The 57,671-nt window shown below is 40.3% G+C and carries 55 protein-coding genes, 1 pseudogene and 1 riboswitch (1 of these 57 running past the window's edge); of the genes and pseudogenes, 44 read left to right on the top strand and 12 right to left on the bottom strand.

The genetic code is table 11. The features are described 5' to 3' along the window. The 3 genes from cdr to CS060_RS06690 all read left to right on the top strand — a co-directional run. Window positions 1–1,360, top strand: the 3' portion of a protein-coding gene (cdr, locus tag CS060_RS06700; RefSeq protein ID WP_035046942.1) for a CoA-disulfide reductase. It extends 281 nt beyond the left edge of the window; 1,360 of the gene's 1,641 nt are visible here — the last part of the coding sequence; the start codon falls outside the window, past its left edge; it ends in the stop codon at window positions 1,358–1,360. A gap of 11 nt (window positions 1,361–1,371) precedes the next feature. Next, the gene (locus CS060_RS06695; RefSeq protein WP_035046943.1) at window positions 1,372–1,668 is read left to right on the top strand and encodes a rhodanese-like domain-containing protein; all 297 of its coding nucleotides are present in this window, start codon (window positions 1,372–1,374) and stop codon (window positions 1,666–1,668) included. Window positions 1,669–1,770: 102 nt separating this feature from the next. Further along, window positions 1,771–2,964 carry an MFS transporter gene (locus CS060_RS06690; RefSeq protein ID WP_035046944.1) on the top strand — a complete coding sequence of 398 codons (1,194 nt, stop codon included), beginning with the start codon at window positions 1,771–1,773 and terminating at the stop codon, window positions 2,962–2,964. An 11-nt stretch (window positions 2,965–2,975) separates the two neighbouring features. Here the strand turns inward: CS060_RS06690 and CS060_RS06685 are convergent, their stop codons facing one another. After that, window positions 2,976–4,319 carry a TrkH family potassium uptake protein gene (locus CS060_RS06685; protein ID WP_035046945.1) on the bottom strand — a complete coding sequence of 448 codons (1,344 nt, stop codon included), beginning with the start codon at window positions 4,317–4,319 and terminating at the stop codon, window positions 2,976–2,978. 167 nt (window positions 4,320–4,486) lie between these two features. Here CS060_RS06685 and CS060_RS06680 point away from each other — a divergent pair, with 167 nt between their 5' ends. The 16 genes from CS060_RS06680 (at window position 4,487) to CS060_RS06605 (ending at window position 21,778) form a co-directional block, all read left to right on the top strand. After that, on the top strand, window positions 4,487–6,169 hold the full coding sequence (locus CS060_RS06680) for a methyl-accepting chemotaxis protein (protein ID WP_035046946.1): 1,683 nt from the start codon (window positions 4,487–4,489) through the stop codon (window positions 6,167–6,169). A gap of 77 nt (window positions 6,170–6,246) precedes the next feature. Then, complete coding sequence (locus tag CS060_RS06675; RefSeq protein WP_035046947.1) at window positions 6,247–7,233, top strand: sugar-binding protein; 987 nt, start codon at window positions 6,247–6,249, stop codon at window positions 7,231–7,233. Continuing rightward, entirely contained in the window at window positions 7,230–8,669 is a 1,440-nt protein-coding gene (locus CS060_RS06670; RefSeq protein ID WP_099668802.1) for a sensor histidine kinase, read from the top strand. The genes CS060_RS06675 and CS060_RS06670 overlap by 4 nt, the downstream gene beginning before the upstream one ends. After that, the gene (locus tag CS060_RS06665) at window positions 8,647–9,876 is read left to right on the top strand and encodes a helix-turn-helix domain-containing protein (RefSeq protein WP_035046948.1); all 1,230 of its coding nucleotides are present in this window, start codon (window positions 8,647–8,649) and stop codon (window positions 9,874–9,876) included. Before CS060_RS06670 ends, CS060_RS06665 begins: the two co-directional genes overlap by 23 nt. A 182-nt stretch (window positions 9,877–10,058) precedes the next feature. Further along, the gene (gene xylF, locus CS060_RS06660) at window positions 10,059–11,141 is read left to right on the top strand and encodes a D-xylose ABC transporter substrate-binding protein (RefSeq protein WP_035046949.1); all 1,083 of its coding nucleotides are present in this window, start codon (window positions 10,059–10,061) and stop codon (window positions 11,139–11,141) included. A gap of 61 nt (window positions 11,142–11,202) precedes the next feature. After that, window positions 11,203–12,711: a xylose ABC transporter ATP-binding protein gene (locus CS060_RS06655; RefSeq protein WP_035046982.1), complete on the top strand. Its 1,509-nt coding sequence runs from the start codon at window positions 11,203–11,205 to the stop codon at window positions 12,709–12,711. Window positions 12,712–12,714: 3 nt separating this feature from the next. Beyond that, on the top strand, window positions 12,715–13,884 hold the full coding sequence (locus CS060_RS06650; protein WP_035046950.1) for a sugar ABC transporter permease: 1,170 nt from the start codon (window positions 12,715–12,717) through the stop codon (window positions 13,882–13,884). A 293-nt stretch (window positions 13,885–14,177) separates the two neighbouring features. Then, window positions 14,178–15,383, top strand: coding sequence for a branched-chain amino acid ABC transporter substrate-binding protein (locus CS060_RS06645; protein WP_099668801.1), 1,206 nt, complete (start codon window positions 14,178–14,180; stop codon window positions 15,381–15,383). A 128-nt stretch (window positions 15,384–15,511) separates the two neighbouring features. Further along, window positions 15,512–16,498 carry a branched-chain amino acid ABC transporter permease gene (locus CS060_RS06640; protein ID WP_035046986.1) on the top strand — a complete coding sequence of 329 codons (987 nt, stop codon included), beginning with the start codon at window positions 15,512–15,514 and terminating at the stop codon, window positions 16,496–16,498. A gap of 9 nt (window positions 16,499–16,507) precedes the next feature. Next, on the top strand, window positions 16,508–17,794 hold the full coding sequence (locus CS060_RS06635) for a branched-chain amino acid ABC transporter permease (protein WP_035046988.1): 1,287 nt from the start codon (window positions 16,508–16,510) through the stop codon (window positions 17,792–17,794). Next, window positions 17,775–18,551: an ABC transporter ATP-binding protein gene (locus CS060_RS06630; RefSeq protein ID WP_035046952.1), complete on the top strand. Its 777-nt coding sequence runs from the start codon at window positions 17,775–17,777 to the stop codon at window positions 18,549–18,551. Before CS060_RS06635 ends, CS060_RS06630 begins: the two co-directional genes overlap by 20 nt. Before the next feature lie 13 nt (window positions 18,552–18,564). Further along, a complete protein-coding gene (locus CS060_RS06625; protein WP_035046953.1) occupies window positions 18,565–19,272 on the top strand; it encodes an ABC transporter ATP-binding protein in 708 nt (235 codons plus the stop codon). Between the two features lie 55 nt (window positions 19,273–19,327). Next, window positions 19,328–20,449: an o-succinylbenzoate synthase gene (menC, locus tag CS060_RS06620; RefSeq protein WP_035046954.1), complete on the top strand. Its 1,122-nt coding sequence runs from the start codon at window positions 19,328–19,330 to the stop codon at window positions 20,447–20,449. Window positions 20,450–20,453: 4 nt separating this feature from the next. Next, complete coding sequence (locus CS060_RS06615; RefSeq protein ID WP_035046955.1) at window positions 20,454–20,966, top strand: hypothetical protein; 513 nt, start codon at window positions 20,454–20,456, stop codon at window positions 20,964–20,966. Window positions 20,967–21,045: 79 nt separating this feature from the next. Then, window positions 21,046–21,291 (top strand): YuzB family protein, encoded by a 246-nt coding sequence (locus tag CS060_RS06610; protein WP_035046956.1) that lies wholly within the window; start codon window positions 21,046–21,048, stop codon window positions 21,289–21,291. Between the two features lie 52 nt (window positions 21,292–21,343). After that, window positions 21,344–21,778 (top strand): DnaA N-terminal domain-containing protein, encoded by a 435-nt coding sequence (locus tag CS060_RS06605; protein WP_099668800.1) that lies wholly within the window; start codon window positions 21,344–21,346, stop codon window positions 21,776–21,778. Between the two features lie 34 nt (window positions 21,779–21,812). Here CS060_RS06605 and CS060_RS06600 read toward each other — a convergent pair whose 3' ends face one another. Beyond that, entirely contained in the window at window positions 21,813–22,148 is a 336-nt protein-coding gene (locus CS060_RS06600; protein WP_099668799.1) for a DUF3992 domain-containing protein, read from the bottom strand. 193 nt (window positions 22,149–22,341) lie between these two features. On the opposite strand from CS060_RS06600, the gene CS060_RS06595 reads away from it, so the two are divergent. After that, complete coding sequence (locus tag CS060_RS06595; protein ID WP_231563534.1) at window positions 22,342–23,205, top strand: BMQ_0737 family morphogenetic spore coat protein; 864 nt, start codon at window positions 22,342–22,344, stop codon at window positions 23,203–23,205. 30 nt (window positions 23,206–23,235) lie between these two features. Here the strand turns inward: CS060_RS06595 and CS060_RS06590 are convergent, their stop codons facing one another. The 3 genes from CS060_RS06590 to CS060_RS06580 form a co-directional block, all read right to left on the bottom strand. Continuing rightward, window positions 23,236–23,772, bottom strand: a complete 537-nt coding sequence (locus CS060_RS06590; RefSeq protein ID WP_035046957.1) for a hypothetical protein — start codon at window positions 23,770–23,772, stop codon at window positions 23,236–23,238. Between the two features lie 61 nt (window positions 23,773–23,833). Continuing rightward, window positions 23,834–24,496 (bottom strand): GNAT family N-acetyltransferase, encoded by a 663-nt coding sequence (locus CS060_RS06585; RefSeq protein WP_035046958.1) that lies wholly within the window; start codon window positions 24,494–24,496, stop codon window positions 23,834–23,836. An 11-nt stretch (window positions 24,497–24,507) separates the two neighbouring features. Continuing rightward, the gene (locus tag CS060_RS06580; RefSeq protein ID WP_035046959.1) at window positions 24,508–25,365 is read right to left on the bottom strand and encodes a carbon-nitrogen hydrolase family protein; all 858 of its coding nucleotides are present in this window, start codon (window positions 25,363–25,365) and stop codon (window positions 24,508–24,510) included. 129 nt (window positions 25,366–25,494) lie between these two features. Between CS060_RS06580 and CS060_RS06575 the strand changes: the two genes are divergently transcribed. From CS060_RS06575 to CS060_RS06565, 3 genes and pseudogenes are all read left to right on the top strand, one after another. Beyond that, on the top strand, window positions 25,495–25,989 hold the full coding sequence (locus tag CS060_RS06575; RefSeq protein WP_035046960.1) for a glutathione peroxidase: 495 nt from the start codon (window positions 25,495–25,497) through the stop codon (window positions 25,987–25,989). A gap of 103 nt (window positions 25,990–26,092) precedes the next feature. Further along, a pseudogene (locus CS060_RS06570) lies at window positions 26,093–27,184 on the top strand (CotS family spore coat protein). After that, entirely contained in the window at window positions 27,181–28,491 is a 1,311-nt protein-coding gene (locus tag CS060_RS06565; protein WP_035046964.1) for a glycosyltransferase family 4 protein, read from the top strand. Before CS060_RS06570 ends, CS060_RS06565 begins: the two are co-directional and overlap by 4 nt. A 9-nt stretch (window positions 28,492–28,500) precedes the next feature. On the opposite strand, the gene CS060_RS06560 is transcribed toward CS060_RS06565, so the two are convergent. After that, window positions 28,501–29,721, bottom strand: a complete 1,221-nt coding sequence (locus CS060_RS06560; protein WP_035046966.1) for an NAD(P)/FAD-dependent oxidoreductase — start codon at window positions 29,719–29,721, stop codon at window positions 28,501–28,503. A 167-nt stretch (window positions 29,722–29,888) separates the two neighbouring features. Here CS060_RS06560 and CS060_RS06555 point away from each other — a divergent pair, with 167 nt between their 5' ends. Beyond that, window positions 29,889–31,643, top strand: coding sequence for an ABC transporter transmembrane domain-containing protein (locus CS060_RS06555; protein ID WP_099668798.1), 1,755 nt, complete (start codon window positions 29,889–29,891; stop codon window positions 31,641–31,643). Then, window positions 31,640–33,406, top strand: coding sequence for an ABC transporter ATP-binding protein (locus CS060_RS06550; RefSeq protein ID WP_035046968.1), 1,767 nt, complete (start codon window positions 31,640–31,642; stop codon window positions 33,404–33,406). Before CS060_RS06555 ends, CS060_RS06550 begins: the two co-directional genes overlap by 4 nt. Before the next feature lie 30 nt (window positions 33,407–33,436). Here the strand turns inward: CS060_RS06550 and CS060_RS06545 are convergent, their stop codons facing one another. After that, window positions 33,437–34,363 carry an MBL fold metallo-hydrolase gene (locus CS060_RS06545; RefSeq protein WP_035046970.1) on the bottom strand — a complete coding sequence of 309 codons (927 nt, stop codon included), beginning with the start codon at window positions 34,361–34,363 and terminating at the stop codon, window positions 33,437–33,439. A 316-nt stretch (window positions 34,364–34,679) separates the two neighbouring features. On the opposite strand from CS060_RS06545, the gene CS060_RS06540 reads away from it, so the two are divergent. From CS060_RS06540 to CS060_RS06475, 14 genes are all read left to right on the top strand, one after another. Continuing rightward, entirely contained in the window at window positions 34,680–35,621 is a 942-nt protein-coding gene (locus CS060_RS06540; RefSeq protein ID WP_231563535.1) for an endonuclease I family protein, read from the top strand. A gap of 66 nt (window positions 35,622–35,687) precedes the next feature. After that, window positions 35,688–37,076, top strand: coding sequence for a hypothetical protein (locus tag CS060_RS06535; protein ID WP_035046974.1), 1,389 nt, complete (start codon window positions 35,688–35,690; stop codon window positions 37,074–37,076). Between the two features lie 156 nt (window positions 37,077–37,232). After that, window positions 37,233–38,546, top strand: coding sequence for an ammonium transporter (locus tag CS060_RS06530; protein ID WP_035046976.1), 1,314 nt, complete (start codon window positions 37,233–37,235; stop codon window positions 38,544–38,546). Between the two features lie 13 nt (window positions 38,547–38,559). After that, window positions 38,560–39,588, top strand: coding sequence for a DUF294 nucleotidyltransferase-like domain-containing protein (locus CS060_RS06525; protein ID WP_099668797.1), 1,029 nt, complete (start codon window positions 38,560–38,562; stop codon window positions 39,586–39,588). A gap of 3 nt (window positions 39,589–39,591) precedes the next feature. After that, window positions 39,592–40,311 carry an exonuclease domain-containing protein gene (locus CS060_RS06520; protein ID WP_099668807.1) on the top strand — a complete coding sequence of 240 codons (720 nt, stop codon included), beginning with the start codon at window positions 39,592–39,594 and terminating at the stop codon, window positions 40,309–40,311. 88 nt (window positions 40,312–40,399) lie between these two features. Then, window positions 40,400–40,705 (top strand): ArsR/SmtB family transcription factor, encoded by a 306-nt coding sequence (locus tag CS060_RS06515; RefSeq protein WP_035046978.1) that lies wholly within the window; start codon window positions 40,400–40,402, stop codon window positions 40,703–40,705. A gap of 12 nt (window positions 40,706–40,717) precedes the next feature. Continuing rightward, a complete protein-coding gene (locus tag CS060_RS06510) occupies window positions 40,718–42,787 on the top strand; it encodes a heavy metal translocating P-type ATPase (RefSeq protein WP_035046980.1) in 2,070 nt (689 codons plus the stop codon). Window positions 42,788–42,896: 109 nt separating this feature from the next. Continuing rightward, window positions 42,897–44,825 carry a sensor domain-containing protein gene (locus CS060_RS06505; protein WP_099668796.1) on the top strand — a complete coding sequence of 643 codons (1,929 nt, stop codon included), beginning with the start codon at window positions 42,897–42,899 and terminating at the stop codon, window positions 44,823–44,825. 98 nt (window positions 44,826–44,923) lie between these two features. Next, on the top strand, window positions 44,924–46,255 hold the full coding sequence (locus CS060_RS06500) for a right-handed parallel beta-helix repeat-containing protein (RefSeq protein ID WP_099668795.1): 1,332 nt from the start codon (window positions 44,924–44,926) through the stop codon (window positions 46,253–46,255). Further along, window positions 46,239–46,685, top strand: coding sequence for a nitrous oxide reductase accessory protein NosL (locus tag CS060_RS06495; protein ID WP_035049014.1), 447 nt, complete (start codon window positions 46,239–46,241; stop codon window positions 46,683–46,685). The genes CS060_RS06500 and CS060_RS06495 overlap by 17 nt, the downstream gene beginning before the upstream one ends. Then, window positions 46,682–47,482 carry an ABC transporter permease gene (locus tag CS060_RS06490; RefSeq protein ID WP_099668794.1) on the top strand — a complete coding sequence of 267 codons (801 nt, stop codon included), beginning with the start codon at window positions 46,682–46,684 and terminating at the stop codon, window positions 47,480–47,482. Before CS060_RS06495 ends, CS060_RS06490 begins: the two co-directional genes overlap by 4 nt. A gap of 1 nt (window position 47,483) precedes the next feature. Beyond that, a complete protein-coding gene (locus CS060_RS06485) occupies window positions 47,484–48,185 on the top strand; it encodes an ABC transporter ATP-binding protein (RefSeq protein ID WP_035049016.1) in 702 nt (233 codons plus the stop codon). A gap of 52 nt (window positions 48,186–48,237) precedes the next feature. Continuing rightward, entirely contained in the window at window positions 48,238–48,864 is a 627-nt protein-coding gene (locus tag CS060_RS06480; RefSeq protein ID WP_035049018.1) for a histidine phosphatase family protein, read from the top strand. Further along, window positions 48,861–49,388: a thermonuclease family protein gene (locus CS060_RS06475; protein ID WP_035049020.1), complete on the top strand. Its 528-nt coding sequence runs from the start codon at window positions 48,861–48,863 to the stop codon at window positions 49,386–49,388. Before CS060_RS06480 ends, CS060_RS06475 begins: the two co-directional genes overlap by 4 nt. A 30-nt stretch (window positions 49,389–49,418) precedes the next feature. Here CS060_RS06475 and hcp read toward each other — a convergent pair whose 3' ends face one another. After that, window positions 49,419–50,708 (bottom strand): hydroxylamine reductase, encoded by a 1,290-nt coding sequence (hcp, locus tag CS060_RS06470; RefSeq protein WP_035049022.1) that lies wholly within the window; start codon window positions 50,706–50,708, stop codon window positions 49,419–49,421. Between the two features lie 163 nt (window positions 50,709–50,871). Next, window positions 50,872–50,987: riboswitch (TPP riboswitch) on the top strand. Between the two features lie 55 nt (window positions 50,988–51,042). Between hcp and thiM the strand changes: the two genes are divergently transcribed. From thiM to CS060_RS06450, 4 genes are all read left to right on the top strand, one after another. Then, on the top strand, window positions 51,043–51,837 hold the full coding sequence (thiM, locus tag CS060_RS06465; RefSeq protein WP_082180296.1) for a hydroxyethylthiazole kinase: 795 nt from the start codon (window positions 51,043–51,045) through the stop codon (window positions 51,835–51,837). Next, window positions 51,838–52,494 (top strand): thiamine phosphate synthase, encoded by a 657-nt coding sequence (gene thiE / locus CS060_RS06460; RefSeq protein WP_035049026.1) that lies wholly within the window; start codon window positions 51,838–51,840, stop codon window positions 52,492–52,494. It abuts the gene before it with no gap. An 86-nt stretch (window positions 52,495–52,580) separates the two neighbouring features. Further along, window positions 52,581–53,342 carry an enoyl-CoA hydratase gene (locus CS060_RS06455; RefSeq protein ID WP_035049028.1) on the top strand — a complete coding sequence of 254 codons (762 nt, stop codon included), beginning with the start codon at window positions 52,581–52,583 and terminating at the stop codon, window positions 53,340–53,342. A 96-nt stretch (window positions 53,343–53,438) separates the two neighbouring features. Next, complete coding sequence (locus CS060_RS06450; RefSeq protein WP_035049030.1) at window positions 53,439–54,575, top strand: PP2C family protein-serine/threonine phosphatase; 1,137 nt, start codon at window positions 53,439–53,441, stop codon at window positions 54,573–54,575. A 27-nt stretch (window positions 54,576–54,602) separates the two neighbouring features. Here CS060_RS06450 and CS060_RS06445 read toward each other — a convergent pair whose 3' ends face one another. Genes CS060_RS06445 through CS060_RS06430 form a run of 4 tightly spaced genes read right to left on the bottom strand, consistent with a single transcriptional unit; the run spans window position 54,603 to window position 56,983 of the window. Further along, the gene (locus CS060_RS06445) at window positions 54,603–54,896 is read right to left on the bottom strand and encodes an STAS domain-containing protein (RefSeq protein WP_035049032.1); all 294 of its coding nucleotides are present in this window, start codon (window positions 54,894–54,896) and stop codon (window positions 54,603–54,605) included. Then, window positions 54,893–55,285: an ATP-binding protein gene (locus tag CS060_RS06440; RefSeq protein WP_035049034.1), complete on the bottom strand. Its 393-nt coding sequence runs from the start codon at window positions 55,283–55,285 to the stop codon at window positions 54,893–54,895. Before CS060_RS06440 ends, CS060_RS06445 begins: the two co-directional genes overlap by 4 nt. Continuing rightward, on the bottom strand, window positions 55,263–55,592 hold the full coding sequence (locus CS060_RS06435) for a hypothetical protein (protein WP_035049036.1): 330 nt from the start codon (window positions 55,590–55,592) through the stop codon (window positions 55,263–55,265). The genes CS060_RS06440 and CS060_RS06435 overlap by 23 nt, the downstream gene beginning before the upstream one ends. A 23-nt stretch (window positions 55,593–55,615) precedes the next feature. After that, window positions 55,616–56,983: a globin-coupled sensor protein gene (locus tag CS060_RS06430; protein WP_035049042.1), complete on the bottom strand. Its 1,368-nt coding sequence runs from the start codon at window positions 56,981–56,983 to the stop codon at window positions 55,616–55,618. A 373-nt stretch (window positions 56,984–57,356) separates the two neighbouring features. Between CS060_RS06430 and CS060_RS06425 the strand changes: the two genes are divergently transcribed. Continuing rightward, window positions 57,357–57,590, top strand: a complete 234-nt coding sequence (locus tag CS060_RS06425) for a CotD family spore coat protein (protein ID WP_035049038.1) — start codon at window positions 57,357–57,359, stop codon at window positions 57,588–57,590. Window positions 57,591–57,671 lie beyond the last annotated feature (81 nt).

Genomic DNA, 57,671 nt, shown 5'->3' with positions numbered 1-57,671 from the left:
AAATTTACGAACAAATGAACTGTATGAACAACCGTATGATGTTCTTATTTTGTCGCCAGGTGCTAAGCCGATCGTACCGCCAATTCCGGGGATTGATGAGGCAAAAGCGCTTTTTACGTTGCGTAATGTACCGGATACAGATCGTATTCGCTCGTTCGTCGATAACGAAAAACCGAAACGTGCTGTCGTCATCGGTGGGGGATTTATTGGTGTAGAAATGGCTGAAAACTTAACAGAGCGCGGTGTACATGTGACGCTTGTAGAAATGGCGAATCAAGTGATGGCACCGATTGATTACGAGATGGCAGCAATTGTGCACACACATATGAAAGAGCACGGCGTTGACTTGATTTTAGAAGATGGCGTACAAGCGTTTGAAAACGAAGGTCGACGCGTCGTGTTAAAAAGTGGGCGAACGATTGAAACAGATATGATTATTTTAGCCATTGGTGTTCAGCCGGAAAGCCAGCTGGCGAAAGAAGCAGGACTAGAACTTGGTTTTCGTGGTGCCATTAAAGTGAATGAACATTTGCAAACGTCTGACCCGAACATTTTTGCGATCGGTGATGCCATTGAAGTAAAAAGCCTCATTCATGGATTTGAAACTTTTGTTCCACTTGCATGGCCGGCAAACCGTCAAGGTCGACTTGTTGCTGACTACATTAACGGTCGTCACGTGAAGTATAACGGAACGCTTGGTACGTCAATCGCTAAAATTTTTCATATGACTGTAGCAGCCACAGGATTGAACGAAAAAATATTAAAACACCACGGCATCGATTATGAGGTTGTTCATGTTCATCCAATGAGCCATGCGAGCTATTATCCAGGCGCAACACAAATGACGTTAAAGTTAATTTTTAATCGTCAAGGTCGCATTTATGGGGCGCAAGCAGTCGGACAAGATGGTGTGGACAAACGTATTGACGTCATTGCAACAGCGATAAAAGGTGGATTAACGGTATATGATTTACCAGACTTAGAATTAGCCTATGCTCCACCGTTTTCATCAGCAAAAGATCCAGTCAATATGGCTGGATATGTAGCATCAAATGTGTTAGATGGTATGGTAGAAACCGTGCAATGGTATGAAATCGATGACATCGTCGCTAACGGCGGGTTGCTCATTGACGTTCGTACGCCAAGAGAATTAGAAACAAGGGGAGCGATTCCAGGAAGCATCAACATTCCACTTGATGATTTGCGCGACCGCCTTCACGAATTACCGAAAGATCAAACGATTTATGTGACATGTCAAGTCGGTTTGCGCGGATATTTAGCCACTCGCATTTTGAAAGAACATGGATTTGAAGCAAAAAATTTAGACGGTGGTTATAAATTGTACTCGAGTGTAAAGTAGGAGGAGTAGATATGTTTGAAAATATTTTACCGACACAAGCAGATGTCTTGCGTCATGAAGCAAATGTAGAAGTACTAGACGTTCGGGAGGCGCATGAAGTGGCGGCAGGAAAAATCCCAAATGCGCGCCATATTCCGCTCGGGCAACTATTTGCTCGTTTAAACGAACTAGATCAAAACAAAACGTACATTGTTGTTTGCCATTCAGGTGGCCGAAGTGCATTAGCGTGCGAGTGGCTATCAGAACGAGGCTTCCGTGTAAAAAACATGGTTGGCGGCATGATGAGTTGGGAAGGAGAAGTGGAGTAAGACTGGCGATGTGCCAGTCTTATTTTTTATGCACTTGGCATCGTTTTATTGTACAATAAAATACATGTATTGGAAGAGAGAAACGAATGAAGGGGAATACATATGTGGAAAGATAAAAATGTGATTCTTATTTTTATTGGTGAGTTTATTGCCGGAATTGGTTTGTGGCTTGGGATTATCGGAAACTTAGAGTTTATGCAAAGGCATGTCCCATCTGACTTTGTGAAGTCGCTTATTTTATTTTCGGGATTGCTTGCTGGTGTTATAGTTAGTCCGATAGCAGGAAGATGGATTGATACATACGCAAAAAAGCATATTCTTTTATATGCGGGAATTGGCCGTATATGTAGCGTTGTTTTTATGTTATTCGCCCTAAAATATGAATCTATTTTCCTCATGGTATGTTTTATGGTTTCCATTCAAGTCGCAGCCGCTTTCTATTTTCCAACGTTGCAAGCAATCATCCCACTTGTTGTGCGGGATGAGAAACAACTGATGGCGATCAATGGGATGCACATGAATATTTCAGCGTTATCACGAATCTCTGGTACTGCCTTTGGTGGTGCTCTCCTTATGATTACAAGTTTGCAAACGTTATATATCGGCGCGATAGTTGCGTACATTTTGCTATTTCTACTTACTTTTTTTATTGATATAAAAGAAGAAAGGCGCGAGACAAAACACAATACAAAAGAAAAACAACGATTTACAGACATATTTCCAATTATTCAGCAACTACCTATCGTTTATATTGCGGTTATTTTAACGATTGTTCCACAGCTGTTTATTGGTGGATTTAATTTAATGGTTATAAACATTAGCGAATTGCAACATGATTCGTCAATTAAAGGATGGCTGTATACCATTGAAGGAATCGGATTTTTATTTGGAGCTTTTTTCATTAAATATGCCGCTCGTGAACAAACGTATGTGAAATGGATGTATGCATTAACTTGTTTCATTGCTTTAGCGCAACTATCTTTACACTTTGCTCATATTAAATGGGTTTCGCTTGTTTCATTTGGATTGTTCGGCATATGCGTCGGTTGTTTTTTTCCGATGATCGCCACGATTTTTCAAACGAACGTTCCAAAATTATATCACGGTCGCTTTTTTTCATTCAAAAACATGTTTGATCGTGTGACATTTCAAGTGGTCTTGTTAGCTTCTGGATTTTTGTTAGATACGATCGGACTAGAACGTATGGTTGTTCTATTTGGAATATTATCGTTTCTACTTATTATGTACACGATGTTTCGCAAAAAAGAGAGTATGTTAAAAAGCGAAGGGGCATAAGTCCCTTCGCCTTAACCAATAATAATGCGTTCTTTTGGGTAATGGTACGTTTCTTTTTGATTGTTGCCACGAATAAGAAATAAAAACGATAAAATACCAATGCGTCCGATAAACATTAAAGCAGTAATTACTAGTTTTCCAAATGTGCTCAGTTCGGATGTAATGCCCATCGATAAGCCTGTCGTTCCAAACGCGGAGCATACTTCAAAGACGATTTCGATTATTGTAAAAGGCTCTGAAAAGGAAAGAAGCACAATGGCTAAAAAACAAAGCATAAAGGCTGTTCCGAACACGATAAACGATTTTAATATATCTTCATGATGAATTTCTCGTTGAAACACTTTAATCGAGTTTTTTCCTTTCGCATAAAAGAAAATCGTTAACATCACAATAGCAAACGTCGTCGTTCGAATCCCTCCCCCTACACTGCTTGGAGAGGCACCGATAAACATGAGTACACTTAAAACAAGTAGTGTAGGTTCAGAAAAGTCGGCGACATCCATCGTTGCTAATCCACCATTGCGGGAAGAAATCGATTGAAATAACGCATAAAAAAGCGACTCATGCCATGTTTTATTCGCAAAAAAACGATTCCATTCAATGAATAAAATAGCCCATGTTCCAAATAAAACGAGAAGAAAAAATGTGACGGTCGTTAATTTTGTGAAAAGCGAAAAACGATATTGCTTCTTTTGACGATGGAAGAAAAATTCTTTCACTTCAATAAGTACAGGAAAACCAATTGCACCTAAAACGAGCAAAATCATATGTATCGTCTGGACGAAATAATCGTCAGCAAATGGAATAAGCGACTGTCCTGTAATGTCAAATCCAGCGTTTGTTGTTGCACTCACAGACGCAAAGAAGCCTTGAAAAAACGCTTCCTCCCATGATGGAAAATAACGAAGAAAATATATACCTAAAACGATTGCCCCAATTATTTCAATAGTAATAATGAGCGTTAAAATTTCCTTCATTAACTTCACTAATCCAGCAAAGGTTGAACGATTTTGATCCGTCATAATAAGTTGGCGTTCACGAAAGCCAATTTTTTTTCCGAACATGAGCCAAATAAACGTTCCAAGCGCCATAATGCCGATGCCGCCAAATTGAAGAATAAAAGCAAGCACAAATACACCAGGTATATTAAACGTATCGACCGTCGATACGACAGTGAGTCCTGTGACACTAATGGCGCTCACAGCGGTAAATAATGCGTCAACAAAGCTTAATTTGACACCAGGTTGGTGAAAAAAAGGAAGCCATAGTAAGAATGTTGATATGCAAACAGCTACAAAGTAAAATAAGACGATAAGCTGAACGGTAGATAGGCGCGATAATTTTCGAGATTTCACAGCTTTACTCCCTCGCATGTTTTCGTTTTACACATATTTTGATTTTGGCAAATGACAAAAAGGAATGCAAGTCTGTTTTTTCATGAGGCAATATTTGTATTTATAAATTTTGATACATTTGATAAAATAGTGTTGCTCATTGATTCGCAAAAGTGGAGGGGACAATTATGAAGACGCGTGGAAAAATTGTAGCTGTATATATTTTTACTGTTTTTTTATTAGTTGGTCTTATTAACGGTATCATTTATATCCAATTTCAATCATTAATTGCGAACAAAGTCATGACGACAAACGCTCAACTTGCTTTACAGCTTATTGATGCAAAATTTCCCGGAGTATGGCAAGTAAAAGATGGCGAGCTATACAAAGGAGAAATAAAAATGAACGAAAACGAGGAAGTTGTCGACTACATAAAGGAAGTGGTTGGTGCGGATAGTACTATTTTTCTAAACGATGAACGTGTGGCAACAACCGTGATGAAAGACGGCAAAAGGCAAATAGGAACGAAAGCTGATCCGAAAGTTGTACAAGAGGTCATGAAAAAACAAAATCGCTATATCGGTGAGGCGAACGTGCTTGGGGAACTATATGTAACAAGTTACTTGCCAATTACAAACGATCGCGGTGAAGTCATCGGTATGTTTTTTATCGGCATGCCGAAACAAATCGTCAACCAAGAGATTAATAGCGTTATTGTCAAAGTCGTTGCTATTTCTGCATTGTTCGTCATTGTTGGAGTAATCGCATATCATTTATTTATTTCTGTTCGAATTATGAGACCGCTACATGTTGCAAAACAACATCTTGAACAAATAGCTAGCGGTGACTTTAGTAAGCCGTTGCCTGAAAAACTTCTCGGTGCAAAAGATGAATTTGGTGAAATGGCACGTTCCCTTGCCGAAACGAAACAAGCGCTCCGAAATACAGCTGTTCATATTCAAGAACAAGCAGATGCGATTGACCAACAATCAAGTGCCTTATCCGCTACTTCTCAACAAATGTCTGCATCGACTGAAGAAGTGGCAGCAACGATGGAACAAGTATCGCAAGGAGCGGCGTCACAAGCGAACGATTTAGCTGATATGACACATTCACTTTCTTATTTAACAGAAAAAGTTGAACGTGTATATGTAGAACTTGCGAATGTCAAACAAGAAGCGCTTCGTACGTCTGAACGAGCAGATATTGGTAAAAAAGAAATGGATGTATTAATTGCTTCGATCGAACAAATTAAACAAGCGTTTGAAACGGTGACAAGCCATGTTCAAACATTAACGACATCGGTACAAAAAATTAGCGGAATTACCGAAATGATCTCTACAATTTCTGATCAAACAAATTTACTAGCTTTAAATGCAGCGATTGAAGCAGCACGTGCTGGAGAAGCAGGGAAAGGATTTGCGGTTGTTGCGGATGAAGTGCGTAAACTAGCTGAACAATCCAAATCATTTACAGAAGACATTGTTCAGCTCATTGCGTCAATTAGCAAAAATACCGACGATGTCATTCATACATCAAGTGAAGTACACCTCTTTATTAAAGATCAAGCAAATGCTGTCGAAAAAACTGTACGTTCGTTCGCTGACATTTTGACATCCATTAGCCATATCGCGCCTCTCATTGTTTCAACTGAACAAGCAATGGATGAAATTGTGAAAGAAAAAGATAAAGTCATTGCCCGCATCGAACAAATTAGCGCAGTCGCTGAAGAAAATTCAGCGGCAACAGAAGAAGTTACCGCCTCGTCGGAAGAATTAACTGCATCAGCACAAGAAGTAGCTGCCACAGCTCAACGGTTGTATGAAATTGCAGAAAAAATGAAAGAAACAACTAATCGATTTATCGTGTAAAGCGACAGAAAATCTGTCGCTTTAAAAATAATTGTAAACGTTATCAAAACGAATTATAGTAAAATTAGGTGAAGACAATGGCACAAAAAAAATGGACAATAAGTCTTATTGTACTGCTCGTTTTATTTTTATATGTTTTTTTTCACTTTATCACCGTCACAAAGCAGCTCGAAAAAACCGTAGCAAAATTACAACATGAACAAAAAGCGACGTCACATCTCCCGCATGTGATTTTAATATCCCAAGAATTTGATAATCCGTATTGGCGAAAAATTGAACGAGGGGCAAAGGAGGCAGGAAAACAGTATGATGTAAATATTGAATATATCGGTCCGCTCCGAACAAGCATCGCGGAGCAAGTGAAATTACTAGAAAAAGCAATCGCCTCTCGGGTCGATGGCATTATTGTTCAAAATTTAAAAGATGAAGCGTTTACACCGCTTATTGACAAAGCTATTTCGCGAAACATACCTGTGATTACAATTGATGCCGATGCTCCAAAAAGCCGTCGCATCGCTTATGTTGGAACAAATAATTTTGAAGCTGGCCGATTGCTTGGAAAGGCAGTTGCTTCCCGTATAGAAGGAGAGCGAGAGATTGGAGTTATGATCGGGACGGATACATCAGAAAACCAACGTCTACGTTTACAAGGGTTTTTATCTGTTATTACTGAATATCCACATTTAAAAGTCGTTTCCATTACATCATCGAACATCTCGCGCATTCAAGCATCCATTCAAGCTGAACAAATGTTGCGAAAACATCCGAATATTTCTGTTATGGTTGGCACAAGTGCGCTCGATGCGATCGGTATTCGGATGGCGATAAAAAACTTGCATCGTAATAATATTCGAATATTTGGATTTGACGATGTGGAAGAAACGATCGAAGCGATTAGAGAAGGAGATATTGTCGCAACGGTCGTCCAAAAACCTTACGATATGGGATATTCCGCAGTCAAATTAATGGTTGACCATCTTTCTGGCAAACAAATTGATAAAGAACATTTTACAACAATTGAAGTCATCGATCGTAAAAACGTTCAGCAGGAGAGAAACAAATGAAAATTCGGACGAAATTGTTTGTTTTTATTCCCCTTCTCGTTCTTTTACTGAATTGTATTGCGTTTTTTATTTTTCAAAGTGGAAAACAAGTACAAGAAAGCTACGATGTCATGATGCAACGCATTTTTTTATATAAACAAATTTCGCTTGAGACACAGGAAAATGTGCGTTTTTTAAGTAGCTACTTAATTCACCAAGACGAGTACAATTATAAGCAACTCATCGAACATAAAAAACAACTTGAAAAGTTGCGCCGTGAATTAACAGAAAGACAATTGGAAGGAAACGATGCGTTCACGCTTGAAAACTACAAAAATATGGTTTATGTTTTTCTTGATTTAGAACAAGCAATTATTCATAAGCTGACAAAACAGCAATTCACAGGTTATGCGGATCAGTACAACGAAATTGAAAAAATTGCTTCGTTTATTCGCGAAGATAGTCAAGCGCTTGTTGACGTTGAACTGAGCTTATATCAACCTGTATACAAACAAATATTACAGCATACAGCACGAATGAATGAACTAGGCGGAATGTTGTTTATTTTAACGACGATTTTAAGCATCGTATTTGCGATATGGTTATCACGAACGATCGTCATTCCGATTCATCATCTTGTCCATGCGGCGAAAAACATCTCAGTGGGTCAACTGGACACGCGGATTCCTCGTTTCGATGGACATGATGAAATTGGCTTGCTCGGTAAAACGTTTCAACATATGATTGAAAATTTGCGCATATTAATCTCTAAAAATATGGAAATATTAGAAAAAGAAAAACTTGTTCGAGAATTAGAGCTAAAAGCTCTCCAAAGTCAAATTAATCCTCACTTTTTATTTAATACGCTAAACGTCATTTCAAAACTTGCTTATATCGAAGGGGCAGAAAAGACAAGTGAACTCACCGTATCCACGTCGAACTTGTTGCGATACAACTTACGAAAGCTCGATCAGCCTGTTACGTTACGTGAAGAAGTAGAACATGCGAAAGAGTATTTTGTGATTCAAAAAGCTCGTTTTCGCGATCGTGTTACTTTTGAAGTAAGGGTAGATGAATCATGTTTAGAACAGCCTATTCCTTGTTTAACGTTGCAACCGCTCATTGAAAATGCCTTTATTCACGGGATTGAAGGAATGGAGGAAGGGGCGAACATTCAGTTAATTATCGAAGAAAAAAGAAATTGCATTCAAGTAACGGTTGCTGATAACGGTGTAGGAATGCCATATGATGTACAACAAGCCATTATAAACGCATCGTATTCATTGACTAAAACAGGTCATTCAACAGGACTTGGATTAGAAAATGTGTTGCGACGCCTTCAGCTTTTTTATGGAGTAGAAAAAATACTAGATATAAAAAGTGCGCCAAACGAAGGAACGGCTATTATTTTACGGTTGCCAAGGAGGGAGAACGATGTACAAGCTGCTTATTGCTGATGATGAACCGCTAGAGAGGGAAGGATTGCAGTTAATGATTGAACGCTCATTTCCACAGACGTTTACGATTTTTCATGCAGAACACGGTCGAAGGGCTATTCAGCAAGTTGAGCAACATCGTCCGCATATCATTTTTATGGATATGAAAATGCCAGGTATTCAAGGACTTGAGGCTATCGCTGAAATTCGCAAAATGGATGCGCAAGCTAAAGTTGTCATTTTAACAGCGTATGATTACTTTACATATGCAAAAGAAGCGATTTCTTTAGGTGTAAGTGAATACGTGTTAAAGCCCGCCAAAAAACAACAAATCATTGATTTGTTACAAAAATTGTTACAGCAAATTGCAGAAGAACAAGCGATGCGTGAACAACAATTAACCGCCCGTGAAAAACTTGTTCAACTGCAAGCATTAAGTGAGATAGCTTGGACGTGGTTGTTCATGGGGAAAATGGACGAATGTGCTGCCCATACGTTCACTGGCATGGAATTCGAGAGCGGTTATGCCATTGTTGTGGAACTAGAAAAGACCGATGCGTTTGAAAGAGAAAGATGGGAAGAAACTGTAAAGCAATGCATGAAACAATATCGCCGTTGTTTATGTAGCCCGCTTAGTCAAAGGCAAATGGCAATTTTTATTGAAAGCGAACAACATGAACATACCATTTCGTTCGTTCAATCGTTGTTAAAACAGCTCGAGAAAGGATTGCAACAGCGAGTAAAAATAGGAATTGGAACGATTCGGTCGGGGATCGATGGAATGAAACGCTCATATAAAGAGGCATCTATAGCGGTTCGTTACGTTCCATCATTTAGTCGAGTGATGCATATCGATGATGTTCCGCTAACGGATGAAGTGGAACAAACGACAATAAAAACAAGTGGTAGCGTCATTGAGCAAGTCGAAATATTTTTACAAGAAAATTATTGTTATGATATAACGCTTGAAGAAGTAGCAAAATATGTTCATTTAACTCCGTATTATTTCAGCAAACTATTTAAAAAAGAAACAGGTCAAACATTTATCGATTATTTAACCAATTTACGCATCGAAAAAGCGAAACAATTGATGCGCGACGAAGGATTAACGGTGAAAGAAGCTTGTTACCGCGTCGGATACAAAGATCCAAACTATTTTAGCCGCGTGTTTAAAAAAGTGACAAATATGACACCAACAGAATATCGTCAAGACGTGTGCGAGCGTTGATAAAATGCTCGCATTTTTTTGTTGGACGACAAAAAAATGCTAATCCGTTCGTCTTTATAGGAATGAAAGCGTTTAAATTGTGCGAATATATCGCAAATAAGTGAAGAAGGAAAAGAAAACGCTTTCTTTTTCTTGTGTTACGCTTAACATGTAGACGATATGAAAAACAAGGGGGAATACATGTGAAGTGGTGGAAACACGTCGCAAAAGGGGCGGCAACATTCGTATTAGCATCCGCATTAACAGCGTGCGGGGTTGTATCTTCGGGAAACGAAGGGGGAAGCGAATCGACGAAAAAAGACGATGATAAAATTGTCATCGGTTTTTCGATGGATACGTTAAAGGAAGAACGTTGGCAACGGGATAAAGAATTGTTTGAGGCGAAAGTGAAAGAACTCGGTGCGGAAGTGAAAACGTTAGCAGCAAACGGAGACGATGCCGCACAGTTGAGCCAGGCAGAACAACTCATTTCAGAGGGTGTCGATGTTCTTGTCGTCGTACCTCATAACGCAGAGGCGTCAGCGGCGATCGTAGAAAAAGCGCATAAAGAAGGAATTCCAGTTATTTCTTATGACCGTTTAATTAAAAATGCGGAAGTAGATTATTACGTTTCATTTGACAACGTGCGTGTCGGTGAAATGCAAGCACAAGCGATTGTAGAAAAAGCACCGAAAGGAAACTATGTTTATATCGGTGGAGCAGATACAGATAACAACGCTCATTTATTCCGCCAAGGAGCCATGAACGTATTAAAGCCACTTGAGGAAAAAGGCGACATTAAAATTGTTTACGACCAATTCTCAAAAGATTGGAAACCAGAAGAAGCATTGAAAAACATGGAGAACGCATTAACAGCAAATAACAATAACATTCAAGCCGTTGTCGCAGCGAATGATGGTACAGCAGGTGGTGTCATTCAAGCGTTAGCGGCGCAAGGTTTAGCAGGAAAAGTACCTGTTTCAGGACAAGATGCTGAATTAGCTGCATTACAACGAATCGTTGAAGGTACACAAACGATGACAGTATACAAACCAATTAAAGCGATTGCAACAAAAGCGGCGGAAATGGCTGTTGCTTTAGCAAAAGGTGAGAAAATCGAAACGAACCAGACGGTATCAAATGGAAAAATTGACGTTCCATCTGTCTTACTTGATCCAATTGCTGTAACAAAAGAAAATGTATTAGACACAGTCATTAAAGATGGGTATCACAAATTAGAGGACGTATTCAAAAACGTACCGAAAGATCAATGGCCAAAACAATGAAAACAAGGGGCTGGCTTTGCCAGACCCTTATTTTCAACATGATACAACGGGAGTGAAACGAATGTATGCGTTAGAAATGATCAATATTACAAAAGAGTTTCCCGGTGTGAAAGCGCTTGACCGCGTTAGTTTCAAAGTGAAAAAGGGAGAAATTCATGCGCTTTGTGGCGAAAATGGTGCTGGAAAATCGACGTTGATGAAAGTGTTAAGCGGACTATATCCAGCTGGCACGTATGATGGTGAAATTCGTATTGACGGCAAACCTGTTTCGTTTCGACATATTGTTGATGCTGAGCAAGCAGGCATTGCGATCATTCACCAAGAACTTGCACTTGTAAAAGAAATGACCGTTGGTGAAAACATTTTTTTAGGGAGAGAACCACGTAAATTCGGTGTCATTCAATGGGATCAGTTATATTATGAGGCAGAAACATGGTTAAAGAAAGTGGGATTAACGATTTCTCCTCAAACAAAAATCCACTCACTCGGTATCGGACAACAGCAGTTAGTTGAAATTGCTAAAGCGCTAGCTAAGCAAGCAAACATTTTAATTTTAGACGAGCCGACGGCAGCTTTAACCGAAAGTGAAGTTGAAATTTTAATGGGTATTTTAGAACAGCTGCGAGCACAAGGGGTTGCGTGTATTTATATTTCTCATAAAATGCCAGAAGTATTTCGGTTAGCAGATTCGATTACCGTGTTGCGTGACGGAAAATCAATCGCAACTCTTTCACGTACAGAAACAAATGAAGATGAAGTCGTTGCCCTCATGGTTGGGCGTGAGTTGACAGAGCGTTATCCGTACGTCAAAAAAACGCCAGGGCATGTCGTCTTAGAAGTAAAAAACTATTCGATATGGCATAAGGAAAAGCCGATGAAAGTCAACAACAATATTCATATGACTGTTCGTGCTGGGGAAATTGTTGGCATTGCTGGATTGATGGGAGCAGGACGAACAGAACTTGCGATGAGCTTATTCGGTGCATATGAAGGAAAAGCCGAAGGGGAAGTGTGGATAGAAGGAAAACAAGTGCATATTCGTTCGGTGCAAGATGCAATTCGATCAGGTATTGCACTCGTCACTGAAGACCGCAAAAGGTTAGGACTTGTACTCGGAATGGATGTGAAAACAAATACGACATTAGCTAGTTTAAAAAGTATTAGCCACTTACAAGTCATTGATCAAAATGAAGAATTGAAATGGAGCCAAAAATACGTTGATGAACTAAAAACAAAAACAGCGTCTTTAGAAACAGCTGTCGGTACGTTATCTGGAGGAAATCAGCAAAAAGTTGTATTGGCGAAATGGTTAATGGCAAAGCCAAAGCTTTTAATATTAGACGAGCCAACGCGCGGCATTGATGTTGGAGCGAAATATGAAATTTATCACTTAATGAATAAATTAGCAAAAGAAGGCGTTGCCATCATGATGATTTCTTCTGAACTTCCAGAAATTTTAGGAATGAGCGACCGCATTTATGTTATGCGGGAAGGACAAATCGTGAAAGAGTTATCACACGATGAAGCAACACAAGAAAATATTATGATGGCAGCGACAGGAGGAGAATGAGTTATGGAAGTGAAAGCAGTCATCGACCAGCAACCGAAAAAGAAAAATATATTTGGCAAAATAGATATTCGTGCTTATACGATGATCGGTGCACTCATTGCCATTTGGATTTTCTTTGGTATGTTAAATGAGACATTTTTGAGTGCTCGCAATTTATCGAACTTATTTACACAAATGTCTGTTACGGCTATTTTAGCCATTGGTATGGTACTTGTTATTGTTGCGGGTCATATTGATCTTTCTGTTGGTTCGATTGTCGGTCTCACAGGCGGTGTTGCAGCCATTTTAAGCAACTGGATGGGGATGCCGACATCTGTCGTCATTTTATGTACGCTGCTTGCAGGCGCACTTGTCGGATTCGTGCAAGGCTGGTTAGTTGCTTATCGAGCGATTCCTGCATTTATCGTTACATTAGGTGGAATGATGATTTTCCGCGGAGCATTAATGGGCATTACGAAATCGACGACCATTCCAATTTTTGATGCTCAATTTATCGCTTTAGGAAGCGCATATTTTACGGATATTTTCGGTATGATCCTTGCGGCGATTGCCATTGTCGCGCTATTTATTTCAATGTTTCGTAAGCGAAAATCGCGCCAACAATACGGTTTTACTGTTTCACCGTTGCCTCTTGAACTCGCGAAGCTATTTGTTATTAGCGTACTTATTTTCGTATTTGTTGTTACAATGAACAGCTATAAAGGAATCCCGTTTCCAATTATTTTTGTCATTGCCTTGGCCCTTATTTTCTCATTCATTGCGACAAAAACGACATTTGGTCGTCACGTATACGCCATTGGAGGAAACGTAGAAGCGGCTCGACTTTCTGGAATTAACATCCAACGTCATACGATGATGTTGTTTGTCTTTACAGGATTGCTTTCTGCTATCGCTGCACTTGTTTTAACCGCGCGCCTATCTTCGGCAACGATTTCAGCGGGACAAATGTACGAACTAGATGCCATCGCTGCTTGTGTCATCGGTGGAACATCTTTAATGGGCGGATCTGGTACGATAATTGGTGCGATAATCGGTGCGATGGTTATGACGTCGCTAGACAATGGGATGTCGTTATTAGGTATGGAAACATTTTGGCAATACATCGTAAAAGGAAGCATTTTAATTTTAGCGGTTTGGATTGATATTGCTAGCCGAAAACGGAAAACGAATTAAAGGGGCAACCGGAAAGGCAAGGAAAGCTGTCTTTCCGGTACTTTTTTTGTATGGAAATGTAAAGTTTTAGGGGTATATTGTTAGCGGTAACATTTTCATAGTTATGCGTCAGTGTAAATAAAATAAAAAATACATAAGAGGTATAGTGCCGATCGTTCATACGGTCGGTTTTTTTATGACGATATATGTTTTTTCAAACATTTTTGAAAATACGTCTTGTATATTCTGAAAATTCATATTATATTATTGTTGTAAAAATATTAAATTTTTTGAAAATAAAAAGGGGGATTGTCATGAAAAGGAAAAAAGCATTTTCTATTTTCACATCCGCTACGCTTGCGATTGGTTTGTTGGCAGGATGTTCGGCGGATAAGACGTCAGAAACACCGAAAAATAGCGAGGGAGGCGAAGGGGGCACAGTCATTAAAATTGCCACTCAAAGTCCTCTTTCTGGTGGAGCAGCGACGTTAGGTGAATCGATTAAACTGGGAGCTCAACTGGCTTTAGAAGAACAAAAAGAAAAGTTTGAAAAGCTAGGGTTTAAATTGGAACTTGTTCCATATGACGATCAAGCCGACCCGAAAAAAGGAGTGGCAAACGCTCAACTCATTGGAGCGGATCAACAAGTTTTAGGTGTCGTTGGACATTTGAATTCAGGAGTCGCGATTCCATCTTCAGAAATTTACGAAAAATATAGCATTCCAATGGTTTCCCCAGCAAACACAGCAACAGACGTAACAGACCGAGGCTTAAAAACGGTGAACCGCATTTGTGCACGCGACGATTTCCAAGGCCCAGCAGGTGCAAAATTTGCCGTTGAAAAATTAGGAGCAAAGAAAATTTTTATCATTCAAGATAAAACAGCATACGGTACAGGCTTAGCGGAGGCGTTCAAAAAAGGAGCGGAGGAAGCAGGTGCCGAAGTTGTTGGATTTGAAGGAATTACAATTGGTGAAAAAGACTTTAACGGTGTACTAAACCAAGTGCTCGCGAAAAAGCCGGATCTCGTGTATTTCGGTGGTATGTATACAGAGGGTGGCATGTTGATTAAGCAAGCGCGTGATAAAGGTATTACCGTACCGTTTATGGGTGGAGATGGAATGGATTCTTCTACGCTCGTTGAGATCGCAGGCGACGCGGTGAAAAATACGTTCATTACATCTGCTGCAGGTATTGCAACAGCGACAGAATCAGGAAAACAGTTTGCTGAAAGGTATAAACAGAAATTCGGGAAAAATATTGAGTCGTACTCTGCTTACGGATATGACGCCATGGGGGTTTTATTAAAAGCGATTGAAGAAGCCATTAAAGCGAACGGAAACAAACTTCCTTCTCGCGAGCAAGTTGCTGAAGCCGTTCGTCACGTTCAAGACTATGAGGGGGTTGTGACGAAAGTAAGCTTCGATGAAAAAGGGGACAACAAATATGCGAAAATTTACATTTACAAATTTGAAGAAGCAACATATCCAGCGCGATTAGAAGATGAAGTAAGCAAATAAAGATAAATACGTTTGAAAAGGGTATGACAGTTTGCCGTACCCTTTTCTTATAATTTTTTTAACATGTTGTTGATAGGAAAAAAGACTGGTTAATTTTAGAAAAAGACAAGGGAATGGAGGAACAACATATGATCGAACATGTGCTACAAACATTGCCGCAAGTCGTCATTGACGGATTGGCATTGGGAGCTGTATACGCGATTGTTGCCCTCGGATATACAATGGTGTATGGCATTTTAGAACTTATTAACTTCGCCCATGGGGAAATTTTTATGACAGGGGCATTTGTTGGCACAGCGCTTTTCTTATCGCTGTCTGCTTTTGGTTGGCTATCGTCTATGCCTATGCTGTTGTCTTTACTTATCGTCCTTGTGGCGACATCGATTGTGACAGGATTGCTTGGCATGGGGATTGAACGAGTTGCATATCGTCCGTTACGAAGCGCTCCAAAATTAATTACCCTTATTACAGCGATCGGTATTTCGTTTTTATTGCAAGATTTTGTTCGTTTTATTACAGAATTAAAGAAAGGAAACTATATTTTAACAGGTCCAAGTTTATTTAGTGGACAAGTAAACATTTCAGCTTCCTCTATCTGGTCGGGATTTCACGATGCCTCAGTTAAGTCCTCATTTTTTATCGTTTTAGTTACAGCCGTTGTCATGATGATGACGCTTGACTTTTTTGTAAATAAAACAAAATGGGGGATGGCAATGCGTGCTGTCGCCCAAGATCGTGAAACGGCGGCACTAATGAGTGTAAATGTCAACAAAGTCATTGCTTTAACATTTTTCATCGGCTCGGCGCTAGGAGGGGCAACAGGCGTTCTTTTTGCGATTCAATACGGAACGATTGACCCGTACATTGGTTTCATTTTAGGACTAAAAGCTTTCACAGCAGCAGTATTAGGTGGGATCGGAAACATTCGTGGAGCGATGTTCGGTGGCATTGTGCTCGGTTTGCTTGAAATGTTTGCGGCGGCGAACTTGCCGATCGTTTCCAACGGTATATTAGGAGCAGAGTATAAAGACGTATTTGCTTTTTCTATTTTAATTGTCGTTCTCATCTTTAAGCCAGAAGGACTATTCGGGAAAGTGTCCATTGAGAAAGTGTAGGTGGTCAACATGAAAAAATGGCTGAACGCATTCGAACAAAATAAGCGCCTTCAGGCGATTGTGATCACTGTATATGTCATCATAACGTTCGTTAGTTTATATTTAGCGCAAAAGTCGGTTGTTGCTTTTTTACTTTTGCTTTCCTCGCTTTTACTTTTACATTTCACAACGTTTTCGAATCGCGTGAAATGGTTGATAGGCATTGTCGTATTAAGCGTACTGTTACCTCTGGCTGCTAGTCAAGGTGAAGCGTACCAATCTTACATGGAAGTAGCTACGTTAGTTGGGATTTATATCGCTATGGCGCTTGGTTTAAACATTGTCGTTGGCCTTGCTGGTCTATTAGATTTAGGATTTGTTGCCTTTTTTGCGATTGGTGCTTATACGTATGGGATTTTTGCCACAACGCAAGCAAATAACTTTATGCCATTTGGAACATATCCGTTATCCGGTGAAAGTTTTTGGATATTTTTAATTATCGGTTGCATTGTTGCTGCGCTATTTGGAATATTGCTCGGCATTCCGGTGTTGCGTGTAAAAGGAGATTATTTAGCGATCGTGACGCTCGGGTTTGGGGAAATTATTCGCATTATTTTCAATAACTTAGATAAGCCGGTCAACATTACAAACGGGGCGATGGGACTTGCTTCCATTCAACCGCCGAAGTTGTTTGGACTAGAGTTTATGTACCCAAGCCAATTTTATTACGTCGTATTAGTTATTTTACTGCTCACCATTTTTGCTGTTCGACGTTTAGAGTATTCGAAAATTGGACGAGCGTGGAAAGCGGTGCGTGAAAATGAAATTGCTGCTCAGGCGATGGGTATTCCGCTTGTTCGTACGAAATTGATGGCGTTTGCGGTTGGCGCTTCGTTTTCAGGAATGATGGGGGTTGTATTTGCGGCGAAGCAAACGTTCGTTGACCCGACAAGCTTTACGTTACTCGAGTCCATTACGATTCTCGTCATGGTCATTTTAGGGGGAATGGGTAGCGTCCCAGGCGTTATACTCGGTGCGGCGCTTGTAACGATTTTAAATCTTCAAGTGCTTACCGAGCTAACAAACTGGTTAAACCAGCTTAGTTTAAGCGGAGTTGTCAGCATTCCGGATGCGCTATCTCCTGCCAAAATGCAACGATTTATTTTCGGAGTCATTTTAATTTTATTCGCTTTGTACCGGCCACAAGGATTATTGCCAGCAAAAACCCCTCGTTTTGACGAAAAAGAGTTAAAAAGCGGTGCAACGAATATGGTAGATGGAAAGGAGGGGGCAAAAGATGTGTATTTTAACGGTTAAACAACTCACAAAGCAATTTGGAGGACTTATTGCCAACAACAATATTGATATGAACGTACAACAAGGATCAATTACAGCTGTCATCGGACCGAACGGTGCAGGGAAAACAACGTTGTTTAACATGGTGACAGGTGTGTATCAACCGACGAGTGGCGATATTTTACTGAATGGCGAGTCAATCGTTGGTTTAAAACCGCATCAAGTTGCACAAAAAGGCATTTCGCGCACGTTCCAAAACATTCGTTTATTTGGAGCGATGACGGTTTTAGAAAACGTCATGGTTGGTATGCACACACATTTGCGTAGCGGGTTATTTCATACCATTTTTTCTACTCCATTCATGCGCAAAGAGGAAAAAGAAGCGAAACAAGAGGCGTATCGTCTTTTGCAATACGTTGGCTTACAGTCGCTTTATAACGAAGAAGCAAAAAATTTACCTTATGGGGCGCAACGAAAATTAGAAATTGCCCGCGCATTAGCGACGAAGCCAAAAGTGTTGCTGTTAGATGAGCCAGCTGCGGGAATGAATCCGAAAGAGACAGCAGAATTAACGAAGCTCATTTACCATATGAGAGAACAATTACAACTCACGATCATTTTAATTGAACATGATATGAAGCTTGTTATGGAAATTTCCGAACATATTATCGTGCTAGACCACGGAGAAAAAATTGCTGAAGGAACACCAGATGATATTCGAAACAATGAAAAAGTAATTGAAGCTTATTTAGGAAAAGGAGCGACCACTGCATCGTAGGGAGGGATAGCGAATGAGTTTGCTGCGGCTAGAGCGCGTTCATACATTTTATGGCGGAGTTCATGCGTTAAAAGGAATTGATTTAGAAGTATACGAAGGAGAAATTGTTACGTTAATCGGAAGCAATGGTGCAGGAAAATCAACGACGTTAAAAACCGTTAGTGGACAAGTAAAGGCGAAAAGCGGGAATATTTTATATGAAGGAAAAGACATAACGAATACCCCACCACATATGACAGCTTTATCAGGTATAGCACATGTTCCAGAAGGAAGGCGCATTTTTCCTAGATTGACGGTAAAAGAAAATTTAGAAATGGGTGCGTTTTCGGTGAAGGATAAAAAAGAAATAGCTGAACGAATGGAACGGGTGTTTCATTATTTTCCAAGATTAAAAGAGCGTCTACAACAAAAAGGGGGAACGATGAGCGGTGGAGAACAACAAATGTTAGCGATCGGTCGTGCTTTAATGATGAAGCCGCGACTTCTTATGTTAGATGAGCCGTCAATGGGTTTAGCCCCAATTATCGTTGAACAAATTTTTCATATTATTCGCGAGTTAAACGATGAAGGAATGACGATTTTGCTCGTCGAACAAAACGCGTTTCAAGCGCTTCAAATTGCACATCGTGGCTACGTCATTCAAACAGGAGAAATTACAATGTCAGGCACAGGAAAAGAGTTGCTTGGAAATGAACAAGTACGGGAAGCATATTTAGGATGAATAAAAGGCGCATGGCGACAAAAGCCAGCGCCTTTTGTATAATTGTTTTGGAGGGATGTTTGTGCAAATACATACAGTGATTTTACGATACTTAGAAATGGAATTAAAATCACCGTTTACAACAAGTTTTGGGACGATGAAAACGCGTCCGGTTTTATTAGTTGAAGTCATAGATCAAGATGGTGTGCGTGGCTGGGGAGAAGGTGTAGCTTTTTCTGCTCCGTGGTATACAGAAGAAACGATCGAGACGACGTGGCATATGCTTGAAAACTTTTTAATTCCGCTTCTTTTTCAAGCCCCCGTTTATCATCCTGACGAATTGCATGACCGATTTTCGATTGTTCGCCGCAATTACATGGCAAAAGCCGCGCTTGAAGGGGCCGTTTGGGATGCGTTTGCGAAACGACAACGGGTGTCGTTAAGCTCTGCGCTCGGCGGTGAAAAAAAAGAAGTGGAAGTTGGCATAAGCATCGGCATTCAGCCGATCACAAATATATTAAAACGGATCGAACAGGCGCTTGCGGAAGGATATAAACGTATAAAAATAAAAATTAAGCCCGGATGGGATGTTGATGTTGTTCGAGAGATTCGTCATCATTTCCCGCATGTTCCACTCATGGTTGATGCAAACTCCGCTTACTCGTTACGCGATATCGACCGCCTGAAAGCGCTTGATGACTATGAGTTGTTGATGATTGAACAGCCGCTTGCTGTCGATGACATCGTTGATCATGCGAAATTACAAGCGAATTTGAACACGCCGATTTGTTTAGATGAAAGCATTTGTTCATATGAAGATGTAAAAAGGGCGATTGAGTTAAAAAGTTGCCGCGTGATCAATATAAAAATTGGTCGGGTCGGTGGATTAACAGAAGCGAAACGCATTCATGATTTATGTCAACAACATCATATTCCTGTATGGTGTGGCGGTATGTTAGAAGGCGGGGTCGGACGAGCGCATAGCATTGCTTTAGCAACTCTCCCTCATTTTTCTCTCCCAGGGGATACAGCGGCATCAGCAAATTATTGGGAACGGGATTTCATTGATCCAGAAGTAACGGTTGACAATGGACGAATTTTTGTTCGACAACAAATTGGAATTGGTTACACCGTTAATCTGACAGAAGTCGATCGGCGTACCGTTCGCTCAAAAATATATAAAAGATCGAGAGGATGAGCGTATGTTTGACCCAACGATTTTCGACAATTTAAAAACGGTCGTAGAAGGAGCCATTTATGATTTAGATGTAACAGATGAACGTATCACAGTTGTTGATCGCTCAGACATCGTTGATTTAGCGAAATTCACGCGCGCATACGCACTTTCTTTTCAATTGCGGCATGCGCATAAAGTGACGTGCACAATTTCTCTTGCGATGACGCTTCAACATATTGCGAACGAGCTGTTATATGAAGATGCAACGCATGCAGGCTGTACGGTGACCGTTTCGTTTTCTTTTTCGGCTACACATGTCGATGGCCAAGCTGTAGAACAGACGCTAAAGCACATTTGGGGGGAACAGCGGACAGTTATACAAACGTTAACATATACATACCCAAAACATGAGCGATATACTCATCAAGTGACGATTGATTTCGAACGCATGATTAACGAAAGTCATGTCGACGATTTATTGCAGATGATCCCCTACATCATTCGTTCGCTTGAGCAATTACAACAATATGCCGCGTAAAAATCATTGAAGGAAGCAAACATTCGAAGTATGATAGAAATGAAAATGATTATAGTTATCATACTTGGAGTGTGACGAAATGAAAAAAGTGCACTTTTGCAAGAAAAATAAGTTTGCAACAAAAACGTTATATATGTTTCTAAAACAAACATTCAAACATGTCAAAATAAAACGAAAAGATTGCGTTGGTAAATGTAAAACATGCAAACATTGCCCGTTTGTCCTAATCGATGGCGAAGTCGTTAAAGCGACAACAACGGATGAATTGTATGATTGCATTTCTCATGAAGTGACCAAACAATGGTGGGCGTTTCGAAAAAAATAAGCAGGAATTTTTTTATTTTTGTTTAATTTCATGTGTGAAAGGGGGGAAAACAATGTGGTCAGAAGTGAAAAACGTTTTATCTCGCACGATGTCCTCACTTGCTTTTGAAACATGGATTGAAGGAACGACAGCGACGATGGAAGACGATAAAGTCATCATTCATTGTACAAACCCACTGCAAAAAAATTGGATACAAGCGTTGTATATGCCTCACATTGAACAAGCGATTGAAAAAGTTTACAGGAAGCGAATGATTATTCAGTTAGAGGCGCCTTATGAGCTGTCTGACGAACAATTTATGCGCATGTGGAACTACATGATCGCCCTCGAAAAACAAACGTGGAGCCTCGAAGCACGTGTAACGAAAGTGGAGAGACAAATGGAAGAAATAAAAAAAGAAGTCGCTCAACTACAAGAGCGCACCGATTTTCTTGAACGGTTACTATCTGCTGAGGAACAACCAGTATCGAAAACGTATATTCACTAAAAAGGTGTTCCAGCTAGCGGAACACCTTCATTTATTAACATTTTTTATAGTGCACAGTCATACATAATTTACCGCAACAAATAGAGCCGCCAGATCCTTCTAAACAACGAATCGATACTTTTTTTAAACTATTAAATGTTTTAGAAAACGATTGTCCTTCTGTTAACGTAGCAATTAATGTATCGTTCACACGTACTTCCACACCATCACAACTATTTTCCACTAATACCGTTACGGTTCCAAATGGTTTAATGACATCCCCATCAGCTTGCCAAATCGTACGATCTGTACTGTCACAACGAAACTCCCAATTTTGACAAACTTCATCCGTCACGATTGGACGGTCTGGACAACATCCGCCACAGCTCATTATATCCGCTCCTTCTCATCTTTTATTAGAAGAATGATCTTCCTCTATATACAATGCAGCAAACAAAAAAGTGTGTAGGATGTTGTCCTGTGTTTCGCACCTATTTTTTATCACATTTTTTCATCGTACGCCTATGCACGAATGTACATCGACACATAGTATGATATATCGAATGAAAAGGAGGGAGTGGCAGGTGGAGAAGCATTGTATTCATGTGGAGAAAGTGTTTGATTGGGTTGCGCGTTCGGTGAAATTAACGAAAAGAGAGACGTTGACCGAGCCGATTGTCGAGCATAATATTTGTGTTAACATTTGTGCGCCGTGCGGCGAAAAAACGATCGTATGGTCAGCAGAAGAACATGTGTATGCGTTTGGAACGGTGACGGTTGTATATGAACAAGGATGCGGACAACAAATGGACGTTTTGATTAACGGAGAAATCGCATGTTCATTACAAGAAGGGGAATCCCGTTCATTGACGATGTCACATTTACGCGACGTGCATGTTGAATGTAAAGGAAATGGTACGTGCATCGGACGTGTATGCATTCAACTTCATCAACAGCTCGATCGTCTTGGCGATTGTGAACATATTCGCTGCATATTGACCGATGCGTGCGGACAGCCGATTGCGCCAGAACAGATCACTTGTCGCGTGCTTGATGAACGACAGACGGTGCATATCATGTTGCCAAACGGAAAACGGGTTGCATTGCAAAAAATATATGTTCTTGTTGAAACATTTGTCGTATTACAATGTACACGAAAAGATGGGACGGTATGGAAAACAAAACCGATTTCATTAGCAACGATCGAGGACGTATTATTATGTACCCCACCAGAGACAAATATCGTTTGTGAAACGGTTGTTGCTGACTGTAAAGCAGCGCTTCTTTCAACAACTTGCCCACAAATATTCATTTCTGTTCATATTTTTCAGCATATTCAATCAGTTGGACGTGTCAAAATTGAAATTGAAGGAACAACATGCACGCCGCGCATCGAACAACAAGTTGACATATGCCCACCACATCACATACCCAGTTGTCCGTTATAAAAAGAGAGCGACGCGTCAAGCGAAGCTCTCTTATCGCGTAAAGCCAAATATGCCCGAAATAAAACAACTGCTAACGATCCATGTTTCATTTGTTTTTGTCAGACGCACTGTTCCTTTCCCAACGGCATCAATCTTGACGCCTTCTATATTGTTAAACTGCCCTCCTGCTAACGTGTCGATATCTACTGTTTGTCCTTGAATGCCTTGCAAAAAGCTTGTAATTGAACGTTCGCAACAATCACACGTTTCGTCAATGGCGGGAAGAGGAATATTTTTTAGCACATCTCCTCTCACCCCGACGACATTACAAATGGGAAACGCTGCCGAACGTTTATTTTGTCCGCTACCAGGAATCGTACCCGTGACAATCAAGTCATTTACGATCGCACCAACGATAAAATTATTATTCCCTTGTCCTAGTCCTGTTTGATCGAGCGTGGCAATATCGACTTCTTTTCCGTTTAGCTGTGCTAGTACATCTTTCATTCCTTCGACACAGCATGGGCATTCATCGCGTTGTGGCGGCATTGGTTTATGGCGCGTCGGTGCACAACAACATTTTTTCATTTCGTTTCCTCCTCTCTACTTTAGCGTATGAACGAGAGAGAGGAACGGTGTGGACGGGCGGCTATAAAAACGGATTGCGCCATTCCATAAGCAAGGCGTAGTTGCACGATTGGGCATCTTCTAAATAATTGGCGACGACTTTCACTGGCGTGCGACCGCAACGAAGTAAAAACGTAATGACAGGGTCTTTTAGTTTTCCTTGGATTACCTCATGTACATATTGTTCGGCCGTCATTTCACTCGCGTACAGATGATACCCCGGCATCCGACTGCCACCTAATAGTCGTTCAAGCTTTTGCTGGACGACAACTTCGTACATCGACTGCATTAGCCATTTTCCTAAGCCGAGTTTTCGATATGATGGGCGGACACCGATGTCGACGACGTATAACGTATTGCCGTTTCGGTTATGGTTGCGAATATATCCGTTATCCGTTATTTCTTCCCACGTATGATCGGCATCGCTTGGATGAAAGTTCACGATCAAACCGGTCATCGATCCGACGACTTCCCCGTCCACTTCGACACATAATGCCCCCTCTGGAAAAAGTGTGATATGGTTCATAAGCTGTTCTTTATTCCACCATAGTTCAGATGGGAAAGGAGGTGGAAAACTTTCTTGCTGAATGCGAATTAACGCATCGATGTCTTTCTCTCCGTAATTACGAATGGTCGCAGGAATCGGACGGTCGCCATGAAAGACGTAAAGTTGCTTTTTATACATCGTTCTCCCCCTTATGTCCAATCTGTATATAAATCCGTGCGCCGATCGCGCCAAGTTGTTACCGAACCGCGTTCGCGAACGTCGTAAAGAAGCTGTAAGTCGAGATCAGCCGTAATGATCATATCGTCATTGATTTCTCCTTCCGCTAAAATACCGCGTGGCGGGAACGGAATATCGTTCGGTGTAATGATCGCTGCTTGCCCGAAGTTTGCGCGCATAAAATCAACGGTTGGCAATGAACCAACTGTCCCTGTTGTGACGACGTATACTTGATTTTCAATCGCACGGGCGTGACATGTGTAGCGCACGCGATGAAACCCGTGACGATCATCGGTACACGACGGACAAAAAATGACGTCCGCTCCTTTTGCACGCGCCATGCGCACAATTTCAGGAAATTCAATGTCATAACATGTTAAAATCGCAATGGTTCCTTTCGTTGTTGGAAAGACGCGCAATGTGTCGCCGCCATGCATATTCCATTCGTTCACTTCCGTCGGGGTAATATGTAGCTTTGCCTGTTCGGCAATCGTTCCATCGGGATAAAATAAATGTGCCACATTATATAGTCGATCTTCTCTTTTTATGACATGTGTCCCGCCAATAATATGCATATTCGTCTGTTTCGCAAGCGTGGTAAATAGCGAGCGATATGCTTCTGTAAACGTTGGAAGCTCGTCAATCGTTAACGCTTCTTTCGTGTCATCGCCAATGGACATGAGCTGTGTCGTCATAAACTCAGGGAATAGGACAAATTCAGCCCCAAATTCTTGCGCTGTTTTTACATAATGTTCCACTTGTTTTGCGAACTGTTCAAACGATTGAATCGTATGTAAATGATATTGAACCGCACTAACACGCATTTTCAATGAAAACACCTTCTTTTTTGTCTTTTTTCACCATTATAACGAACATTTTTTCATTTGTCTGAATTGAAGCATTGTTTGTGCAGAAAAAATGATCCATATGTTACAATAGCGCTAAAGGAGGAATGTGAGATGATCATTTACGATTTTCACGTACGCACGATTCAAGGAGAAGAACAATCGTTAGCGCAGTATAAAGGAAACGTATTACTCATCGTCAATACAGCAAGTAAATGCGGATTGACGCCGCAATACGAACAATTGCAACAGCTATATGACAAATATAAAGATCGTGGTTTTGTTGTGCTCGGTTTTCCGTGCAATCAGTTTGGAAATCAAGAGCCGGGATCGGAAGAAGAAATTTCACAATTTTGCCAATTGAATTATCGTGTAACGTTTCCGATGTTTGCGAAAGTGGACGTAAACGGTCCAAACGCCCATCCACTGTTCGTTTACTTAACGGAGCAAGCGCCAGGTGTGTTAGGAACGAAAGCGGTGAAATGGAATTTTACAAAGTTTTTAGTTGATCGAAACGGGCAAGTGGTCGCGCGGTTTGCACCAACAACAAAGCCGTTAGAACTAGAACAACATATTGAACAATTGCTTAGTGAAACCGTCTCTGAATGAAAAGAGGCGGTTTTTTGTTGGGCGTAATGGATATGTCTATACGAAATTTTTTTTAGTGCATATGTTGAGATAGTAGGGATTTATGTCAAATAGGAGGGGTTATATGTTCATTGAGCCATGGATTGTAGATGAAACGATGCACGAATTTTTCGTACCGGACTATATTGAACAAATGGCAGAAGACGTTTTGCGCCATTACGATTTGTCTGTTCAAAGTAGGCAAGTCGTGACGACGAAGCCAGATAAAGGGGGAGCGATTTGGAAATTAGAGACGAACAAAGGTCCGAAAAGTTTAAAATTGCTTCATCGCCGTCCAACGCGCAGCTTGTTTAGCCTTGGCGCTCAGCGATATTTAGTCGATGTGCAAAACGCAAATGTCCCGCCGATTGTACAAACGAAAGAAGGAACGGATTATGTAGAGGCGGGAGGAAAACTATGGTTTGTTGCTGAATGGATCGAGCCGTTATTTCCTGTAACGAAAGATTTAGAAGGAGCGAAACAGCTTTGTTATGCGCTTGGTGAATTTCATCGTTTAAGTAAAGGATATGTCCCTCCAAAGGGAGCAGAAATCGCTTCACGGTTATACAAATGGCCGAAAACGTACGAAAAAACGATAAACAAAATGGATTGGTTTCGTCAATTAGCGAAGGCGTATAAAGAGATGCCCGCAAGTGCCATGTTATTGGAAGTTGTCGATCATTTTCAAGCACAGGCCCGTGAAAGTTTTGCGCGACTTCAACAATCTTCGTATCATCAATTAGTCGAACGAGGAAATAGTGAATGGGGACTCGTGCATCAAGATTACGGCTGGTCGAACGGACAAATGGGCGCAAATGGTATGTGGATTATCGATTTAGATGGCGTCGCATACGATTTGCCGATTCGTGATTTACGAAAACTTATTTCCGGTACGATGGCTGATTTATACCGTTGGGACGTTCATTGGGTGCGTGAAATGATTCGAGCGTATGATGAGGCAAATCCGATCGACGCTTCATTATATGACGTGTTGATGATCGATTTGTCACTTCCGAATGAATTTTACAAAAATTTAAAAGAAGTAGTATATGATCCAGAGCTGTTTTTAAACGAACAAACGATGTAACTCATTGAGACGATTGTTGCCACAGATGCAACAAAATGGCCAGTACTCGCTGAAATTGAAAACGATTGGAAGGAGAACGGAAATCGATGAACATTTTAATGATTTGTACAGAAAAATTACCTGTTCCTCCCGTGCTTGGGGGTGCGATTCAAACGTATATTGCTGGGATTCTTCCTCATCTTCGCACCGCTCATCGCATTACTGTACTAGGGGTGCAACATGAAACATTACCAAACGAAGAAACGATCGATGGCATTCACTATGTGCGCATCCCAGGAGGTATATTTGATACGTATTGCGATCATGTCGTTCAGTATGTGCAAGCGCATCCGTTTGATTTGATCCACATTTTCAATAGGCCTCGTCTTGTTTTACCTATTCGTCAAGTCGCTCCTCATGCCAAAATTACGCTCAGCATGCATAACGATATGTTTCAAATTACGAAAATTAACCGTGAAGAAGCTGAAGAAGTGGTGAAACAAGTATCCGCCATTGTCACCGTTAGCAACTATGTCGGCCAAGTCATTAGCGAACTATACCCAGAAGCAGAAGGAAAATTACGAACGATTTACTCCGGTGTCGACTCGGAACGATTTTTACCAGGGAATCATCCGAATATGGCGTCGATTCGTAAACAGCTACGTCAAGCGCATGGCATCGATCAAAAAACCGTCATTTTATTTGCCGGTCGATTGTCGCCAAATAAAGGAGTGGATAAACTCATTCAAGCGTTGCCAGAACTGGCGAAACGGTTTAATGATTTAGCGCTCGTCATTGTCGGAAGCAAATGGTTTAGCGAAGAAGGAACAACGGACTATATTGCCTACGTTCGCTCATTGGCTAAAAGATTGCCAATCCCCGTTGTGGCGACCGGATTCGTGCCACCAAACGAAATTCAAAACTGGTTTGCCGCTGCTGATTTGTTCGTTTGTACATCGCAATGGCAAGAGCCGCTTGCTCGCGTTCATTATGAAGCGATGGCGGCAGGGCTTCCGATTGTGACAACCGCTCGTGGTGGGAATCCAGAAGTCATCGTTCCAAATGAAAACGGTGTTGTCGTCGAAAGACCAGAAGATCCGCAAGACTTTGTGGAAAAAATGACATATGTGCTATCTAATCGTACACTCATGAAGAAAATGGGAGAAAACGGGCGTAAATTAGCGACATCGCTTTATCGTTGGGAGCGCGTGGCATCAGATTTGCTTCATGTATGGCAACATGTCGAACAAATCGATCTTTCGGTAGCACCGGTAACTGTTTCTACTGAAGCAACGCTCGACCAAGCTGTTACAGAACTATCTATTGAACCGATTTCACACGTTGAACCATCCATTCCAGAAAAAGCGATACCGAATAAAAAGAGAAAAAGGTCATTTATATGGGCGATTACGACATAAAACTCCCACTTACGTTTGTGGGAGTTTCGGTCTCGTTTGCATATATAAATAGAAGTCGTCATTTTGTTTTTCAATGATGACGTCGCGTAAAATTTGAGCAAGGACTGTACTATACACAGTTCCGTTATCTCCGTAAGCATAGACGAAATAACAGTTTGGAAAGGAATCGTACACTCCAATCATCGGAAGGCCATCGTGCGTCCCGCCGTAAAAGGCAGCTAAATAAAATTCTGGAACGACGTGAATATCGGGGAACAGTCGATGAAATTCTTCGATCAGTCGTTCTTTTTTATGCATCAGTTTGGCGTCACGGTCATCCGCATAAGCGGTATTTTCATCTAGTCCGCCGATAATAATGCGATCATCCGCCGTTGTGCGCATATATACATACGGGCGCGCCGTTTCCCAAATGAGCGTTCGCTTATACCAACTTGAAAAATCTTCAACACGATTGGTAACGACGGCATATGAACTAACGAGCAACGCCTTTTTTTCTTGCTTCACTTCTAACGTTTCGTAGCCTGCGGCGAAAATGACTTTTCGTGCTTGAATGGTATATCCGTTTTTCGTATAACATGTTGCCATATGTTGTTCAAGTTTTTTTCCGTTCATTTCTGTTTCTTCGAAAATACGTACCCCACGTTGTTTTGCATATTCTAATAAACCAATTGTCAGTTTATATGGGTTTAATTCTCCATCCCCCGTTGTATATAAAGCGGCATGCTTTGTAAACGGATAATGGCGACGAATTTGTTGTTCATCTAACCAAACAACAGGATATCCTTGCTTTTTTAATGCCATATATTCTTTTTCAAGCTTTTGAACATCTTCTGCTACGCTTGCGTAATACAAACTATCTCTTCTTTGAAATTCTACATCGATATGTAATTTGTTTGCGATTTGCTCTAGCTCATCGACCGCCTGTTGACAAAGTGTCAAATGACGAGCGGCATACGCTTCGCCAAAACTGTTCACAAGTTCAAAAAACATTTTATCTCCAAGACATTGAATAAGTGCTGTGTTTGTCATTGTACTTCCGTATCCTGCTTTTCGTTTGTCGATGACAACAACGTCTAAATCCGTTTCACTCAAATAATAAGCACATAACGCTCCTGAACCTCCCGCACCGACAATTAATACGTCACATTGGATATCTTCGTCTAGTGGTGGATACGAAGGAACGTCGGGAACCGTCGTTGGCCAGTATAACTTTCCTGTTTGCAAATCCATGGCTACAACCACCTTTCTTGTTCGTTTTGGTCTTTTTTAGATTGACCTGCATATGTAAAAGTATGCGACAAGTTATATACTAACATAACAAAAAACTTTCTTATTTTTGGAATATTTGATAAAATGAAACGGAGTGCAGATGAGGAGGTTAGAAAGTAGGGGAGAACGTGAAAGTATTTCTTGATTTAATGTGGTTTTTTAAACAGGAGAAAAAGGCGTATGTGACAGGGATCATACTACTTGCGATCGTTTCATTGCTTGAACTCGTTCCTCCAAAAGTGATTGGGCATGTTGTGGATGCTGTAAAAGCAGGGGAACTGACGAAAGAAAAGCTGATTATGTGGTTAAGTTTGCTTGCAGGTGTTGCGCTTTGTATGTATGTTTGTCGTTACGTTTGGCGGACGATGATTTTTGGCTCAGCAGCAAAGCTTGCACGCTTGTTGCGCGATCGGCTATATGAGCACTTTACGATGATGTCACCGTCATTTTATCAAAGTCGCCGCATCGGCGATTTAATGGCACATGCGACAAATGATTTACAAGCGATCCAGCAAACAGCGGGTGTTGGTGTCTTGACGCTTGTTGATTCATTGTGTATCGGGGGATTTGTCATTGCAACAATGGCATTTACAATTAGTTGGAAACTAACGCTTATTTGTTTATTGCCAATGCCACTTATGGCGTATTTAACAAGTTACTATGGTTCCTTGCTGCACCAACGGTTCCATTACGCACAAGAGGCATTTTCTTCTTTAAACGATAAAGTACAGGAAAGCATTGCTGGAATCAAAGTAATAAAAACGTTTGGACAAGAAAAAGAAGAAATTGAATCGTTTCGAGTACAGGTAGATGATGTCGTTCGAAAAAATATGGCAGTTGCCCGAATTGACTCGTTGTTTGATCCAACAATTTCACTTATTGTTGGTGTTTCGTTTTTTTTAGCGATCGCTTTTGGAGCGCGTTTTGTCGTTCAAGGGGAGTTAACGATTGGACAGCTCGTTTCTTTTACGATGTATTTGGGATTGCTCATTTGGCCAATGTTGGCGTTCGGTTGGTTATTTAACATTGTAGAGCGCGGTCGTGCTTCGTATGACCGTGTGTCATCATTGTTACGTGAAAAGCCGGATATACAAGAAGATGATGGATTGATTGATGAAGTGCCAACCGGTGACATCACATACGATATTCGTTCCTTTACATATCCGAATGAAACGAAGCCAACATTACAGCACATTCAGTTTACATTAAAAAAAGGGGAAACGTTAGGAATTGTTGGAAAAACAGGATCCGGAAAAACGACGCTTTTAAAAGTGTTATTGCGCGAGTTTATTGGAATGGATGGAGACGTTTATTTTGGTGGACATTCGATTACACAATATCGGTTAGAACGATTGCGCGAAGCGATTGGTTATGTACCACAAGACCATTTTCTTTTTTCTACCTCCATTCGAGATAATATTGCGTTCGCTCGTCCAGATGCAAGTCAAGAAGAAGTGGAGCGCGTCGCTAAACTGGCTCAAGTGCATGATGATATTATACAGTTTCCAGAAGGATACGAAACGGTCGTTGGCGAAAGAGGAGTGTCTTTATCTGGGGGGCAAAAGCAACGCTTGTCGATCGCGCGTGCATTGTTGCTTGATCCAGAAGTACTCATTTTAGACGACTCCTTATCGGCAGTCGATGCACAAACAGAAGAGCGTATTTTGCATTCATTGAAAGAAAATCGTGCGGGAAAGACGACGATGATTGCAACGCATCGGTTAAGCGCCATTCAACATGCGCATCTCATTTTAGTGCTTGAAGATGGAAAAATTATTCAACGCGGCACGCATGACGAGCTTGTTGCACAAGACGGATGGTATCGGGAGATGTACATCCGCCAACAGCTTGAACAATCTGTGGAACGTGGGGGTATACAATGAAGTCGAATATAAATCAGCGACAAGTGTTTATGCGGTTGATGCGTTATGCGATTCCGCATCGAAAGTCGTTGTTGCTTGCTTTTTTTCTTTTAGCATTAACGACCGCAGGAGACGTGCTCGGTCCGATCATTGTAAAAATTTTTATTGACGATTATTTAGCGCAGATGACATTTCCGCTTCAAGCAATGATCGGACTAGCGACAGCGTATATCATGATTCATATCGGAAAAGTGTTTCTTTCTTATTTTCAATTATTGAAATTTCAAGAAATTGCATTGGAAATTATTCAACAGCTTCGCATGGATGTATTTGCGAAAGTACAATCGTTAGGGATGCGCTACTTCGATCGCACGCCAGCAGGGAGCATTGTATCACGAGTGACAAATGATACGGAAGCCATTAAAGAAATGTTTGTTGAAGTACTTGTCACCTTTATTCAAAGTGCTTTTTTCTTAGTCGGCGTGTTTGTTGCAATGTTCTTGCTTGATGTTCGATTAGCTGCTTTTTGTTTAGTTATTTTACCGATTATTTATCTCATTATTCGTACGTATCGGAAATACAGTTCGGTGTTTTATAGCGATTTGCGGGAGCGATTAAGCCAACTGAATGCGAAGTTAAATGAATCGCTTCAAGGAATGGCGATCATTCAACCGTTCCGTCAACAAAAGCGGATGAAAGAGCAATTTGGGGCCATTAATGAAAAACATTATATGGCAGCGATGAAAAATATTAAACTAGATAGTTTATTGCTTCGTCCAGCAACAGACTTAGTTTATGTGTTTTCGCTCATTGTTGTGTTAAGTTACTTCGGTATTTCTTCCTTTCAAAGCCCGGTTGAAATTGGAGTGTTATACGCTTTTGTCAATTATTTAGAGCGTTTTTTTGAACCAATTAACCAAATGATGATGCGGTTATCGATGTTTCAACAAGCGCTCGTTGCTTCCTCACGTGTATTTCAATTGTTAGATGAAAAAGAAGAAGAACCGAAACAAGCTGAAAAACCGCTCGTGATTGAAAAGGGGACGGTTGAATTTCGTAACGTATCGTTTAGTTATGATGGAAAACGAGATGTGCTAAAAAACATTTCGTTTATTGCTCGGCCTGGGGAGACCGTCGCGCTTGTCGGTCATACCGGAAGCGGAAAAAGTTCAATTATTCAACTGCTCATGCGTTTTTATGAGTTTGAACGCGGTGATATTTTGATTGATGGTCATTCTATTAAAGAGTATCCAAAGAGAGAGTTGCGGAAACATATCGGCCTTGTGCTTCAAGACCCATTTTTGTTTTATGGGACGGTACGAGATAACATTCGGCTCCATCATCAACATTTGACGGATGAACATATTGAGCAAGCTGCCAAATTTGTTCAAGCCCATTCTTTTATTGAAAAGTTGTCGAAAGGATATGATCATCCTGTGACAGAGAGGGGCACGACGTTTTCAAGCGGACAACGCCAACTCATTGCGTTTGCCCGAACGATGGCGATGAATCCGAAAATATTAGTGCTTGATGAAGCGACAGCAAACATTGATACAGAAACAGAAGAAGCGATTCAACAAGCGCTTGAAAAGATGAGAAAAGGGCGAACAACGATTGCTATCGCTCATCGCTTATCAACAATTCAGGATGCAGATCAAATTCTCGTCTTGCACCAAGGAGAAATCATCGAGCGCGGCACTCATCAACAGTTGCTTGCAAAACGAGGACTGTATTATCGCATGTACGTATTGCAAAATGGGGTAAAGGAAGACATATGTATGTAAATTGAATGTATTCATTGAAACCGCCACGCTTTATGTGGCGGTTTCACAATGTACGATTTCGCCTAATTTCAGCACACGTAGTTGTTCGTTCGGAAAATTGCGACGTTTCCATTCGGCATAAAGGCGATCTAGCGCTTCTTTTGGTGTATCGTCAGCTAGCGGAAATGTACCGTAATGCATCGGAATAAATGTTTTTGCCCGGCAATCGACAAATGCTTGAACGGCTTCTTCTGGTGTCACATGTTGAGGGCCCATAAACCACTCTGGTTCATATGCACCAATCGGCAATAAAGCATAATCGATATGGAAACGCTCTCCAATATCGCGAAATCCTCGGAAATATCCGCTATCTCCTGCAAAATAAAACGTCGGTTTATCTTTTACTTCCATCACCCATCCGCCCCAATGGGATGTATTTGTATCAAATAGTGTTCGCTTTGACCAGTGTTGTGCAGGAACAAACGTAAACGAAACACCTTGTTCGACAACGGTGTCCCACCAATTGCATTCCACAACATGCTCGAACCCTCTTTTCAGAAAGGACGAACGTAACCCGCTCGGTACAAGAATGAGTGGGTTTCCTTTCAGTTTTTTAATGCTCGAAAAATGTAGGTGATCGTAGTGACTATGAGAAATTAATATGACGTCAACGGGAGGTGCATCATCAATCGATAGAGCGGGCGCCGTTAGTCTGCGAATCGTTCCTAATCGTTTTGCCCAAACTGGATCTGTAACAATCGTCAATCCGTTTATTTGAATAATGAATGTCGCATGCCCTATCCATGTGAGTAGTGTTTGCTCCGTATTTGTATGTAGCAACGAAGGTTGAATATGTTCGCGAGGCAAAATATATGACCAGTCTTTCTTTTTTTGTCTTCTTTCCGCATACCATTTCCGCAAGTCAGCAAACGATTTCGTTGTTGGGACGCCATCTAAATTTTCATATCGCTTTCTCATTTTTTCTCCTCCAATATGGGTGTTTCGTTCGAATATTCCATTTTGTTATATAATTTCTTTGTTCGTATTAATAAAAAATATGTGTATAGTCACTATCTATTTTATCAAAAGAAAGGCTTATCGTTAAAAATGAAAGGAAAAAACATCTATCTTTATTAAGAGATATATTGTTAATAAATAGAATCAGGAGTGGCTATGCTCCGTTCTATTTTTATTGTGTACATATTGACTATAATAGGTGTATGAAACAAAAGAGCCGCGTCATGATGGACAATATACGAATACATTATAGTAAAAATGATTGGAGAGAAGAAAGGTGGAAGATGTTGTACTTCAACATGCGGAGCAGTTGAAGCATTGGGAAGAAAAACAAGAAGAGATTTTGCAAGAATTAATTGAAAACCAACAAAAAATTCAACAACAAAACGCTTTATATTATAACGAAAAAGAAGAGGCGCGCATTATTGAACGATATTATGAACATATGAATGATCAAATGGACGGAGCGTTTTTATTTCAAGCGTATCATGATTTAATAAAGCGGACACACATTCGACGCATCCCATATTTTTTAAGCAAAGATTACTATTTGTACACATGGGTTGATTTGCAGCCGGATGGAACAGTAAAAAGCATTTATTCAGGAAAAAAGAAAGATCCGCGCACAGTTATTTTACAAGACTATGAGACGATTCAAAAGCGATATGAACAATTCATTCAACTTGTGAAAAAAGCGAAAAAAGGTGAACTCGATCTTGAACAAAAGATAAAAATGGTCGATCGACAATTCAAATTTAATGCGGAGCATGTTGTGCCACAATCTTGGTTTGGGGCGAAGGAACCAATGAAAGGGGATTTGCATCATTTATTCGTTTGCGAACCACGTTGTAATTCGATTCGTTCCAATTTTCCTTATGCCGATTTTCCGTTTTATGAACCAGAGTCTCCTGATGAAATGATTCAAAATGACTGTGGAGTAGCATACGGAGAATATTTTGAACCTGAACACGGAAAAGGAGCGGTGGCGCGAGCAATGTTGTATTTCCTTGTTCGTTATCCGCAAGCAATCAAACAGCCGTTTATTGCTCAAATTAATATTTCACTACTCATTCAATGGCATAAACAGTTTCCGATTACAATGTATGAAAAACATCGCAACGCGGCCATTTTCCGCATTCAAGGAAACCGTAATCCGTTCATCGATAAACCACATCTTGTTGAGCAGCTTCATTTTTTAATTGGACATAAAAATCGTTAGGCGTTCGCACACATCCCCCTCTTTTTCATATGCTGTATTACAGTTTATGAAAAGGGGAAGAGAACGATGGGTGTGGAGTTAACAGCGTTACATTGGATTTACGTCTCGTTTATTTGTATCATTATCGCGTTAATGATTTGGCGTAAAGATACATCGCTAGCTTGTATGATTGGCATCTTTTTGTTAGCGATGACAGCGACAGGCTCTTTGCCGCTTTCTATCAGCACGATTTTTAAAAGTTTCATTTACGCAATCACCGAACTTCTTCCGACCATTCTTGTCATATCTATTATCGTATCAATGAGTAAGCTTCTTACAATTGCAGGAATGAATGAAGTGATGATTGCACCGTTTGCGAAATTCATTCGAACCCCAACGCTAGCTTATTGGACGATTGGGATATTAATGATGGTGATCTCATGGTTTTTCTGGCCATCTCCCGCAGTAGCATTACTTGGAGCGGTGTTGTTGCCCGTCGCTGTTCGTGTTGGTTTGCCAGCATTAGGGGTAGCGATGGCGATGAACTTATTCGGGCACGGCATTGCACTATCAGGTGATTTTATTATTCAAGGGGCACCGAAATTAACAGCAGATGCTGCAGGTATTCCTGTATCTGAAGTTATTTCAGCAAGCATTCCGCTCGTCTTTGTTATGGGGATTGTAACCGTTACAACCGCATTTTTCTTGTTGCGTCGTGATATGAAAAAAGGCAATATCCCACAAAGTGAAGTAGTTTCGATTGAGGCAAATGAAGTACAGTATCATTTATTAACGAAACGGATGAAAGTGACATTTGCGTTTCTTATTCCGATTTTATTTGGATTAGACGTTGTAGCAATGTACTATTTTCAATTGCAAGGCGGAGATGCAACCGCATTAATTGGTGGAACAGCCATTTTTATTTTATCTCTCTTATCCGTTATTGCATATAAAAAGAAAAGTTTAGAAAAAATCACAGACTTATTCATTCAAGGATTCCAATTTGGTTTCAAAGTGTTCGGTCCGGTCATTCCAATCGCTGCATTCTTTTATTTAGGAGATTCAGGATTTCAAACGATTATCGGTGACTTTTTACCGAAACCGTCCCATGGCATTGTGAATGACTTAGGTGTTGCTTTATCGAGTGTCGTTCCATTAAGCAAAGAGGTAGGAGCGATTACGTTAACAGGAGTAGGAGCAATTACCGGATTGGATGGATCAGGGTTTTCAGGCATTTCTCTTGTTGGTTCTATTGCCAAATTGTTTGCAACGGCAATCGGAACAGGAATTGCTACATTAACAGCACTTGGTCAAATTGCAGCCATTTGGGTTGGTGGAGGAACGTTAGTACCTTGGGCGCTCATTCCAGCAGCTGCCATTTGTGGTGTCAGTCCATTTGATTTAGCGAGACGAAATGTTGTGCCGGTTATTGTCGGGTTAACTGTAACGACAGTGGTTGCGATGTTTCTTATTTAGTTATAAAGAGTGTCTCCAACGAGGCACTCTTTTTTCTATGTTATAAAAAGTAACGTATAAATAAAAAATTTTCAAAAAAATGTTGCATTTCTATCTCTTTGTGTAATATATTATAACCATAAATGTTATAAAAAATGACATAAAGGAGAGATGAGAATGAATGAAGTACAGTTGAGTTTGGCGCTTGATTCACTTTGGGTCATGTTAGGTGCCATTTTAGTCATTGGAATGCAAGTCGGATTTGCTTTGTTAGAAGCGGGTTCGACACGAATGAAAAATGCTGGTCATGTTGCTGGAAAACAAATATTAAGTTTTGCGATTGCCTCACTTGCATTTTGGGCAGCAGGTTTCGCCATTACATTTGGAAAAGGAAATGGATTCATTGGTACAGAAGGATGGTTTTTGAAGGAAGGAACAGAAACGTTTGCCTCGCTTTCATGGGCGAATGTACCGCTTGAGTTAAAATTTTTATTCCAGCTTGCTTTTGTTGGTGTATCTTTAGCGATTGCGTGGGGAGGATTCGCTGAACGAGCGAAATTATCTGTTTACTTTATTTTCGGGACGATTTTTACCGTCGCTATTTACCCTGTGATCGGTCATTGGGTATGGGGAGGTGGCTGGCTCGGAGAAATGGGAATGCAAGACTTTGCGGGTTCAACAGTTGTTCATTTACAAGGAGCCATTGCCGCATTAGTCGCAACGCTGTTATTAGGACCTCGAATTGGAAAATTCAACAAAGATGGGACGCCGAACTACATCCCAGGGCATAACCAAGTATATACCGTTATCGGTGGCTTCGTCTTATGGGTTGGTTGGTTTGGATTTAATGCGGGAAGCACAATGGGAACTGCAGATGGATTTTTCGGTTATGTAGCGTTAACGACAAATATTGCGGCAGCAGCTGGCGCGATTGCTTCCATTTTGACGGCAAAATGGCTCGTTGGAAAAGCGGATATTCCAGCCATGGTCAACGGTGTATTAGCAGCTCTCGTTGCGATTACAGCAGCATGTGCATTTGTTGAGCCATGGGCAGCTGCAGTCATTGGTGCTGTTGCGGGATCGTTTACATTTTGGACGTCTGTATATTTTGAGCGAAAAGGCATTGACGATCCGATTTACGCGTTTTCAGTTCATGGTATCGCCGGCATTGTTGGTACGATTTCAACCGGTTTTTTCGCTTCACCACGTTTAGTAGAGATCACAGGAATTGGAAAACCGGGATTGTTTTATGGTGGAGGAACTGATCAGCTTATCGTTCAAACGGTCGGTGTTTTAGGGGCAGCGTTGTACGTGGCGATTGTCTCATTTATTGTTTTATATACTTTAAAAAAGACGATCGGCTTACGAGTGACACCTGAACAAGAAATTTCTGGACTTGATATTAGTGAGCATGGTTCATATGGGTATCCAGAACAATTAGATCCAGCTTATAAACAAACGACAACAGTCGTTTCATCTCGTTCGTCATGAAGATGGTGATGTCATGAATAATTTTGAAGCAATCATCGTTCGAGCGGAACAATGCAATAATATGTCAGAATTGAAGCAACTTCACGATGAAGTTGCTTTTCTCCTCTCCTCTTTTTCAATTTCTTTTGCCTGTATATTTGAAGTATACGATATGCTTTGTATGTGCCACGATGCATTTATGAAACAGGCGCTGTCGTTAGCTGAACGGGAGGTTGATCGAAAAGGAATTGGCAAAAAGCCCTCGTCTTTCTGTTGGTTTGTGATGGGGAGCAGCGGACGGAAGGAGCCGACCATTTGGACAGATCAAGATAACGGAGTAATTTTTTCATGCTTTTGTAATGAAAAAGAAGAATGCTACGTATATATGCGTGAGTATGCGCGCATTGGCGTTCTTTTTTTAAATGAAATAGGGTATCCATATTGTAGTGGGTATGTGATGGCAACAAATAAAAGATGGCTAAAAGAGGCAGATGATTGGAATGAACAAATTGATAAATATGTAGCAAACGAACATATAGATGATATTCGTTATTTATCTATGTTAGCTGATATGCGGCCAATTTACGGTGAGTATGCACTTGCTAATCAGCTGAAAACGACATTATATAAAAAGATTGCGGCGACTTTTTCTTTACGTAGTCGAATGATTGATAGCGTTCGTATTCCTTTTGTGCCGATTGGACCTTTTGGACGGGTGTACGTCGAACGTTGGGGGGAGAAAAGCGGCATGGTTGATATAAAGCAAGGGGGATATGTTCAGCTCAATCATATGTTAAAATGGGTTGCTGTTCAAAAACAATTTATTGATGCGCATTCAACATTTGAGCGATTAACGTGTTGGTATGATGAAAATGGTTGTACACAACAGCAATTTGAACGCATAAAAGAGGCACTTGAGACGTTTTTATATTTCCGTTTACGTTGTTCGTTAGAAGGAACTAATTTAGTCATCCATCATTTATCGAAAGAAGAAAAAAAGCGACTAAAAAGAGCGCTAGCAGTAGCCAAACGAGTACAACGTGATGCAAGGAAGTGGGTGTGATTGATGGAGCGACCGTTTCAATGGATCAGTCGCATACTATCGCTTGGTCTTCGATACGATCAAGCAACAGCGGTCGGTCCAGCTTTTCAACAAGAGGCGTGGATTCGAAAAATAATGAAAGAAGTAAAGAAGCATACGTATTCGCTCGAAACGCCGCTTTCTGACGTGACGTTTATTTTATTAGATACAGAGACAACAGGTTTTTCTCCACAAAGGGGAGATGAAATTTTTTCACTTGCAGCCTTAAAAACAAAAAACGGTGAACCGCTTGATTTATATTGTTCCAACTTCCGACCAAAACGCCGCATTCCCGAACATGTTGAGGTGCTTACAGGGATAACAAACGACGATGTTGCATGCGCCCCGTTATTAGAGGAGGAAATTCACCATATTCTTTCTTTTTTGAACCATGGCATTTTACTCGGTTATCATATTCAGCATGATGTGGCGTTTTTAAATGAATTTTTATCACGAAATTATCGTACAGTTTTACAACAAACAACAATAGAAATGAGAAAAATTATGGAATGTATATATCACGACTCATTTCCGACGCTTGATGATGCTCTTTCATTTTATCATCTAACTCCGATTGATCGTCATACAGCAAAAGGAGATGTCATGAGTTTATTTGAAATGTGGAAGCGAGTGTTTATAGAGTTGCAACAGTTACAAATTGATACGTTGCACGACTTATATGCGTTACTTAGTCAACGTTCGTAAATGAATGTTGACTTTTTTTACGAAAAATTATACAATTCCATTAACTTATATGAGCATATATTCATATATTGAAAGAAAGGGGATCTATATGGAAGAATTATATGAGCCGTTAGATGAGGAAACGCTTTTCATCGTATCGCAAACGTTTAAAGCGTTAAGTGATCCGACGCGTATTCGTATTTTACATTTGCTTTCATCTGGCGAGTTTTCAGTAACTGAAATTGCGAATCGGTTGTCACTTTTACAATCGACTGTATCCCATCAACTTCGATTTTTGAAAAACTTACGTCTCGTTAAATATCGGAGGGAAGGAACGACACTATATTATTCGCATGATGACGAACATGTTTTGCACATTCTTGAACAAACGATTCGCCATGCGCGCGATCATTAGGGGGGGAATCAAATGAAAGAGTATGAAATCAAAGGATTGACATGTGCCAATTGTGCGCGGGCATTAGAAGAACAAATTCAGTCACTTCCATATGGCGAAGGGGCAACGTTGAACTATAATAGTGGAAAATTACGCGTGCATGAACACATTGATTTAGAAAAAGTACGGGCGATTTTAGCGACAGATGGAGCATATATAGCAGACGATGATCAGGCGCAAAAAAAACGAAATCCGCTCCTCTATTTCGTAGGTGCCTCTCTTGTTCTTTTTTTGATGGCGCTTGTGCTTGAGCATTTGGACATAGATGGTGCGAGCATCATTATCATTATTTATATGGCTACGATCGCGCTCAGCGGATATAAAACATTTGTTAAAGGATTGAAAAATATCATTCGTTTTCGTTTCAATATGGATACGTTAATGACGATTGCTTTAATCGGCGCATTTGGAATTGGTGAATGGAAAGAAGCGGCTGTCGTTGCCATTTTATTTGGTATTAACGAATATTTAGAAGGACTAGGGATGGAACGAGCGCGTCGCTCGCTTGATATGCTGCTGAAACAAGCGCCAAAAGAAGCACTTCTTATATCGAACGGAAACATGCGTGTCGTTTCCATTGATTCGCTACAAGTTGGCGATGTGGTAGTTGTTCGCCCTGGTGAAAAAATTCCATCAGACGGTGTCGTTATTGAGGGGAAAAGCTCTGTGAATGAAGCAGCGATTACAGGCGAAGCGATGCCGATCGAAAAAGAAGTAGGAATGAACGTATACGGTGGAAGTGTGAACAACGAGGGAATGTTACATGTTCAAATTACAAAACAATATAAAGACAGTTCTTTGTCAAAAATTTTACATCTCGTACAAGAAGCACAAGAGACAAAAACACCGCTTGAATTGTTCATTCATCGTTTTGCGAAATATTACACGCCGTTCATTATGATTGTTTCGCTATTCGTCATGCTCGTTCCACCGTTATGGTTTGAAGCGTCTTGGCATGATTCGTTATATCAAGGGTTAGCTGTATTAATTGTCGGATGTCCTTGCGCCCTTATTTTATCTTCCCCGATTGCTTTGCTAGCGGGTATGACGCGGAACGCGAAGAACGGCGTGTTAGTGAAAGGAGGCGTTCATTTAGAAACACTTGGACGCATACGGACGATTGCTTTTGATAAAACAGGAACGATAACAAAAGGAAAGCCGCACGTAACAAATGTGATTGCATATAGCGATGAAAATGAACTGCTTTATATTGCTGCGTCTTTAGAAAGTGTATCTTCCCATCCGCTTGCACAAGCCATTGTCCAAAAAGCAAAGCAACATCATATTGCATACAAACAACCAGAACAAGTCGAAACACGAACAGGAAGCGGTATGGAAGGAAAAGTCGATGGGATATGGTATCGTATCGGAAACGAAAGAATGTTTGATCACCAATTGTTTACCGAACAAATTCAACAAGATGCAGAAAAGTTAAAATGTGAAGGGCGTACGATTGTTTTTGTCGCAGATGAACAACGTATACTTGGTTTATTTGGTATCGCTGATGAAATACGTGAAGAGAGTAAAAAGATCATTCAGCAACTACACCGTATTGGTATTCGGCGCACGGTCATGTTAACAGGAGATCACGAAAAAACAGCTAAACAAGTTGCTAAACAAGTTGGAGTGACACATACATTCGCAAAACTTCTTCCAGAACAAAAAGTAGAAAAAATAAAGGAGTTAATGAAAACAGATATAGTGGCAATGGTAGGAGATGGAATGAATGACGCCCCTGCCCTTGCTCATGCTCACGTTGGGATCGCGATGGGGAAAGGAACAGATAGCGCCATTGAAACTGCTGATGTCGTGCTTATGCAAGATCATCTCGAGAAATTGCCAGAGGCGATTGTTATTGCCCGGCGTGTAAATCGCACCATTCGTTTAAATATCGCAATTGCCCTTTCGTTAAAGGCAACGGCGCTACTATTAACCATTCCAGGTTGGTTAACATTATGGATCGCCATTTTATCGGATATGGGGGCAACGATTTTCGTTAGCATACTTAGCTTATTTATTTTATGGGAAAAGCGCACGATGTAAAGTTGTGCGCTTTTCAAAAAAAAGGATATTATTCAGAAATATTAGAAACGTTGTTGATTTTTTCACCGTTTTTAGTGAAAATGAAGATAGAACTTTAACAACAAAGAGGATGAATAAAATGATGCAAGCAATCGCTGTTATGGCTCCGAATGGGAAAATTTTAGGAGCGGATGAACATTTTTTCCGCCATTTTTATCATCTTGATGTGAATCGCGAACTGTTAAAAAAGTTTATTGATGATGCAAAACATGGTCGCATCGTTTCGTATGACATGTTGAAAGAAGGAAATGAACAAAAAAATGTATATGTACAAGCAACTGCTTTATGTAACAAAGAGGGTGCGCTACAAGCCATTGTTGTAACATACCAGCATGAACCGTTTATTGATATGCGTCTCACCGCTTCTCTTTCTTCAATGGCGTCCGAATTTACATTTATTTTATCATCAGAGGGCGAAATTACATACGTTTCGCCAAGCGCCCGACATGTGTTGAAATGTGCAGAAGAAGTTTGCAATCACGAGCTATTTTCTTTTGTTCATCATGATGACATCCCCATGTTGATGGAAAAGTTACATACGATTTATGCGACGAAAGAAAAGGAAACAACTGTTGAATGTCGTTGGCGAACACGTGACGGGCACTTTATATGGATTTATATGCATGCCCAGCCATTACTAAATGAAAGAAATGAAATTGAACACGTGATTGTTGTGGCAAAAGATATTACGAAATGGAAATGCTGCGAGGAAGCACTTGTAAAACTAAAGAATTTCGATTCGTTAACGAATATTCCTAATCGTTTTTATTTTGAAACGTATGTGCAACATATGATTCAACAACAGCAACCATTTGCCTTATGTTACATTGATTTTGACAAAATTAAATGGATTAATGATCGTTTTTCGTATCAAGCAGGGGATTTCTTTTTGCAAGAAGCTGTTCGTCGCATTCAGCAACATTTGCAACGAGAAGACTTTTTTGCTCGCATCGGTGGTGATGAGTTTGTCATCGTGTTACATGAAGTGAACAAAGAGACGATTGTTGCGCGCATGGAGCATTTGCTTCAATCGTTCGTAGAGCCATTTCGATATAAAAAGCACGTCATCCAATCAAGCCTTTCTGTTGGAGTGACGTTCTTTCCGCAAGACGGTACGAATTTAGACACGTTGTTGAAACAAGCTGACCAAGCGCTTTGCTATGCGAAGGAACGAGGAAAAGGGTATCATTTTTATCATCCACAGCAAAATCGAAAAACGATGATTGAACAAGAATTGCCCCTAGCGTTGTTAAACAACCAATTTTATTTATGCTACCAACCGAAAGTGTCGTTAGATAATAAGGCAATCATGGGGGTTGAGGCGCTCATGCGTTGGACACATCCGACGCTTGGAGCGATCTCACCATTAGAGTTTATTCCAATTGCTGAGAAAAACGGATTCATTTTTGAAATTACAACATGGGTGTTAAAAGAAGCGTGTCGACAAGTAAAACAATGGCAAAATCATTTTCCGACATTAAAGCTCGCAGTAAATTTATCACCATTTTTACTAAATCGCAAAGAATTTGTGACGCATGTGAAAAGTATTTTACAAGAAACACAGTTTCCACCTCACTATTTAATTTTAGAAATAACAGAAAGTGGACTAATGGAAAATATCGAAACAGGAAAACATATTTTAACAGAGTTACAACAAGTCGGCATTCAAGTTGCGATTGACGATTTTGGTACCGGCTTTTCGTCGCTTGCCTATATTCGCAATTTGCCTGTTTCACTATTGAAAATCGACCGCTCGTTTATCCGTGACATTACAGATAATTCGAAAGATGCAACGATCGTCGATACCATTATCCACTTAGCAAAAAGTTTAGATTTACAAGTGCTTGCCGAAGGGGTAGAACGTGACGAACAAGTATCTTTATTACAAAAAATGGATTGTGATTTTGCACAAGGTTTTTACTTTAGTCAGTCGTTAGAAGCAGAAAAGTTGTTGCAATGGCTCGAACAACATAATCAATCGAAAGAGGCGCTTCATTAGCGTCTCTTTTCACATTTTGTTCACATATATTTTCTTTTTTCTTCACAAATTTACATTAATGTGGACGTATAAATGATAAACGCGAGGACGGAGTGAACATGCGTAACTTATTTTTTTTGCTCACATCGATCGTTACACTTTTATTTGCAAAAACGGTATATGGAGAAAAGATCGAAGTACATAAACAGCTACAACAAGCTATTGATGAAGCGCATGCTGGCGACGTGTTAATCGTGAAAAAAGGAATATACAAAGGTCCGATTATCATTCATAAGCCAATTCATCTTGTTGCTGAACACGGAGCGGTAGTTGATGGGGAAGGATGCGAATATGTTGTTACCATTCGTGCTCCTCGCGTTCATATCGAAGGATTAACAGTGCGCAACAGCGCACATGGAAAAGGAGCTGGCGTGCTCATTCAAAAAAGTTCACATGTTACGTTAAAACACGTACGTATAGAACATGTGCATTACGGTGTTTATGTAGAAAAAGGGACAAATATCAATCTTTTAAACAATGTTATTCGTGGACGAGATATTCATTTCGCTCAACGAGGAAACGGTATTCACCTATTGAAGACAAACGGGGTTGTTGTACGCGAAAATCATATTTCACGTGTGCAAGATGGCATTTATTTAGATTGGGCTAAACATACAATGATCGAAAAAAACGAAGTAACGAATGCTCGCTATGCCATTCATTTCATGTATGCTGAAGACGGGATGGCAAAAGAAAATATGCTCACAGAAAATATTAATGGAATGATGATGATGATGTCCAAGCAGTTTACGATTGGACATAATACGATTGCTAAACAATTAGACTATCGTGGATATGGGGCACTCATTTACGATAGCGAACATGTAGTGATGCACAACAATACATTTCTTTATAATAGCACCGCTTTATCGTTACAAAATGCACGTCATTGTCATATAAAAGACAATGAATTTATCGGTAACTATCGTGCATTGCACAGTTTATATGAAAACCCCGGTATAATTTTTGTCAAAAATAAATTTTTAGGAAATATGGAAGACGCGCTTATCCAAGGAGCACCCATTGCATTTGATGATGGACGAAAAGGGAATTATTGGGACAATTATCGGTTTTATGATTTCAACGATGATGGAATCGGTGATACCCCACATCGCATTCGTTCTATGTATAGTCGACTGTTGCGGAAATGGCCAAGTGTGCAATTTTATTTTCAAAGTCCGGCGTTATCACTTCTTGATACAACGGAGTCATTTTTTACGCAAGCACAGGCGCAAGGGGAAGACCGCTTTCCACTTATGGAAGTTGATCACAATAAAAACAAAACAACCGAAAGATCTTGGAAACTGTTGCTGTTTGGAAGCATTTTATTTGTAAGCAGTTTGCTTATGATCGGATATGGAAGGAGAATGACATATGAAAAAAATCGCTAACCTTTTCTTTGCATGTTTTCTCGTCGCATGTAGTGGAGCGAAAACGTATGAGCCTGAAGAAATTAATCCAGATATTGATGTATGTGTAGTTTGTAATATGAGTATAACAGCAGAGCCATATGCTACAGAAATAATTTTAAAAGATGGAACGGTGCATAAGTTTGATGATATTGGGTGCATGATCGAGTGGATGAATGAAAACAATGAGGACATTGCAAAGAAATACGTTCGCGATGTAACAAACGGAGAATGGATTGAGCTTGAGCACGCTGTTTATGTATACAATCCAAATTATTGGACGCCGATGAGTTATGGAGTCGTTTCATTTGCAAACGAAAAACATGCCAAAATGTACATGGAACAAGAAGGAAAAGGGGAGTTATGGACGTACGAGCAACTAAAAAAACATCGATGGGGATTTGAGCAATGAATACAGCGATAAAGTATCAATGGATGATGATGATTCGTAGCAAATGGCTTATCACTTTTGCCGTTTTGTTTGCCGTCCTATCATCAACTGTGATCGCAAGTAGCGGACACGAGGCAGCAGGAGTATTTACACGTTCGACAGCGGCTTTGTTAAATTTGTCGCTTTTGCTTGTTCCACTCGTTGCTTTATTAGCAGGTAGTTTATTTATTGCGGGTGAAAAGGAGGACGGTCGATTATCACTTATATTAACATATCCGATCTCTACTCGTTCTTTAACGTTTGGTTTATATGTGGGAAGCTGTATATCATTATGGACAGTAGTTGCACTCGGATATGGAAGTGCGAGTGTCGCTCTTTTTGTAACAGGAGGAACATGGTCGACGTTTCTTTTCCTTTCGTTTGTATTAACCATTGTATTAACAAGTATTTTTTTGGCGATTGCTTTATTCGTTGGACTTGTTTCCTCTAATCGTCTACAAGCTCTCGGTGTCAGTTTATTTATTTGGGCGTTTTTCGTTTTATTTTATGAATTTATCGTATTATTTTTGTTATCAATTGTTCCAAAGCAATGGACCATTTTTTTATTTGTTTTATCTATCATATTGAATCCGGTTGAACTCGTGCGTGTTTGGACTGTAGCGGCTTTGAAAAGTAGCGCACTATTTGGACCGCAATTATACGAATGGTCAAAATGGGCAGAAAGCGTAAATGGACAGTTTACATTTATTATGATCGCATGTGTATGGGTGATTGTGCCGTTATTTTTAGTGAACATGTGGTTGAAACGAGGGAAATAACATGCTTGAAGTGAGACAATTGACGAAAATATATAACGAACAAAATAAAGTAGAAAACATTTCTTTTTCTGTTCAAGAAGGACAATGTTTAGCGTTATGCGGCGGTAACGGTGCTGGAAAAAGCACGATCATTAAAATGTTAATCGGGCAGCTCCCCCCAACGAAAGGAGACATATATGTAAACGGACAACCGATTCAAAGCAACGACAAGCAATGGTTTTCGTTTATGCCAGATCATTTGCAATTTCCTCCTCTGTTTACAGGTTATGAAGTGTTATCTCTATTTGGACGGTGGCAAGGGGCAACAGACGAGCGAGTGAAACAATGTTTGGAGGTTGTCGGATTAACAAATGATCGACATAAACAAGTAAAGACATATTCAAAAGGAATGCAACAGCGACTCGCGTTTGCGCAAGCGCTTTTAGCAGACGCTCCATTGCTTATTCTAGATGAGCCAACAAACGGTTTAGATCCGTATTGGGTATGGGAATTTAAACAACTTATTCGTTCTGAAAAAGAAAAGGGAAAAGCTATTATTTTTTCGACACATATGCTCTCAATGGTTGAAGAAATTGCAGATACTGTCGCATTTATTCATCAAGGACAAATGCTTATATACGATTCGGTTTCCGCGCTTTGTCAAGATGGAAAATCGTTAGAGTCTATATTTTTTGCACAAATTTCACAACATATGTCATACTGAAAAAGGTAAGCGAATATAGCTTGCTTTTTTCATTTGGAGGAGGGATTGAAAGATGTTAAAGTTATACGTCATTCGTCATGCTGAAACAGAGTGGAATGTGCAACAACGAATGCAAGGATGGAAAGACTCGCCTTTAACTGAAAAGGGAAAAAAACACGCTGTACTTTTACATGAGCGGTTGCGTACAGTTCCGTTTACTGCGGTGTATTGTAGTCCAAGTGATCGTACAAAAGAAACGGCGCAAATTGTGCTAGGGCAACGTCATGTGCCAATATATTTTGATGAACGGCTACGTGAAATTCACTTAGGTGATTGGGAAGGGAAAACGATTGCAGAAATTGCGCAATCCGACGAGCAAAATCATTATCATTTTTATCATGATCCAGATGCATACAAGCCGATTATTGGCGAGACGTTTCTTGATGTTCAACGTCGAGCTATTGCTACGATCCAACATATAGCTGAAAATCATTCAGAAGGTCATATTCTTATCGTTACACATGGCATGGTGATTCGCACGCTTCTTGTATATTGGAAACAACAAACACTTGCGGAATTGTGGAAAAATAGCCGTGTATACGGTACGAGTGTGACGATCGTATCGTTTGACGGGGAAAAGTGGAATATGGAATGTGAATCAGACATTTCACATCTTGAAAGTGAGCTGACACATTTATGAGAAAATGGATTATGTTTTTTACGGCAATTGTCTTTATTGTCGGTTGTACATCGCAAAATAAAGAGAAAACATTTGTTACGACAGTAGAATATGTTGTTGATGGGGATACAGTAAAAATAAAAAAAGATGGCGAAATCGTAACGGTTCGTCTACTAAATATCGATACACCGGAAACGTATCGCGAAAAACAGGTGTATGGTGAAGAAGCAAAACAATTCGCTAAAGACGTTTTGCTTCACAAAAAAGTGACAGTTGAACTAAGCGCAAAAGAACAACCGTACGATCGTTATGGTCGATTGCTTGCGTACATATGGTTAGAGGATGGAACTTTATACCAAGAAAAAATCGTGCAAGAAGGGTTTGCGCGTGTTGCTTACGTATTTGAACCGGACACAAAATATGCAAAAAGATTGTATAAAGTACAGGAAAAAGCGAAAAAAGCAAAAAAACGAATATGGAGTGTCGATGGATACGTGACAGAAGAAGGATTTAATATGAGTGTATGGTTAAATAAAGCTTCGTAAATGTGAAAAGGGCTGGATGAAACAGCCCTTTTAATGTGCGAGCATCGCTTGCATATCTTCTTTTACATCGCCGATAAGTTTGAGACCGAACATATCTTGTAGGACGCGTAACACACCTTCAGAAATAAAGTGCGGTGCTTTCGGTCCAATTCGAATGTCTTGAATGCCTAAACTAAACAATCCGAGTAATATCGCAACTGCTTTTTGTTCAAACCATGAAAGAACGATGCTGACCGGTAACTCATTGACCTCACAGCCGAATGCTTCTGCAAGAGCCATTGCAATTTTGACAGTCGAAATCGAGTTGTTGCATTGTCCTAAATCAATATATCGTGGAATGTTCGTGCCAGGAACAACCCCGTAGTCGACATCGTTAAAGCGGAATTTCCCACAGGATGTCGTTAAAATGACGGTGTTTTTCGGTAACGATGTAGCTAACGTTCGATAATATTCACCGCCTTTTCCAGGAGCGTCGCAACCTGCGATAACGAAAAAGCGTTCAATTTTTCCTTCTTTTACAGCTTGAATAATTTCCGGTGCAATTTGAATAACGGTTTCGTGATGGAACCCAGTCACTAACGTTTCATCCGATTCAATGTTTGCTTCTGGGAGTTGTAGAGCTTTCTCAATTAACGGCGTGAAATCATCATTTTCGATTTTTTGCACATGTTCTAAACCGGCTACATCGTATGAAAACATGCGATCAGCATATGAACCTTTTATTGGCATAACACAGTTGGTTGTCGCTAAAATGGCGCCAGGGAATTTTTCAAATAAGCGACGTTGATCGTACCATGCTTTTCCGACATTTCCTTTCAGATGTTTATATTTTTTTAATTGCGGATAACCATGTGCTGGGAGCATTTCGGAATGTGTGTAAATGTTAATTCCTTTTCCTTCTGTTTGTTTTAATAGTTGTTCAAGGGCAAATAAGTTATGTCCTGTAACGAGAATACATTTTCCTTCAATTTTATTTTGCGTTACACGAACAGGTTGAGGAATGCCGAGTCGTTCTGTATGTGCTCGGTCGAGTAGCTCCATTACACGAATGGCGGCTCTTCCGACTTTCATCGCCATGTCTATATGTTCTTGTACGTTAAAGTTAGAGTTTGTTAACGTCATATATAACGCTTCATGTGTCGTTGTATCAACGAACGGATCGGTATATCCAAGTTGGTGTGCGTGCGTGCGATATGCTGCAATTCCTTTTAATGCAAATACGATCGTATCTTGCAAACTTGCAATTGTTTCATCTTTCCCACAAACTCCGACAACAGTACATCCCCCTGTTGGTGTTTGTTCACATTGATGACAAAACATTATAACCCCTCCTTTTCTTATTGACACTTTAACAATAGGGGAAAATGCGTACGTCGTAAGTGATACATATCACACTTTCATACAAAAATATGAACGAAATTTGACAATAATCCATATTGAATCAAGAGAAAGAATGTATTAAAATGAAAGAAAATTGAATCAATCAAACTACTAGGGGTGCCGGATGGCGATGGCTGAGAGGAAAACGCGCAATCAGTTTTCCAACCCTTTGAACCTGATCTGGTTTGTACCAGCGGAGGGAAGTAGGCTATGTTTTCGATATGCAAACTAGTCGATTCTGTCCGACTAGTTTTTATTTTTTAAGGGGGAATGAATGATGAATGTAGGACAATGGTTAACACGTGTTAGGAAGGAGTCACCGCTCGTACATAATATGACGAATGTCGTGGTGACCAATTTTGTTGCGAATGGTTTGCTTGCTGTAGGCGCATCTCCTGTTATGGCGTATGCCAAAGAAGAAGTAGCGGATATGGTTCGGTTAGCTCGTGCTTTAGTGTTAAACATTGGCACATTAAACGAAACAGACGTAGAGGCGATGTTAATTGCTGGAAAAGCGGCAAATGAGGCAAACATTCCTGTCATTTTTGATCCTGTTGGAGCTGGTGCGACAGCGTACCGCACCGAAACAGCCCAACGTATATTACGCGAAGTCAACGTTACCATTTTACGTGGAAATGCATCCGAAATCGCAAGTATTGTTGGAGAACAAGTGAGTACAAAAGGGGTAGATGCAGGAGATGTTCAAGGCGATCTCGAACATGTAGCGAAAAAAGCAGCGCGTATGTTTCGTTGTACAGTTGTTGTGACTGGGAAAGATGATGTGGTGACAGATGGAGAACGTATTGTAATCGTCTCAAATGGTGATGCGATGTTAACGAAAGTAACCGGGACAGGTTGTTTGTTAAGTTCGGTGTTAGGCGCATTTGCTAGTGTAGCGGAAAATGTGATGATGTCATCTGTTGCTGCGCTCGCTTATTACGGTGTAGCGGCTGAAAAAGCAGCCAAACAAGCTCAAGCACCTGGGTCTTTTCAACTTGCTTTTTTAAATGCTTTATACGAAACGAGTGAAGAAGAAGTAGATGAATACGCACATATTCGAGGAGAATAAATGATGAAACAGAAGTTATCGTTGTATTTTGTTATGGGAAGTGTCGATTGTACGAAAGATCCACTTGCTGTGTTAGATGAAGCGATTGAAGGCGGCATTACCATGTTTCAGTTTCGCGAAAAAGGAAAGGGGGCGCTTACGGGAATTGAAAAATATCGTTTAGCTGAGAAATTGCTTGAGCGGTGTCTGGCTCACAACATTCCTTTTATTGTAAATGATGATGTTGATTTAGCGCTTGCCTTACAGGCAGATGGGGTTCATGTCGGACAAGAGGACGAAGCGGCTGAACGCGTTCGTGATCGCATAGGCGATCATAAATATTTAGGGGTATCTGTTCACAACTTGAATGAAGTAAAAAAGGCGATTGCGGTTCGCGCCGATTATGTTGGGTTAGGTCCGATTTTCCCAACTGTTTCAAAAGATGATGCAAAGCAAGCATGTGGACTGACGATGATTGAACATATTCGTGCGCATGAAAAACATGTTCCACTCGTTGCGATTGGCGGGATTACAGAACAAACATCTAAACAAGTCATCGAAGCAGGGGCAGACGGAATTGCTGTCATTTCTGCCATTTGCCGTGCTAAGCATATTTGTGAACAAACAAAACGACTGTATGAGATTGTCATGCGTACAAAACAAAAAGGCGACAGGTAATGTCGTCTTTTTCTATTTTTTGTGCAGGATTTTACTCACATATGTCGAAAAAAACAGCGAACATATGAAAGAGGGAGATGGGAAAGATGGAACATATCGTATTGTCATATGAAGATCGAGTCGCAACAATCGAGTTGAATCGCCCAGATGCATTGAATGCTTTACACGAACAAATGTTAACAGAGTTGCTACAGGCGTTAAAGGAAGTTGAAAAAAGTGAGGCACATATTGTCATTATCCGCGGTCGTGGGAATGGGTTTTGTGCAGGAGGCGACATTAAAACAATGTTGCAATCAGCGAATGAACATTCATTCATAGAAGTAATGGAAACGATTAAACAAATTGCCCTCATACTACATCATTTGCCGAAACTAACGATCAGTTACGTGCATGGCGCTGCTGCAGGATTAGGGCTTAGCTTAGCGCTCGCTTGCGATCATGTTATTGCAAATGAACAAGCACGTGTTGCAATGAATTTTATCGGCATTGGCTTAATTCCAGATGGTGGAGGCCATTTCTTTTTAAAACGGAAAATTGGAGAAGTAAAATCAAAACAAGTGATATGGGAAGGAAAAGTAATGAGTGCGCAAGAGGCATATGAAGTGGGGCTTATTGATGAAATCGGCGATGAACAAGCCGTTCAACGCAAAGTGGCTGAGTGGCTAGCAAAACCAATTCGTGCGATGATTGCAACGAAGCAGTTATATGCTCATTTAAGCGAACAACAGTTGTTGAACACGTTTCAAATGGAGACAGCGTATCAAGCGGAAATGCGTAAAACAAAAGACCACGAAGAAGGTATTCGCGCCTTTTTAGAGAAGCGTCGTCCACATTTTAGCGGAAAATAAAAAATTTGAAAAACTTTCATCTTTAAGCTATCTTTTTCGGGTTTGCAACGTGTATAAATGAAATATAGAACAATATAACGAAAAGGGCGGCTGAAGATGAAAGTAGTGATGATTGACGATTACATGCCGACATTAGAAATGATGGAGGCGATGCTTGAACATATCGAGGGAATCTCCATTCATCCGTTTGAAGATGCGGATGAGGCGTACGCATACATTTTATCTCAACATGTCGATGTCATTTTAATGGACATTTGTATGCCGAAAACAGACGGTATTGAATGGTGTCGCCGATTTAAGCAACATGAGCAGCTGCGCCATATCCCTGTACTAATGGTTACAGGTTACGATGATGAACAAAAATTAGAGGAAGCGTTTGCGGCAGGAGCGTTTGATTACATTCGCAAGCCGTTTACAATGGTCGAACTCGTTTCGCGTGTTCAATTGGCGTATCGCCAAAAGAAGACGATGGATCAACTGAAACGAACGAATGAAGCATATATAGAAAGTTATCGGCATATGTGGACGATGCAAAAAAAGATGAATGAAGACTTACACTTAGCTCGACTCGTTCAAGAAGGTTTGCTTCCTGAGCCGATGAATAATGAGCATATTCATTTAGTCGGGACGTATATTCCTTCTTCACAACTGTCTGGCGATTTGTATTTTTGGCAACAAGTTCGTCCGCATATGTATGCTTTTATTGTAATTGATGTCATGGGGCATGGCGTCGCATCTGCGCTTGTCGCTATGTCGATTCGTTCGTTATTACATGGGTTAATGACGAAAGTAACAGAACCTCTTCTCGTTGTGCATGAATTAAATCGACATGCTTTTCAATTGTTTGGAAAGGAAACGAAATATTACTTTACTGCTTTTTATGGAACAATTGATGTAAAAAAGAAAGTCATGGAGTATGTAAACGCAGGTCATCCTCCAGCTATATTGATGACTAATCAAAAAACAATGCTTCTTAAAGAAGGGGGCATTCCAATTGGCATTGTATCAAATGCTCCGTATAAAAAAGGCACAATTTCTTTTCAGCATGATGCATATCTTATGATTTACACAGACGGATTAATGGAAGTGTTAGGTGAAGAATGCGCAAAACAACTTGCCGGCGTGATGCAAACGGCTCATACGTTTGATGAGATGGTAAAGAACATAAATGAAAAAACGCAAGATGGCAAAGGGAATGATGATATTACATTCGTCTCTATTCATGTAAAATAGCAAAAAAGGGGCTCTATTTCGGCCCCTTTATTTAATGTCTACAAATTGATCCAATTGACAGATCGATAATATATGTTTAATAGGTGCTGAAACACATGTCATTTCAATACGCATTCGATCTTTCAGTGGATACAACCAGCTAATCAGCAAACGAACGCCTGAGCTATCAATAAATCGAACAGCAGATAAATCGATTTGCAAATGAGATGTTTCCCACGGCTGTGATTGAATCGTTTCTTCCATGACACGTGATGTTTCAAAGTTAATATCTTGCTGAAAAGAGACAACGATTTTATCATCATATGTAACAATGTCGATCATATTTCTCCCCCTTTATTTCGTGCGACAACGACAATGGCATGTTTTCCTTTTTCGTCAAATGAAAAATGTGAAGCAAGTTGTTGAACGAGGAAAAGTCCCCGTCCTCCTTGATAAGTGAAATCAGGAGGAGGAGCGTTGAGTTTTTCCTCCCATTGAAAGCCGTCTCCTTCATCCATGACTTCGATGACGATCTCTTCATCTGACCAGCTGATGTGCACAGTAGCATATTTTTTTGTAGAGTGTCGGATGACATTTGAGACGAGCTCCCACAATATTAATTGAATGGTGTATTTTTGTATTTCGTCTAGTTGAATACAATCGTTTATTTGCTCGAGCATCGCTGAAATCACTGTGCTATAATTTGTTTCATTTAGCTGAGTTTGAATCATTGTTTTTTAACTGAATCAAAAGTTGTTTTATATAAGGATGTTTATAATCACCTTGATGCTCGAGACGATATAATTGACTCCATAAAGAGTTATATGTTGAACGAAACGGGAGCGGGATGCTCTCTCCGAATGAACGTTGCAAATGCATGAGACGAAACTTCGCATAGTTGCGTGACGGTACATCATTTGGGAGAAGCCCCATATCGATGCGAATGAGTTGCTCGTTTACTTCGTGAAGCAACGTTTCTGCCATTTCGTCGATATGAGCAAACGTTCGTTGCTCGTATTTTAGCCGTGGATGCTTCATCGTCATCTTCCTCCGTTTAACTATTACGAATTAAACTTTTCTGTTAACTCTTGGTTTAAATCGTTTAACTGTTCGGCCATTTCAGCAATTTGTGAGGCAGCAGATGAAATTTCATCAAACATTTGATGAAACTGTTCAATGAGTGAAGTAAATTGATCAATTTTTCTACTTGTTGACTTTACATCAGTAACAGATTGATCAAAAATATGAATAATGCTTTCATTTGCTTGTCGGAATGCTCGCGTTTCCTCTACAATTTGTTGAAACGCCTGTTCAAATTTACGGATCGTTTGTTGAACAATATCAATGTGATTTTGAATGTAGTCGAGCGATTGTTCGGTCTGCGTTGCAAGTTTTCGCACTTCATTTGCGACGACTGCAAATCCTTTTCCGTGTTCACCCGCACGTGCAGCCTCGATGTTAGCATTTAAAGATAAAATATTTGTTTGATTTGAAATGTTGCGAATCGCATTGACGATTTCTCCGATTTTTCGCGAGCTATCTGTCAGTTCGTTCGTAAGCGACTTTGTTCCTTCAATTAATGTAGCCACGCTATCTAGTTTGGTTAATGTTTGTTTTACATCTTCTTTTCCTTTTTCAACTCGTTCGCTCATTTGAACAGATTGACGCTGAATACTTGTCACTTCATTCAACATACTTTGCACATTTTTTTGTACTTCAAAAATAGAAGCAGTCGTTTCTTCTGCGCTTGAAGCAAGCGTTGTAGATGATTCTGTTAACCGATGTTGTAGTTCTGCAATTTCGTTTAACTTCATCATGGACGATGTATATGACTCAATATACGTTTCAATCGCAATTTGCATATCGAATGAACAAAGTTTAGCAAATGAGCGGTAAATGTTTGTTGCTTCTGTTGGAGGTAGCTCTTCCATCAATATGCGAAGCACTTCATTTTGAATGATTGTATAAGCGCCTAAATACCATTCTGGAAATAAACCGATTCGGTTATGAACATTGCCAATTACTTTCCGACGAATGATATATTGCTCACCAATTTCCCCCGATACCATATCCATTAAATAAGCGCGCAACGTTTGTTTTAAGCGATCAATCGTTGAATGATTATCAATAATGCGTCTCAAATGTGGCATTTGCCCAACTTGATCGTAAAACGCGTTGACAATTCGCTCGACATGTTTAGCAAAGAGCGGACGAATCGAAACAAGTTGTTGCAAATCTTCCTCTGTTAATCCAACGAAAGAAACTTGCTGTTTACGATCGCTTGAAAGGAGTTGTCGATAATACGTTGCAACATGTGAAGATGCAGAAGGACGAACATTCGTATCTTCATTTTCTTTTTGATGTTTTTTGCGGAACAGCTGAATAGCCCCATGTTCATTGAATAGAGTGTGAAATGGACATTTTGACATTGTTTCCCCTCCAGTTTTCATAAAAAATCCCCTAAAATATTATATCATGTACGGCAAAAAGAAGAAGGAAATTTTTTATGTTATTTCCGAGGGAAGCGCAAAAAATGACAAAGTTTCCCCTACTTGTCGAATAAAAGAGAATAAAGTAGAATGTTTATTTGTGAACAATAAGAACAGCGGAGAGAGAAGCGATGAGTAAAAAAATTTTATATTTATTTTTTGTTTTAATAGGAGCTACAGTTGTCATTTTTGCGAATATGAAACATAACATTTATACGTTCATGTAAAATAGGTGTTTCCATTAGTACATGTATACCCCTTTGCACATACGCTAGAAGTGTAACAAACTTTAAATGCGAAAGGGGTATGAAATATGCGTTGTCGTCCAAATATGATGTCGCCAATCGTTCATCCAACAAAATGTTGTACACAACATCAAATGCAAACAACGATTGTGCCACACATTCATCCGTCACATACGACGTATGTGAATCATCATGTGTTCCAGCATCAACATTATTTTCCGCATACGCAATCTGTTGTGAATGATGTATCACATCAACATGTTGTTTGTCCAGGGCCTGGCCCGTTTCCACGGCCATTTTAACCGAAGGCAATTCGCCTTCGGTTTTTTGGTGTGCTCGGCATGGGTGCAATCTATAGGGTGAAAGTCCCGAACTGCGAAGGC

It is taken from the genome of Anoxybacillus flavithermus (assembly GCF_002742685.1).
GTDB lineage: Bacteria > Bacillota > Bacilli > Bacillales > Anoxybacillaceae > Anoxybacillus > Anoxybacillus flavithermus_E.
The sequence above is the reverse complement of the archived record's forward strand: the minus strand, read 5'-3'. Positions and strand labels throughout refer to the sequence as shown.

Coding starts and splice junctions, on each gene's coding strand:
- CS060_RS06695 (WP_035046943.1), top strand. CDS start 1,372: ATGTTTGAAAATATTTTACCGACACAAGCAGATGTCTTGCGTCATGAA.
- CS060_RS06690 (WP_035046944.1), top strand. CDS start 1,771: ATGTGGAAAGATAAAAATGTGATTCTTATTTTTATTGGTGAGTTTATT.
- CS060_RS06680 (WP_035046946.1), top strand. CDS start 4,487: ATGAAGACGCGTGGAAAAATTGTAGCTGTATATATTTTTACTGTTTTT.
- CS060_RS06675 (WP_035046947.1), top strand. CDS start 6,247: ATGGCACAAAAAAAATGGACAATAAGTCTTATTGTACTGCTCGTTTTA.
- CS060_RS06670 (WP_099668802.1), top strand. CDS start 7,230: ATGAAAATTCGGACGAAATTGTTTGTTTTTATTCCCCTTCTCGTTCTT.
- CS060_RS06665 (WP_035046948.1), top strand. CDS start 8,647: ATGTACAAGCTGCTTATTGCTGATGATGAACCGCTAGAGAGGGAAGGA.
- CS060_RS06655 (WP_035046982.1), top strand. CDS start 11,203: ATGTATGCGTTAGAAATGATCAATATTACAAAAGAGTTTCCCGGTGTG.
- CS060_RS06650 (WP_035046950.1), top strand. CDS start 12,715: ATGGAAGTGAAAGCAGTCATCGACCAGCAACCGAAAAAGAAAAATATA.
- CS060_RS06645 (WP_099668801.1), top strand. CDS start 14,178: ATGAAAAGGAAAAAAGCATTTTCTATTTTCACATCCGCTACGCTTGCG.
- CS060_RS06640 (WP_035046986.1), top strand. CDS start 15,512: ATGATCGAACATGTGCTACAAACATTGCCGCAAGTCGTCATTGACGGA.
- CS060_RS06635 (WP_035046988.1), top strand. CDS start 16,508: ATGAAAAAATGGCTGAACGCATTCGAACAAAATAAGCGCCTTCAGGCG.
- CS060_RS06630 (WP_035046952.1), top strand. CDS start 17,775: ATGTGTATTTTAACGGTTAAACAACTCACAAAGCAATTTGGAGGACTT.
- CS060_RS06625 (WP_035046953.1), top strand. CDS start 18,565: ATGAGTTTGCTGCGGCTAGAGCGCGTTCATACATTTTATGGCGGAGTT.
- menC (WP_035046954.1), top strand. CDS start 19,328: ATGTTTGTGCAAATACATACAGTGATTTTACGATACTTAGAAATGGAA.
- CS060_RS06615 (WP_035046955.1), top strand. CDS start 20,454: ATGTTTGACCCAACGATTTTCGACAATTTAAAAACGGTCGTAGAAGGA.
- CS060_RS06610 (WP_035046956.1), top strand. CDS start 21,046: ATGAAAAAAGTGCACTTTTGCAAGAAAAATAAGTTTGCAACAAAAACG.
- CS060_RS06605 (WP_099668800.1), top strand. CDS start 21,344: ATGTGGTCAGAAGTGAAAAACGTTTTATCTCGCACGATGTCCTCACTT.
- CS060_RS06600 (WP_099668799.1), bottom strand. CDS start 22,148: ATGAGCTGTGGCGGATGTTGTCCAGACCGTCCAATCGTGACGGATGAA.
- CS060_RS06590 (WP_035046957.1), bottom strand. CDS start 23,772: ATGAAAAAATGTTGTTGTGCACCGACGCGCCATAAACCAATGCCGCCA.
- CS060_RS06585 (WP_035046958.1), bottom strand. CDS start 24,496: ATGTATAAAAAGCAACTTTACGTCTTTCATGGCGACCGTCCGATTCCT.
- CS060_RS06575 (WP_035046960.1), top strand. CDS start 25,495: ATGATCATTTACGATTTTCACGTACGCACGATTCAAGGAGAAGAACAA.
- CS060_RS06565 (WP_035046964.1), top strand. CDS start 27,181: ATGAACATTTTAATGATTTGTACAGAAAAATTACCTGTTCCTCCCGTG.
- CS060_RS06560 (WP_035046966.1), bottom strand. CDS start 29,721: ATGGATTTGCAAACAGGAAAGTTATACTGGCCAACGACGGTTCCCGAC.
- CS060_RS06550 (WP_035046968.1), top strand. CDS start 31,640: ATGAAGTCGAATATAAATCAGCGACAAGTGTTTATGCGGTTGATGCGT.
- CS060_RS06545 (WP_035046970.1), bottom strand. CDS start 34,363: ATGAGAAAGCGATATGAAAATTTAGATGGCGTCCCAACAACGAAATCG.
- CS060_RS06535 (WP_035046974.1), top strand. CDS start 35,688: ATGGGTGTGGAGTTAACAGCGTTACATTGGATTTACGTCTCGTTTATT.
- CS060_RS06530 (WP_035046976.1), top strand. CDS start 37,233: ATGAATGAAGTACAGTTGAGTTTGGCGCTTGATTCACTTTGGGTCATG.
- CS060_RS06525 (WP_099668797.1), top strand. CDS start 38,560: ATGAATAATTTTGAAGCAATCATCGTTCGAGCGGAACAATGCAATAAT.
- CS060_RS06520 (WP_099668807.1), top strand. CDS start 39,592: ATGGAGCGACCGTTTCAATGGATCAGTCGCATACTATCGCTTGGTCTT.
- CS060_RS06515 (WP_035046978.1), top strand. CDS start 40,400: ATGGAAGAATTATATGAGCCGTTAGATGAGGAAACGCTTTTCATCGTA.
- CS060_RS06510 (WP_035046980.1), top strand. CDS start 40,718: ATGAAAGAGTATGAAATCAAAGGATTGACATGTGCCAATTGTGCGCGG.
- CS060_RS06505 (WP_099668796.1), top strand. CDS start 42,897: ATGAATAAAATGATGCAAGCAATCGCTGTTATGGCTCCGAATGGGAAA.
- CS060_RS06500 (WP_099668795.1), top strand. CDS start 44,924: ATGCGTAACTTATTTTTTTTGCTCACATCGATCGTTACACTTTTATTT.
- CS060_RS06495 (WP_035049014.1), top strand. CDS start 46,239: ATGAAAAAAATCGCTAACCTTTTCTTTGCATGTTTTCTCGTCGCATGT.
- CS060_RS06490 (WP_099668794.1), top strand. CDS start 46,682: ATGAATACAGCGATAAAGTATCAATGGATGATGATGATTCGTAGCAAA.
- CS060_RS06485 (WP_035049016.1), top strand. CDS start 47,484: ATGCTTGAAGTGAGACAATTGACGAAAATATATAACGAACAAAATAAA.
- CS060_RS06480 (WP_035049018.1), top strand. CDS start 48,238: ATGTTAAAGTTATACGTCATTCGTCATGCTGAAACAGAGTGGAATGTG.
- CS060_RS06475 (WP_035049020.1), top strand. CDS start 48,861: ATGAGAAAATGGATTATGTTTTTTACGGCAATTGTCTTTATTGTCGGT.
- hcp (WP_035049022.1), bottom strand. CDS start 50,708: ATGTTTTGTCATCAATGTGAACAAACACCAACAGGGGGATGTACTGTT.
- thiM (WP_082180296.1), top strand. CDS start 51,043: ATGATGAATGTAGGACAATGGTTAACACGTGTTAGGAAGGAGTCACCG.
- thiE (WP_035049026.1), top strand. CDS start 51,838: ATGATGAAACAGAAGTTATCGTTGTATTTTGTTATGGGAAGTGTCGAT.
- CS060_RS06455 (WP_035049028.1), top strand. CDS start 52,581: ATGGAACATATCGTATTGTCATATGAAGATCGAGTCGCAACAATCGAG.
- CS060_RS06450 (WP_035049030.1), top strand. CDS start 53,439: ATGAAAGTAGTGATGATTGACGATTACATGCCGACATTAGAAATGATG.
- CS060_RS06445 (WP_035049032.1), bottom strand. CDS start 54,896: ATGATCGACATTGTTACATATGATGATAAAATCGTTGTCTCTTTTCAG.
- CS060_RS06440 (WP_035049034.1), bottom strand. CDS start 55,285: ATGATTCAAACTCAGCTAAATGAAACAAATTATAGCACAGTGATTTCA.
- CS060_RS06435 (WP_035049036.1), bottom strand. CDS start 55,592: ATGAAGCATCCACGGCTAAAATACGAGCAACGAACGTTTGCTCATATC.
- CS060_RS06430 (WP_035049042.1), bottom strand. CDS start 56,983: ATGTCAAAATGTCCATTTCACACTCTATTCAATGAACATGGGGCTATT.
- CS060_RS06425 (WP_035049038.1), top strand. CDS start 57,357: ATGCGTTGTCGTCCAAATATGATGTCGCCAATCGTTCATCCAACAAAA.